Raw genomic sequence first — 47315 nt, 5'->3', positions numbered from 1 at the left:
GGTAGTGTGGGGTTTCCCCATGTGAGAGTAGGTCATCGTCAAGATTAAATTCCGAAACCCCTATCTGCGTATGCAGGTAGGGGTTTTGTTTTGCCCGCAGGAAAGTTTCATTTCAGGATTGAAACAAAATTGCACAGTTATTTTTCGGTCAGAACACTAAAATAGAGCCCTTATTTTCAGAACCTGAGCCCTTTATGCCAGATCCGGTTGACGCCCCAGGGCTGTCAGATTTACCGCTGGACGACTTGGTGGCGTGTCATGAATGCGACTTGCTGATGCGCAAGCCGCAACTCGCTCATGGTGAGAAAGCCCTATGTCCGCGCTGTGGTTATGAGCTCTACGCTCACCGGCACAATGTCGTGGAGCGTAGCCTCGCACTAGTGATCGCCGCGTTGCTGTTGTACGTGCCCGCGAACTTTTTACCCATCATGCAGCTCCATCTACTCGGACAGTCGTCGCACGACACTGTCTGGAGTGGCGTCGTTGGCCTGTTCGACACTGGAATGCAAGGCGTAGCAGTGGTGGTGTTCCTGTGCAGCATGGGGATCCCCCTGCTCAAGTTGCTCTGTCAGTTGCTGGTATTGCTGAGCGTTCGTTTTGATGTTGGACGCAGCTATGGCTTGCTGCTCTATCGCATTTATCACCATCTACGCGATTGGGGAATGCTCGAGGTCTATTTGATGGGCGTGCTGGTGGCTATCGTCAAACTGGCTGACCTTGCCTCGATAACGGTTGGCTTGGGCTTGGCGTGCTTTATCAGTTTGCTATTGGTTCAGGTCTGGCTAGAGGTGGTGATGTCACCTCATCAAATCTGGCAGGCGTTGTCAGGAGAGGATGTTCATGCGGGCGATTGATGCAGGCATTCTGATTTGTATCGAATGCCATGAGCTGAACAAGCAGGAACCGGACACCGACGAGCAGACATGCACCCGCTGTGGGGCACTGGTTCATGCACGGCGTCCCAATAGTCTGATGCGTACCTGGGCGTTGCTGGTTACTGCGGCGATTCTCTATATACCCGCCAATGTGTTGCCGATCATGACCGTCAGCACGTTAGGACAGGGTGAAGGAGATACCATCATGTCCGGCGTGATCACCCTGGTTCAGCACGGGATGTTTCCGATTGCTGCTGTAGTGTTTGTCGCCAGTATTCTGGTGCCGACCTTCAAATTGGTGGGTATCGCTTTGCTGCTGTTTTCGGTGCAGCGCCGTCAGCCGTTGTCCGCACGACAACGCATCGTGATGTATCGGTTTATCGAGTTCATTGGCCGATGGTCAATGCTGGATATTTTCGTGATCGCCATTCTGGTGGCGGTGGTGAACTTTGGTCGGCTTGCCAGTATCGAAGCGAATCTCGGTGCGGTGGCCTTCGCCAGCGTGGTGATTTTGACAATGCTTGCTGCAGTAACTTTCGATCCCCGACTGATTTGGGATAACACGGAGTCGGACGACGACCATGACTGATTTACCTAAAGCGAAAACTCGACCGGCTTCGAACTGGTCGGCCATTTGGGTTTTGCCTTTGATCGCCTTGATGATTGGCGGATGGCTGGGCTGGCGTGCCTACAATGAGACCGGTATTGAGGTTCAGGTTCGCTTTGAAAGTGGCGAAGGTATTCAGGCCAAAAAGACCGAGGTTGTCTACAAAGGTATGCCGGTCGGCAAGGTAAAAAGCCTGACGCTGGATGACGAGGGGAAAACCCGCGGGGTTATCGCCACCATCGAGATGAACAAGGATGTCGAGCAATACCTCAAGACCAGTACGCGCTTCTGGCTGGTGAAGCCGAGCGTCACCCTGGCCGGGATTACTGGTCTGGAAACGCTGGTCTCCGGAAACTATGTGGCAATCAGTCCGGGTGAAGGTGAGCCAAGCCGCAAGTTCACCGCCTTGACCAAAGAGCCACCGCTGTCTGACTTCAAGCCAGGCTTGCACTTGACCATCAAGGCTGACCGTCTGGGCTCCTTGAACCGTGGCAGTCCGGTGTTCTATAAGCAGATTCAGGTCGGTCAGGTGAAAAGTTACCAACTGTCTGAAGACCAGAACACCGTCGAGATCAAAGTCTTTATCGAACCTATTTACGCCAACCTGGTGCGCAAACATACGCGTTTCTGGAATGCCAGCGGGATCAGCATTGACGCCAACCTGTCAGGGGTGAAAGTGCGCAGCGAGTCGCTGGCCAGTATCGTTGCGGGCGGTATCGCCTTCGCCACGCCGGACAACCGCAAAGACAGCCCACCCACCGACCCTAGCTTGCCGTTTCGTCTCTACGAAGACTTCGATGCTGCTCAGGCCGGCATTCGTGTCAAAGTCAAACTCAGCGATTTCGAAGGCCTGCAGGCCGGCCGCACGCCCGTGATGTACAAAGGCATTCAGGTTGGTAACCTGAAAGCGCTCAAGATCGACCCGGACCTGTCCAGTGCGACGGCCGAGCTGACCCTTGATCCACTGGCCGAGGATTATCTGGTCACCGGGACTCAGTTCTGGGTGGTCAAACCGTCGATCTCGCTGGCGGGGATCACCGGGTTGGAAGCCTTGGTAAAAGGTAACTATATCGCCGTGCGCCCAGGCGACAAGGGTGGTGCGCCGCAACGCGAATTCGAGGCCCGGCCGAAGGCGCCGCCTCTGGATCTGCGCTCTCCAGGTTTGCACCTGGTGCTGTTCACTGAAAACCTCGGTTCGCTGGAAGTCGGTAGCCCGATTCTCTACAAGCAGGTCAAAGTCGGTTCGGTGCAGAGCTATCAGTTCTCTCGGACCAAAAAGCAGTTGGTCATCGGCGTACACATCGAGAAAGAGTACGAAGGACTGGTCAACGCCTCGACGCGATTCTGGAATGCCAGCGGGATTACCCTGACCGGCGGCCTCACGGGCGGGATTCAGGTCAAAAGCGAATCCCTGCAAAGCCTGATGGCCGGCGGTATTGCGTTCGAAACACCGCAAGCCACGGCACCATTGCAGAAGCGAATTCCTCGTTTCCGCTTGTTCGCCAACCGTGACGAGGCGAGCCAGAAGGGCGCGGTGGTCACGATCAGGGTTGATCGTGCCGACGGTTTGCGCACCGGCACGCCGATTCGCTTCAAAGGCCTGGACGTCGGCAAGGTAGAAAACGTCGACCTCAGTGATGACCTGCAATCGGTGCTGCTCACTGCACGCATCACCGAAGTGCCGGAGCGCATTGCCCGAGCTGGCAGCCAGTTCTGGGTGGTCAAGCCGGAGCTGGGCCTGATCAAAACGTCCAACCTGGAAACCCTGGTCACTGGGCAATACATTGAGGTTCAGCCCGCTGCGAAAAACCTTGGGCCACAGAAGAACTTCGTGGCGCTGGCCAATCCTCCGGAGTCCGCCAAGGAAGAGGCCGGGTTGAGTCTGGTGTTGAGCGCGGCTCGCCGTGGTTCGCTGAAAACCGGAGTGCCGGTGACTTATCGTGAAATCACCGTCGGCAAGGTGACCGGCTATGAACTGGGTCAAACTGCGGATCGCGTGTTGGTCCATATCCTGATCGAGCCGAAGTACGCGCCGTTGGTACGCAGTGGAACGCGCTTCTGGAACACCAGCGGCTTTGGCCTGGACTTTGGCCTGTTCAAAGGCGCAACGGTGCGGACCGAGTCGCTGGAGACGCTGATTCAGGGCGGTATTGCATTCGCCACACCGGAAGGTGACCGTATGGGTAGCCCTGCACGACCTGAGCAAACGTTCCCGCTGTTCGATAAGTTCGAGGACGAGTGGCTGGTCTGGGCACCGAAGATTTCACTCGGCAAATAACCCGCAACGGCAAGCATAAAAAAGGCCGCGATCCATTGGATCGCGGCCTTTTTCGTTACCACACCGGTGAAAGGATCAGACCGCGTCCAGTTCCGGCTCGGTCGACTCAACCTTGACCGCCGCTTTCACCTCGTCATGCCGGCGAATGTACTTCCAGTCGGCCTCGTCGATGTAGATACCGTGCGGTCCGCTGCCACCTTCCAGGTCGATGGCGACACTGGCGCAGACCTGCGGCTTCACACTGGCGAGGATCGGCACGAAGCCCAGTTGCAGGCTGGTTTCCAGCAAGGCTGCCTGGTTCTTCTCGTCGATGTCCGCCGCTTCGTCGAGGTAGTACGGCAAGCGCACGCGCCCGGCCTGGTCGCGGTCCATCAAGTGCAACAACAAGTACATGTTGGTCAGCGCCTTGATGGTCATGGTGGTGCCGTTGGACGCCGCGCCATCGATGTCGGTGTGAATCACCGGCTGACCGTTGACCTTGGTGATTTCGAACGCCAGCTCGAACAGATCCTTCAGGCCGAGCTGGTTGTGGTTCGCCGCCACCAGACGCGCCAGGTATTCCTTGGCCTCTTCGTTCTTGTTGTCCTGATCGGCGCTTTGGCTCAGGTCGAACACCGACAGGGTTTCGCCTTCTTCATATTGACCGGCGCTGTGGATGATCTGGTCGATATGCTTGAGGGCTTCCTTGTTCGGCGCCAGCACGATGCGGAAGCTTTGCAGGTTGGACACCTGACGCTTGTTGATCTCGCGGTTGAACAACGCCAGTTGATGCTCAAGGCTATCGTAGTCGCTGCGAATGTTACGCAGGGTCCGGGCGATGTCGGTGACCGCGGCACGGCGTGCCTTGCCAAGGGTCAGGGCTTCGTCGGTGCGGTGCGCGTAAGCGTTGATCAGCAATTGCAGACGACGTTCGACATCGTCTTCGCTGTCGAACTTGGCCACGCCCTTGAGGCGAACCTGTGCGTAAAGCGCTTCGATCTGCCCGTCGACCCGTAGCAGGCCTTGCCAGCTGTCCTGATAGTCATTGAGTAGCGGCAGCAGGTTGTCCATGGAATCGTCGATCGGGTCCATGAACGGCGTACCGAACGGCAGGTCTGCGGGCAACAGCTGACGGCGGCGCAGGGCGTCGTCGAGGGTGCGTTGCTTGGCTTCCATGTCGCCGATCTGCCGGCCGACCAGTTGCAGCTTGGCCGACAGTTGCTGGACGCGTTCGGTGAAGGCATCGCTGGAACGCTTCAACTCGTCCTGCGCGGCTTCCATCTGCGCCAGTTGTTCTAGCTTGTCGCCTTCTTCGGCGCTCAGGGTTTGCGAGCGACGGAAGTCTTCCAGGGCTTTTTGCGCATCCAGCACTTGCTGGTACAGCGCTTCGGTCTGGGTTTTGCTGGCCGCGCGGTCCGCCGCGACGGCTGCTTGAGTTTTCAGTTGCTTGAGTTCTTTGTCCAGACGCTCTTTCTGATCGCGCAACGCGGCGCGATCAGCCAGCGCTTGCAGGGCCGGCGGCTCGATGTGCGACAGGTCGATGGACAGGCCCGGCACTTCGAAGCGTTCGCCTTTGAAGCCGTCGAGGATCAGCTCCATGGATTTGACCCACTGACCGTCCTCGTCCAGCGCAATGCCATGTTCGCCCAGCGGCAGGCTGAACAGCGCACTGTTGAACAGACGCATCAGGCGTTCGACGTCCTGTTGCGAGAACTCTTCGCGCAAGCGGGCGTAGCTGTTGTTGTCGGCGTGATCGAGTTGCTGCTTGACCGACTTCAGGCGTTTTTCCAGATCCCGCAGACGCTCTTCGAGGTCTTCGGCGGTGAACTGACGGGACTGCGCCAGTGCACCGGCCAGTTCATCGTGCGCGTCCTTGGCAGCGAGCAGTTGTTGCTCAAGCACCTTGACGTCATCGACCAGGGCGAAGCGATGCTTGAGCACCGACAACTCGCCGAGCCAGCGCTGGATGCCGGTGATTTCGCGCTCCAGGCGCATCAGTTCCTGAGTACCGCCGCGCTGATCGTTTTGCAGCGTGTCCTGCTCATTGCGGTAGTGTTCGGCCTGGATCGTCAGCTCTTCCTTGCGCGCACTGGCGTAGTCCGACCACGTGCCGAGCAACGAGTCGAGCAACGGCGAGATGCGGTGCAATTTGCCGCGCAGGATGTTGCGCTGAGTCACCCCGGCGGACAGTGCTTCGACCAACGGACCAGCGGTGACCAGCGAGTTGTAGTCTTGCTCCATGCGGCGCACGTCGCGGAAGGCTTCTTCGCACGCGGCGATGTAATCGACGCTACCGGAACGCAGGCTGTGTTCGAAGGCATCGAGGAACAACTGCTTGAGTTTGGCCGCAGTGATTTCGCGCATGTGCAGCAGGTTGATGAACAATGCGCGGAAGGTTTTCAGGCTCTGTTCGCTGGTGGAGCGCAGTGGGATCAGCGTCAGGTCCAACGGGACCGACGTGTGGCCACCCACCAGCAAACGACGCAGTTCGTCCGGCTTGAGTTCGTAGGCTTTAAGGCCTTCGCGCTCAAGGTTGGTGAACAGCTCTTTCTGGCGCAGGCAAGTATCGTTTTTCTGGTAATGGGCCAGGTCAAGTTTGCCGGCGTAGGCGAAGAACTGGTGACCGAAACCACCGCCTGGACCGCGTCCGACCACGCCAATGACGTGGGGGCCGTGGGGCAGGGCGACTTCGACCAGGATATAGCTGGTGTCCGTGGCGAAATAGAAACGCCGCGATTGTTCCAGGCTGTACTTGCCGAAGCTCATGTCCGACATGCGCGCCAGGATCGGGAACTGCAAGGCGTTGATCGAGGCGGATTTACCGAGGTTGTTCGCGCCGTAGACCGACAGCGGCTCTTCCAGAGGGAACAAGCCGAGGCTGTAACCCGCAGTGTTCAAAAGGGCAAAGCGGCGAATGCCGTAACGTTCCTTGCTCATGCGTCGAGCTCCTGTTCTTCGGCAATGGCGCGGGCCAGCGCGTCTTCTTCGCTGTCTTCCTCGAAGTCACTAAGGTCCAGTGGGTCATCGGTTTGCAGCAGTTTTTCGTCGCTGTCGTCATCGATCAGCACCGGCGCCGGCAATGGCAGCACGCTGTGCAAACTGGCGGCCAGGTCACGGTCTTGCTGGACCGACAGGCAAACGTCGAGGAAACGGTGCATCGGCGGCAGGAACCGGTAGATGCCGTTCTCTTCGCCAGCGAAACCCAGCTGAGTCATGCGGCGCATGATCTTTTCTTCCAGCTCTTCCTGGGTTTGTACTTCGGCCTGAATGAACAGGTCGCGGTATTTTTCCAGTAACGAAGGCAGTTCATCACGACCGAGGCTGCCACCATCAAGCACGGCGATCGGATCGCGACCCTGGTCGGCCAGGTGCTCGACGAGGATGAAGGTGAACAACGCCAGACGCTGGGCGGTCTTGTTCACCGCCGCAGCGGCGAGGTCCGGCACGAAGTAATAGAATCCGCGTGTATCGCAGACCAGTTCAAACCCCAAGGCCTTGAACAGCGTGCGGTACTGGTCCTGAAAGTTCGACAGCTGCGCGTACAGTTCTGGATCGCGACGGCTGACGTGGTAGCCCTTGAACAGCTCGCGAAAGATCGGCGCCAGTTGAGACAGTTCGGATAGATCAAGATGCATGAGGTGTGCTCGCAGAATGCTCGGGCGCGTCATCGCGGGCCGAGAGCAGGGCGAAGGAGCGCAGGCTGACCAGGTGCTCGTGAGTGTGGTAATCGCGGCGTTCCAGACGCTCGCGCTTGAAGCGTTTTTCCCGTGACAGGCGGGAGAACCAGTACAGCAACTCGTCGGTTGCGCCGTCCGGTTCCTGCTCCAGCAGCCAGGTCATCAAGTCCGGCATCGGCAGCGCATCTTCGCAGCGTTCGAGCATTTCTCGAACGGTGCGCGGTGCCCGTGGGGCTTCGCCTTTTTGCGTCTTGTGCGCTTTGGGGAAGCGCGCCGGTTTTGGTTCGAAACGCGCCAGTGCATAAACGTAGGCTTCGACCTGACTGGCACTGCCAAGGAAGGTGCTTTGCGGTCGGGTGAACATCGGCATCGCCGCTTGTGGCACCGCGTCGATGCCCTTGCGGCGGATCATCGACAGCGCCAGCGCCGCGCCACGGGTCACGGCGTTGTGCCGGCGGGCTTCTTCACGCAGCGGCAGCAACAGCTCGCGAGCGTGACGCAAGGTCAACTGGGCGCTGGTCTGCATTTCGAGGATGCGCGCATGGGTGCGCAACAGCATGTCGTCGTCGACCAGGTGGCCGAGGCGCTGTTGTTCGCTGAGCATGCGCAGCAGGACGTTTTCAACCTTGCGCACGCCTTGCTCGAAAGCGCCGTCGGCGTTGACCAACTGAATCATCGGCTCGACGTATTCGTCCCACGTTGCCAACACTTCGGCATAACGCTGACGCAACGGGATCTGCCGGTCGCTGGTCTTGGCCCGCTCGGCGACAGCTACCAGGGCCTGTTCGTCGTTGGCGAGTTTCTTCAGGACATCGCGTACGCGCATGTCGAGCAAACGCAGTTGGCGCGCCAGATCATTGCCATCACGGATGTCGAAGGCGTCCTGAATGTAGCCGGCCAGCCGCTCCAGATGGCGCAGGTAGGCTTCGATTTCCAGGCACAGGCCCAAGCGGTGCTCACGGCGCAGATAGGCGAGGAAGTCGTGAATCTGCGCGTTCAGTTCAAAACGGTTCGGGCTTTTGGCCACTGGAACCAGAATATCGAGGCGGATCCACACGTCCAGCAGGCTGGTGATGTCCTGTGGCGTGCTGTCCAGTTGCTGGGCGGCCAGCTGTGAGCGCAGTTCGTTGAGGCTCAGGGTGCCTTGGTCGAAGTGCTCGCACAAAGGCTCCAGAAGTGCCCAGTGTTCGGCGAGGGCGCGCAAGACGCGCTTGGGTTCGATCATTGGAATGGCCGGCTGGTTGGCGATTAAAAGCAGCGATTGTACTGCATCACACGCGATGGGAATCACTCTCGGAGGATCGGCGGGACGGACAGTCGCTTTTCTATCGATCAACTGCGGGCGATCTTGAGCGAAGGGCGGTAGAATCCCTGCACTTTAGTTATCCACAAGTGGCCGACCTTTGCTTATCGAGTCCCGTCGCCGCGCCTATTTGACCGCCATGCAGGTGGTCAACTGGCTGCCGCGCACCGAATTGCCCTTTGCCGCACCGTCGCGGCCCGAGCTGCTGGAAGCGCCAGAGCCGTTGCTCGAGACGCCGATCGTGCCCGCTCAGGTTGCAAAAGCTGCCGTAGAGCCCGTGGCCAGGCCGGCCGAGCGGGTCAAGGTCGAAGTGCCACGCCCAACGCCTTCGGTCGTGCGCCCGGCGAGCAAGCCGGGCGAGGACGTCGAAGATGCTCCGCTCGTGGCCAAGGCGCCGCAAGTACCGCCGCCGCGTTTTGCCCTGCAATTGCTGCGTGCCGGCCGTTGCCTGCTGCTGGTGGAGTTACCCACAGGCGGTGCGTTCCAGACTCGCGACCCGGCCTATTTGCTGCTCAAGGACATGCTGCGCGCCGCCGGCCTGCCGGACAGCCCGCAAATTGTTGGCGAACCTGTCCGCTGGCCGTTGCTGGTGCGTGGAACGATGGATCAAGGTCCGGAAGCCGCTCGCGATTTCGTTCAAGGCTTCCTTTCGGCTCGCCTGGAAGACGCACCTTGCGTGTGCCTGTGGTTGATCGGTCTGCCGGCGGTGCGTTTTGCCGGTGAGGCGAATGCTGAGTCCTACAATCGCGAACTTCAGGTCGAAGGCCTGGGGTCGGTCTGGGCGCTGCCTGGCCTGGAATTATTAATGGAAGAGCCACAGCGTAAGGCTGATGTCTGGCAAGCCATGCGTCGGCTGATGGCGCGCTGGAAAGAATCAAATGAGTGACGCTGTATCGTTCCGCCCGATGACCGAAGCGGACCTGGACGCTGTACTGAAAATCGAATACGCGGCGTTCAGCCATCCCTGGACCCGCGGGATTTTTCTTGATGGCCTGGGCAAGTACCAGATCTGGCTGATGTTCGAAGGTCAGCAACAGGTTGGCCACGGCGTGGTGCAGATCATCCTCGATGAGGCGCATCTGCTGAACATAACGGTCAAGCCGGAAAGTCAGGGGCGCGGCCTTGGCCTGATGCTTCTTGAGCATCTGATGTCGATTGCTTACAAGGCGCAAGCCCGGGAATGTTTCCTGGAAGTGCGCGACAGCAATCGCGCAGCATTTCGCTTGTACGAGCGCTACGGTTTCAACGAAATCGGTCGCCGTCGCGATTACTACCCGGCGGTGGGCGGGCGTGAAGATGCAGTCGTCATGGCCTGTACGTTGGTGGATTGAGCCTTAAAAGCATCGTCGGAACGCCGCCCGGAGCAAGCTCGCTCCCACAGGGTTTATGTTGGCCACGGGGTTTGTGTTCGACACCCATCAAATGTGGGAGCGAGCTTGCTCGCGATGACGGTCTTTCAGGCGCCACAGGATTACCGATTGCCATCAATCGGATCGCGCTCCGCCAGTTCAGCCTCATCCAGCCCGTTGCCGCCGCCGATCTCGTCCTCATCGACAATGCTCAAGTCCCAATCAGCCTGTTCGCCTTCTCCGGCCTCATGGGCGTCACGGGCGCCATCTTCACGGATCAGGTTTCCCGGGCTCATGTCGTCATCGGTGGACTCGTCATCATCGGCCGAGTCCCCGGTCATACTCGTTTCACGTACGGGTTCGCTGGGCATTCGTTGCTCACGCTCGTGCTCGCGAGTCAGACCGCCGATTGTCTCGCTGGGTTCTTCTTCATCGAAATCCAGCTCGCGCATCGAGCCCATGCGGTCTTCGTTGTCGTCGATGGGCTCCGGTTGTACCGCGCCATAGGGACGTCGTGAATCAGTCATGGAAATTCCTCATAATATGGGGGCTTATACGGTGGACAGGCGTTACCCTTGAAGATTCCAAGGTATTTTCCGTTCGGCTACCTGCAACATCCGCGTGACCCCGACGGTCGGTTGTCTGTCAAAGCAACGCACCATTTTTGAGGCTTCAGAGCATGAACGAATTACAAGATCTGATTGATAACAACGAGCGTTGGGCCGATGCGATCAAGCAGGAGGATCCTGAGTTTTTCGCCAAGCTGGCGCGTCAGCAAGCCCCGGAATACCTGTGGATCGGTTGCTCCGACGCGCGCGTACCGGCCAACGAAATCGTGGGCATGTTGCCTGGCGACTTGTTCGTGCACCGTAACGTTGCCAACGTAGTGCTGCACACCGATCTCAACTGCCTGTCGGTGATTCAGTACGCAGTGGACGTGCTCAAGGTCAAACACATCCTGGTCACCGGTCACTACGGTTGCGGCGGTGTGCGCGCCTCGATGCAGGACCGTCAGTTGGGCCTGATCGATGGCTGGTTGCGCTCGATTCGTGATCTTTATTACGAGCACCGCGAAGAGCTTGGTCAATTGCCGACTGAAGAAGAGCAGGTCGACCGTCTCTGCGAACTCAACGTGATCCAGCAAGTGGCCAACGTCGGCCATACCAGCATTGTGCAAAATGCCTGGCACCGCGGGCAGAGCCTGTCGGTTCACGGTTGCATTTACGGCATCAAGGACGGTCGCTGGAAGAGCCTGAACGCGACCATCAGCGGTTTCGAGCAATTGCCGCCGCAATACCGTTTGCGCCCGGTCGGCGCCTTGTAAACAGCAGCGAGCCTCTGTTCATCAGGGGCAATGTCGATGGCAGTTTTTCAAGAACTTCTGACCTTCGGCGTTTGGCGGATCATCGTAGCCGGTGATCCAGCCACGGCAGTCGGGCGAGCCGCACTGACAGGCGAACTGACGCGTCAGTTTCTCTTCGGTGCTGGCGTAGTCCATGCACAGCACGCTGCCGGGTGCGATGTCCTTCAGCGCCCATAACCACAGTTCGCTCATGTCGAGAAAGACGTTCGGGTCGCAGGAATGCAGCAATAGCCCGGAAAAAAACGGGTCGTAGACGTGGATACCCGGTGCCAGTTGCAGTGTATGCAGTTGGCGAGCATGGGTCAGTAGTCCTGATACCCGGCAGATGCGACTGATGCGCAGGTAATTGTCCTGTGCTGTGATTGCCGCGCCGCGCCCATCGTCAGTCTGGATAACCGTGAAGTTCGCTCTTGAGGGGTAGCCTTGGCAGGTGCTGAGTTCTTCGTACGGGTAAATGCACTCGTTCAGCTGTGAACGAGCCTTGTCCTTGGTCTGGGGCTTCATAACGATCCTTGTCTGTTGGGCGCTGCGACCACCGGAGACTGGCGGTCCTGCCAGCCCTGCAGCACATGGGTACGCTCAAAGAGTCTCGCAAATGAAGCAGAGGGTCTACTGTCAGATCTGACAGTAGATAGAGGCTGCCTGCTGCGTAAGTGAATGCTTACACAGCAGGCATGCAACGCAGAATTACAGGTGAGTCGCAGCCAGTGCGGGTGCAGGCACCTTCAACTGGTCCAGTTGGGGTTTGATGTCCGGGGTCGAGCACTTGGCCGCAGCTTGCTCGGGCGTCAGATTGCGGATCGAGGTGTAGAACAACTCGCAGGTTTTCTCTTTCTGGGTCACTTGCCAGGTTTGCGTGCAGGTGTTGAGTTGTGTACTCGGGTCACTGGACGGTTTGCTGCCCATTCCCGCTTGCCAGCACGCCGCACTCAAATCCTGGCCCATCACCTTCAAACCCGCTGCATCGGCCTTGGCCTGATCGCCGTCATAGCTCGCCGGGTCGGCCGCATACCAGATGTAACTGGGGTGGTTGGAACCCAGCACCGGCACCTTCACACCCGGGGTTGGGATGATTTGTGCCAGACCCAACACGGCCACGGTCTGCCCATACTGCTCCTTGACCCAGTTACGCACCGGTGCACCGAACGCGACCATCGGCAAAGTCACGCCGCCGGCGGTTTGGCTGAATTGCTTGACCAGGGTGGTCTGGTAGTCCTTGAAGTAGCCATAGACCCCTTCCAGATCCTTGCCAGCGGTGGATGGGGCGGCAATCGGCGCGATATCGATGATGGTCTGGTAGGCCGGTGTTTGTTCGGCGGCGATGCCGTTGGCGGTCAGCAACGTTGCCCAGCGGTCGGTGGTCTTCGATTCCAGGTAATCCTGGGCCTGGGTCAGCGAATAGTCCGGTGGGAAATGCAGCAACTCGACGCTTTTACGGTTTTCCAGCGCCATGCCCAAGGGCAGGAACAGGTACCAGCTGTACGCCCACTTGCCGTCGGCATTCAGCTTGTTGGCGCCGGCGTGGGCCAGATCCCCGGCATCGAGCAATGCAGTCAGCAGTTTTGCGTAGTCCTTTGGCACGCCGCTGATATCTGCGTAGAGCTGGTTATTGTCGGTTTTTACCCGGACTTTTGCCGTTGTGTAGCCATCCCGCTGAACGCTTTGGGTCAGGTAGTGCTCGACTGTTTGCTCCAGCGTCCAGTTGCGATAGCAAATCACGTTGCAGTTGTTGGGGTAGGCGAACAGCTGCGTTACCCGTTCGGTACTGCCCAGTTTCAGGTCGGTATCGGCGTGGGCGGTGGCGCCCAAGGTAAGGGCGGCGAGGGTGAGGCTCAATCCTGCGAGTTTGAACATGCTCAGATCCTTATCAGCGTGAGCCCCCGGAAGCGAGGGCGGTTACATACTGAAACCACTTGTGCCGATAGGTCTAGTACCCACGCTAAAAGATCTCAAGTCAGAAAATAATCAGCCGGGAAAATGCAACGCATTGCTCAAATCACCCATCGGCTTCTGACCCCGTGCAATCATTGCGGTATCACGCTGCTTGATCCCGTCGAGCGTCTCAAGCTGGAACACCCGGGTGATCAACCGCAGGATCGACGCGGTGTCGTACACCGTGTGATCCACCGTGCCTTTGTGGGCGAACGGCGACACCACCAGCGCGGGCACCCGAGTGCCTGGGCCCCAGCGATCGCCTTGCGGCGGTGCAACGTGGTCCCACCAGCCGCCGTTTTCGTCGACGGTGACCACCACCACCATGTTTTTCCATTGTGGGCTTTCGCGCAGTACTTTCAGGGCGCGGACGATATGCCGGTCACCGGACGCGACATCGGCGTAACCGGCGTGCATGTTCAGGTTGCCCTGGGGTTTGTAGAAACTCACCGCCGGCAATTTCCCGGCTTCGGCATCGGCAAAAAACCGGTTGGTGCTCGACTCATCCCCCAAACCGCCATCGCGCAGGTGTTTGCTGCGTTCGGCCGGGTTTTCCGGGCCCAGTTGCTTGAAGTAGTTGAACGGCTGATGGTGATACTGGAAGTTGGGGATCTTCGGAATGCCGCCCGAATCCTTGAATTGCTCCAACGTCGCCTGCCAGGCGCCGGCGTACCAGGCCCAGTCGATGTTTTTCTTCGACAGCTTGTCGCCGATGTGTTCGTGGTTTTGCGGCACCAGCACGCTGGGCAGATCGGGTTTGGAGTATTCCGGGCGCTCCGGATCGCGGATCCAGGTCGGCCAATAAGGCGGAGCCATGGTGTTGACCGCATAGCCGTCCGGGGTCAGGGCGCTGGGGCCGAATTGCGGTGGACCGGTCATGGCGCTGGCCGGGGATTTCTCCAGCGGCTTGAGACGCGTATCGAGCGGGTCATCGCTTTGCAGGGAAGCAATTTGCGCCTTGGCCACCGAGTTGACGGCATCCGGGTAAAACGGCACGGCGGCACTGATCAGGTATTGATGATTGAGAAACGATCCACCAAACGTACCCTGGAAGAAGTTATCGCAGAGCACGAAATCCTGGGCGACGTCCCACAGGCGCAGGGAATAACGGCTTTGGGCGTAATGCCCCATGGTCAAGCCGCCCGAGTCGGCCCAGGCAACAAAACGGTCATTCTTGCCACCGTTGATCTGCATCTGGTTTTGATAGAACACGTGCCAAAGATCCCGCGTCACCAGGCCAAACGGCAAATCTTCGCCATTCGGACCCTTGAGGGCGTAGGGGGCGTTGGGCAAGTGTTCCTGGAATTGGGTTTCGTTCGGATAGGTCACGCCATCGAGAGTTTGCGGACCGATCTGCAACACGCCACCCCAGGCCGGCGGCAGGGTTTCCAGCAGGCTACCGTCACGGTCGCGCTGCTGATAATCCTCAGGCTTGAGCGCTGACAACGGTTTTTCAAGACCGGGGAAATTGCCGAACAGGTTATTGAAGCTGCGGTTCTCGGCGTAGATCACCACCACGGTTTTCACCTGATCGTGCAATGCCTTGTCCAGCTCGGCAGGCGACAGCGGCCGCTCATCCGGCTTAACCGGCGTGTCGCCATTGTTGCCGCACGCACTCAGCGTCGCGCCGACACCCAGGACTGCAACACCACCCAGAAAGCGCCGACGGCTGGTGTCGGTGGGGCTGTCGTCTGCTGGAGGTGGTGCATCGTTGCCGGTTTTGTCGTCGTTCATCCTGAATCCTGTTTTGCGGGAAAGTATTGCCGTATGTTTCGGCTGGACGCTAGCAGCGAGATATGACGGCGAGGTGACAAGCGGGTTTCAGCGCCAATTGGCGGGCGCCAAAAGTTACAGTCGGCGGCAATCGTGGAGAGGGAACTTGCTCCCTCTCCACACGTGTTGTGCGGTGCAGGTACCAGTGACCTACGGTATCACCGGCGCCACATATGTAAGCGTCGTCCCCAGCGCCCACAGCAGGAACAGTACCAGTGGCGTGTGCACCAACAACTGCACAAACGAAAACCCGATCAAGTCCCGCGCTTTCAAGCCGAGCACGCCGAGCAGCGGCAGCATGTAGAACGGGTTGATCAGGTTAGGCAGGGCTTCGGCGGCGTTGTAGATCTGCACGGCCCAGCCCAGGTGGTATTTGAGGTCATTGGCGACTTGCATCACGTACGGCGCTTCGATGATCCATTTACCGCCGCCGGACGGAATGAAAAAGCCGAGGATCGCCGAGTACACGCCCATCAGCAGGGCGTAGGTGTCGTGGGAGGCGATGCTGACGAAGAAGGTCGAGATGTGGTGCGCGAGGGTCTGGCCGTCGGCGCCTTTGACCACGGTCATCAGCGCGGCGATCGAGCCATACAGCGGGAACTGGATCATCACGCCGGTGGTGGTCGGCACCGCACGGGCCACCGCATCGAGGAAGCTGCGTGGGCGCCAGTGCAGCAGCGCCCCGAGCATCAGGAACAGGAAGTTGTAGGTGTTCAGGCCGGAGATCGCACTGATCGCCGGTTTAGTCGAAAACTCATGAAACAGCCATCCGGCCGCCAGCAGCACCAGCAAAATGGTCAGTATCGGGCTGTATTCCAGCCATTCGCCCGGACGGGTGCGTGGCTGTGGTGCCGGCATACTGAAGCTTGGGTCGATGCCGCAAGCCTTGGCGTCACGGGCGGAGTTCGGGCCGGGAGCGGTGGCGTAGGCGATGATCAACGAGACCACGATCAGCGCCAGCAACAGTACGCCGGACTGCCACAGGAAAATCGTCTGGGTGAACGGAATCATCCCGGTGATCGACAGGATCGAAGGCGGCAAACTGGCCGGGTTGGCCTGCAATTGCGCTGCCGACGAAGACAGCCCCAGCGCCCAGACTGCGCCGAGCCCCAGATAAGCGGCGGCACCGGCGGCGCGGTAGTCCATGCGCAAATCGGTGCGACGCGCGAGCGCACGCACCAGCAAACCGCCGAACACCAGCGACAATCCCCAGTTGAGCAACGACGCAACCATGGAAATCAGTGCGACCCAGGCCACGGCCGAGCGACCGTTTTTCGGGATGCGCGCCAGGCGGTCGATCAGCTTCACTGCCGGTGGCGAGCTGGCGACCACGTAGCCGCCGATCACCACAAAGGCCATTTGCATGGTGAACGGGATCAGGCTCCAGAAGCCGTCGCCGAAAGCCATCGCGGCATCGGTGGGTTTGGCGCCCATGGCCATGGTGGCGAGGGCAACGATAATGACGGCGAGTGCGGCAAACACCCAGGAGTCTGGAAACCAGCGTTCGGCAAAGTTTGAGCAGTGCAGGGCAAAGCGGGCAGAGCGGCTATCTTCGATATCAGCGGCCACGGGAGTTCCTCGATTTTTATGTTTATTGTGGTGCCAGCAGGGCCGCACAGGCCCTTGAGTTCAGACGCCAACAGTAAATTAATCAAGGTGTTTTTGCGGTGCTGTTTTGCGCACTTGGGACTATGGTCTAACGGGTTGTTCGATCGCGCTTTTGCGTAGACCATGGGCGTCATGATTTTTTTGCCTATTTCAGAGCCTGTTTTATGACTGCCACCCTTGATGCACGACCGACGCCGTTCACCCGGTCTGACTACAAGACTCTGGGTCTGGCGGCGCTCGGCGGGGCGCTGGAAATCTACGACTTCATCATTTTCGTATTTTTCGCCCTGACCCTCAGTCAGCTGTTCTTCCCACCGGAAATGCCCGAGTGGCTGCGCCTGCTGCAAAGTTTCGGGATATTTGTCACCGGTTACCTGGCGCGGCCGCTGGGCGGGATTCTGATGGCGCACTTCGCTGATCGGCTGGGGCGCAAGCGGGTCTTCAGTTTGAGCATCCTGATGATGGCGCTGCCGTGCCTGCTGATCGGGATCATGCCGACCTACGCCCAGATCGGCTATTTCGCACCGTTACTGTTATTGCTACTGCGAGTGCTGCAAGGCGCGGCGGTGGGCGGTGAAGTGCCGAGCGCCTGGGTGTTTGTCGCCGAGCACGCACCCGCCGGCCACCGGGGTTATGCCTTGGGCTTCTTGCAGGCTGGGCTGACCTTTGGTTACTTGATTGGTGCGTTGACCGCGACCTTGCTGGCGCAGGTATTTACCCCGACGGAAATCCTCGATTTCGCCTGGCGCTACCCGTTTCTGCTGGGTGGCGTGTTCGGGGTGATTGGCGTCTGGTTGCGCCGTTGGCTCAGTGAAACCCCGGTGTTCATGGCCATGCAGGCAAGTCGCGAGCTGCACGTCGAGCTGCCGCTGCGCACGGTGTTGCGTGAGCATCGACTGGCAATGCTGCCAGCGGTAATCCTCACCTGCGTGTTGACCTCGGCGGTGGTGACCTTCGTTGTCATCACCCCGACCATGATGCAGAAAACTTTCGGCATGACCGCCAGCCATACCTTCGCCCTGAGCAGTCTCGGTATCGTGTTTCTGAACATCGGCTGTGTGATCGCAGGTTTGATCGTCGACCGTATCGGCGCCTGGCGCACGGTAATGCTTTATAGCCTGCTGCTGCCATTGGGGATTGGCGTGCTCTACACCAGCCTGATTGGCGGTGCACAGTGGATTGGTGTGGCTTATGCCATTGCCGGTCTGAGTTGCGGGGTGGTCGGTGCGGTGCCTTCGGTGATGGTCAACCTGTTCCCGGCGCGGATTCGCGTCTCGGGGATTTCGTTCACCTACAACATTGCCTACGCCGTTTGGGCCAGTATCACGCCGTTGTTGCTGATCGGCCTGATGCCGTGGAGCCCGTGGATTTGCGTGATGTTCTGCGCGGTAATGGGGGCGGTAGGGATTAGCGCGGCGTTGTACTTCGGTTCACGCCTGTCGCAGGTCGGCCAGGGGGCTGGCGCGACCTGTTTCCCCTGAGGTGTTTCAATCGCAAGGGTCGTCTTCGCCAACCGGTGCTGGCTCAGGGTTGAGCGCGACGATCATGTCGACTTCGACCGAGGCGTTTTTCGGCAACTGGTACACGCCCACCGAGGTCCGTGTGTGCACACCGGTTTCGGCAAAAATCCGGTAAAGCACTTCCGATGCGCCGTCGGCGACTTCACTTTGTTGTGTGAAGTCGGCGGCGCTTTGCACGTAGACGTTAATGCGCAAGATTTTCTTGATGCGTTCGAGGTCGCCGAGCAACTGCGTGAGGATCGCCAATGCGCGCATCGTGCAGATCTGCGCGGCATGCCGGCCTTGTTCCAACGACACCTCGGCACCGACGCGGCCGACCACCATTACCGTATTGTCGATGCGTGGGATCTGTCCGCTGACATACACCTCATCACCGTTTTGCACCGCAGGCACATAGTTGCCGCCAATGCGCATTTCACCGTCAAAGCGGTGCCCCAACTGCTGGGCGATGTCTTCAAATAGCGCTTTGCGTGACTGATCCATGTGTCGATTCTCCTGTGGGTGGCGGTTGTGCAGGGCCGACTATAGCGCGTTGAATCACCGTTCAAAACGCCGGTTTTGAAGCGTTGCGGTGTGAATGATGGCGAGGTGCCAACTATTTTTGTAGGGCAACCTCGAAACACTCTTCAGAAATATTTTGTAAGGCCGATGGTTAGGCTAAAGGACGCTCTCAACCCTGCCCATCGGTGCATCGCCATGTTCAACAAACGCTTGAAGCAGGAGCTGTCGGCTCTTCGCGAGGAACTCTCCAGCCTTCAACAAGTGAAGGAAAGTCTGGAAAGCGAGATGCTCGTGCTCACCCTCGACCCTGACGGGCGGGTGCAATCGATTAACCAGAATTTCGCCCAGGAAATGCTCTACAAGGGCAATGACCTGATTGGCCGGCACATCGAAGATATCGTGCCGGGCCACGTCAAAACCGACGAGTTTCACCAGCGCTTCAAGAATGCCCTGACCCGTGGCGAGCACTTCGCGGGCACCGTGCGTTTGCTCAGAGGCAATGGTGACGAAGCATGGCTGCGTTCGATCTCACAGCCAATTCGTGGCGCGGACGGCCGGATCAAGCAGATTGCGATTTACTCCAGCGACCTGACCCGCACCATCGAAGCCTCGCGTGAACACGAGAACCTGATCGGTGCGTTGGTGCGTTCGACGGCGGTGATCGAGTTCGATCTCAACGGTAATGTGCTGGCGGCCAACGAACGGTTCTTGAACGGTATGGGTTACAGCCTGGCGCAGATCAAAGGCAAACATCACCGTACGTTTTGTGAGCCGGAGGAGTACAACAGCTCCGTGTACCAGGACTTCTGGCGACGTTTGAACGCCGGTGAGTTCGTGGCCGACCGCTTCAAACGTGTCGACAGCCACGGTCGGGTGGTCTGGCTCGAGGCGTCCTATAACCCTGTGCTCGATGCCAACGAGAAACTCTACAAAGTGGTCAAGTTCGCCACCGTGATCACTGATCAGGTCAATCAGGAACAAGCGGTCGCTGAAGCGGCGAACATCGCTTACAGCACCTCGTTGCAGACCGACAGCTGTGCGCAGCGCGGCACCGCTGTGGTCACTCAGGCGGTGGACGTGATGCGTGAACTGGCCAGGCACATGCAACAGGCCGGCGAAGGGATCGAAGCGCTGAACGAGCAGTCGCTGGTGATCGGCACCATCGTCAAAACCATCAGCGGTATTGCCGAACAGACCAACTTGCTGGCGCTCAACGCCGCCATCGAAGCGGCTCGTGCCGGTGAGCAGGGTCGAGGTTTTGCGGTGGTGGCGGATGAGGTTCGACAACTGGCTTCGCGCACCAGCAAAGCCACCGACGAAATCGTCGGTGTGGTGCGTCAGAACCAGGACATGGCGCGCGATGCCGTGGTACTGATGACCGACGGCAAACTCCAGGCCGAGCAAGGTTTGGCACTGGCCGCCGAGGCGGGCACGGTGATCGTCGAGATCCAGGACGGCGCGCAGAAAGTGGTCAACGCGGTCGGGCAGTTCGCCAATCAGCTGTCGACCTAAGCACGGTTCGAACGAGCCTGCCCTCGCGCTGAGGTGCAGGCTGCAATTTCGTTTCGCTCTGCACTACGTCCGAGCCTATACCGCTACAATTCGCTCTTTTTCAGGAGCAGACACCCATGAGCGTTTCCCATCGCCGTCCGGTTCCCCTGTCTAAAGCCTACCGTCTGCTCAACCATGGGCCAACCGTGCTGGTCAGCGCGGCCCACGATGGCAAGCGCAATATCATGGCGGCGGCCTGGGCCATGCCGCTGGATTTCGAACCGCCGAAAATCGCCGTGGTGCTCGACAAATCGACCTGGACTCGCCAGTTGCTCGAAGCGTCGGGCAGTTTCGTGCTGAACGTTCCCTGCGCGGCTCAGGCCGATATCGTACAAACCGTCGGCTCGACATCCGGTCTTGAACGGGACAAGTTCCAGGCCTATGGCCTGCAAACATTCGTCGCTGAACAGCTCGATGCGCCGATGCTCGAAGGTTGCGTGGCCTGGCTGGAATGTCGGCTGTTACCGGAACCGCACAATCATCAGCAGTACGACCTGTTCCTGGCTGAAGTGATTGTCGCCCAAGCCGACGAACGTGTATTCAGCGATGGACGCTGGCACTTTGAAGGGCACGATGCACTGCGCACGCTGCACCACGTTGCCGGTGGGCATTTCCTGAAAATTGGCGATCCGGTAGCCGGTAAAAACCTCGACGATTGAAGGCGGGAGTTCCCGTTTTCGACGCGATCAGATCCAAAGATCATTCTGCGCCGTACGCTCACCACCTTCGCTCCCGGTATTGAGCACGCCCTTGGGTTCGATCAGCAGCAGTTTGACTTCCTGATCGGCGAACGGTTTGTGCTCGACGCCCTTGGGTACTACGTACATTTCACCTAGGGACACCAGCACCTGACCATCGCGAAAATCGATGCGCAGTTGGCCTTCAAGGACGATAAACGTCTCGTCGGTGTCCTGATGGTCATGCCAGATGAAGTCTCCCAGCAGTTTCACCACTTTGAACTGGTAGTCGTTCATTTCGGCGATGACCCGCGGCGACCAGTGCTCGTTGATCTGCGCTAGCTTGTTGGCAAAACTCAGGCTTTGATACGGCTTCACGGCACGGCTCCCTTGGTGATTGTGAGCCCACGGTAGTCTGAGCGACCGCGCACTTCTTGCACGATTGTGCGTGGCTTACGAGCGATGCATTTTCATCCAGCGGGCGGGCGACAGGCCGTAGGTCTTGCCGAATTGGCGGGTCATGTGGCTCTGATCGCTGAAGCCGGCGATCAGCGCGGCGTTGGTCAGCGACTCGCCCTGAATCAACAACGAGCGCACCAGATCAAGGCGGCGCATGGTCAGGTAGCGGTAAGGACTGGTGCCGAACAGCAAGCGAAAGTCCCGAGACAGACTCCAGCGATCGCGTCCGCTGTGGTCGGCCAGTTGATCCAGGGTCACCGTTTGGTCGAGAGCACTGTGCATGAACTCGCGAGCGCGCTCAGCCGCCAGATAATCGAAACTCTGGCGATGCGCGGATACCCCCGATACCGCGCTCATGGTGTGCGCCAGATCAAACAGCGCATCCTGCTGCTCCAGTGGATCGAGAGGGCGATCGATGCTTTGCAGCAAAACCTCGGTTACGGCGAACAAGCGTGGATCGGTGGAAATGCCGGTCTTGATGAAAGGGAGTGGTTGGCCGCCGAGCATCTGCTGGATCAGTGCCGGCTCAACGTAAAGCATCCGATATTTGAAGCCGTCCTCGGTCCCGGCCTCGCCATTGTGAACTTCGTCCGGGTGCAACACCATGGTGCCGCCCGGCAGGCTATGCCGCCAGCCGCCGCGATACTGAAAACTTTGCACACCGGACAGCGTGCGGCCAATGGCGTAGGTGTCGTGACGGTGAAGGTCGTAACCATGACCGGAGAAAAACGCCTCGATACGCTCCAGCCCGCCCGAATCGGGAGCTCGCTGGAACCAGTCGGTGAGGTTTTTTTGCTTGCCCATGGGGAGTCTTCGTGGCCGGATGCTCGGTGACGAACACGGTAGCTCAGGTGCGGGTTGGCTGTCAGCCGGATAACCGGTTGGTTGATCCATATGCGATTGACACGGGAACTGAGTCTTTAACCGGCTCTGCTTGCCGTGTTAAGAAGCGCTACTCTTGGAAGCGAGGTTCGCTGATGACCAATTCAAGCAATACGCAGGTTTACCTGTTTTCCTACGGAACCCTGCAGGACAAAGCTGTGCAGCTTGCCAACTTCGGGCGCGAGTTGTCCGGCAGCGCGGACCAGATGCTCGGTTACGAGCAGTCCTGGGTGGAAATCACCGACCCCGAAGTATTGGCCACCAGCGGCAAGACTCACCATCCGATTTTGCGTCCCGGCGGTGCTGACAGTACGCCGATCCCGGGTATGGTGTTCCGGATCACGCCCGCGGAGTTGGCGGCCGCTGACAGCTATGAAGTCTCGGATTACAAGCGGGTCAGCGTGGTGCTGGCGTCCGGGATCGAGGCGTGGGTTTATGTGAGTGCCTGAGTCTGCAAGGCCAGGCTCGGCTTGAATGTTCTGAAGTTTTGCCGAATGATGCGCAAAGTTGTATACAAAAATTATCATACGAGGCAACAACGTCATGAAAGTCAGTGCGCGTAACGTTTTCAAGGGCACCATCAGTCGGTTGCAGGAAGGCGCGGTCAACGCCGAGGTTTCCCTGAAACTGTCCGGTGGCAACGAGCTGGTCGCCGTGGTGACCATGGAAAGCGTGAAGAGCCTGGGCCTGGCGGTCGGCAAAGTAGCGGTCGCGCTGGTAAAGGCACCGTGGGTGATGTTGATGACCGAATCCAGCGACATCCGTCTTTCGGCGCGTAACTGCCTGGAAGGTAAAGTCACCAGCGTCACCGATGGCGCGGTAAATGCCGAAGTGGTGATCCGGCTCGACGGCGGCTCCGAGGTCTATTCGATCGTCACTCGCGAAGCGGTTGCAGAGCTGGGACTGGCTCCTGGCGTTAGCGCCACGGCTGTGATCAAGGCATCGCACATCATTTTGGGCGTCCCGGCCTGATATCAGCGGCGTGCAGGGGCGGGCCAGGCCCGCCTCTGCGTTGCTGTCAGTTTCTCAGAGCGGCGCAACCGGTCAAATGCCTCTGACGGGTTTGATCAGGCTCTCTGCCGGAATCCCGAACAGTTCATGGAGTTTCCAGATCATCGGCAGCGTCAATGCCCGCTTGCCGTTCAGCACCTCATACACTCTGTTTGTCCGGCCAATGGCTGGCGCCAGATCAGCGGCAGACAACCCCGACTGTTCCATGCGAAATTTGATCGCATCGATCGGGTTGGGCAGGTCAACCGGGAACTGCTTCGCTTCATAGGCCTGAATGAGGGTGATCATGACGTCGAAGTAGTCACCTTCAGGCGTGCCCGGTTCAGGTTCGTTGTCAAATAGCGCAGACATTTCCTTGAGGGCTGTACGGTAGTCCTGTTCGGTGTGAATCGGACGAATATTCATGGGTTACTCCATTTCAACGGTATCGGCGTCGATAGCGTCGTACTGCTGGTGGGTGCCGACAAACTTTATGTAAACGGCCCCGAAGCGGTAGGCCACGGCGACGACGAGTCGATAGTCGTTGCCCTTGATGTTGAACACGACCCTACGGCTCTTGAGAATACTGGCGCTGCCAAAATGGGCCTTGATATCCGCAGGGGTTGCCCAGTTCGCGTTCTTTGCTTCGTCAATCCAGGCCAGGAATGACTGCTTCGAGTCAGGGAATTTTTCCCAGAATCCTTTCAAGTGACTGATAGCGATAATTCTCATGAGGCGATCCTAGTCCCGTGACGGGACTGTTGCAAGGCTGCGAAAATAAGAAGCGATGTACGGACTTGTCGAGCATGGAAGATCTTATGCGTCGGCCAAGCCCATTACTGTCAGGTAAAGGCTGGGGCGCGGGATGATCCAGAGCCGTTGTCCATAAAAAAGGGCCTACCCCGCGGTAAGCCCTTTCTCATTTCCAGTTCCGATCAATCCCCCAACGCTTCTCCTTCTCGTCGTGGATCGGCGCCACCGGCCCAAGAGGCTTTGCCCTGCGCGTCGCGCACCCGAACAATGGCCTGGGTGCCGCTGGTCATGTCGATTTCACTGACCACATGCCCCTTGTCCTTGAGGGCCTGGATCAGCGCCGGGCTGAACTGGCCTTGTTCCAGTTCGGTCGGGCCGTTGCGGCTGCCGAAGTTGGGCAGGCCGATGGCGGCTTGCGGGTCGAGGTTCCAGTCGAGCATGCCGACCACCGACTTGGCGACGTACTCGATGATTTGCGAACCGCCGGGCGAACCGACCGTAGCGACCAGTTCGCCGCTTTGACGATCGAAGATCAGCGTCGGCGCCATGGACGAGCGTGGGCGTTTGCCGGGTTCGACGCGGTTGGCAACGAGTTGGCCGTTTTCTTCGGGGATGAACGAAAAGTCGGTCATCTGATTGTTGAGCATGAAGCCCTGCACCATCAGGTGCGAGCCGAAGGCGGCCTCCACGGTGGTGGTCATCGACACGGCGCCACCCTGATCGTCGACGGCAACTACTTGCGAGGTTGAGATCCGTAGGGGTGAGCGATCTGGCGCGTAGGCCACCTGAATGCCCGGCGGCGTGCCGGGTTTGGCGCTGCCCATGCTGCGTAAACCGATCAACGTCGCACGGCTGGCCAGGTAGGCAGGGGAGACCAGGCCGGCGACCGGGACCGGTACGAAGTCCGAGTCGGCGACGTACTGCGCGCGGTCGGCGTAAGCCAGGCGCTCGGCCTCGGCAATCAGATGCACGGCTTCAGGTGCGGGTTCGATACCTGCCGGTTTGTTGGTTTTGAGTGGTTTCAGTCGCGCCAGAGCGAAGCGACTGTCGTAGCTTTCGAGTACCTGCAAGGTGCCGAGGATCTGCGCAATGGCGATCCCGCCCGATGATGGCGGTGGCATGCCGCACACTTGCCAGCGCTTGTAGTCGGTGCACAGCGGGGCGCGTTCTTTGGCGCTGTAGCCTTTGAGGTCGTTCAACGACAGGCTGCCGGGGTTGGCATTGCCCTGAACCTTGGCGACGATTTCCTGAGCAATCGGGCCTTGATACAACGCGCTCGGTCCTTCTGCGGCAATACGTTTGAGGACCTTGGCCAGTGCCGGGTTTTTCAGCAGTGTGCCAATGGCTTTCGGGCTGCCATCGACATTCAGGAAGTACGCAGCCATGTCCGGCGAGCGCGGCAGGAACGGATCGGAGGCGATCATCGTGTGCAGGCGCGGCGAGATCGCAAAGCCCTTTTCCGCCAGGGCAATGGCCGGTTCGAACAACTTCGCCCATGGCAGGCGGCCGTGCTTCTGATGGGCCAGTTCCAGTGCGCGCAATACACCCGGGGTGGCGACCGAACGACCACCAATCTGCGCCTTGGTGAATGGCATGGGTTTACCGTCGGCTTGCAGGAAAAGTTTTTCAGTTGCGCCGGCGGGGGCGGTTTCACGGCCGTCGTAGGTGCGCACAGCCTTGCCGTCCCACAGCACGATCAACGCGCCGCCGCCGATCCCCGAGGATTGCGGTTCAACCAGCGTCAACACGGCTTGCATGGCGATGGCGGCGTCGATCGCCGAACCGCCCTGACGCAGCATCTCCCGTCCCGCTGCAGCCGCCAGCGGGTTGGCCGCCGCCGCCATATGTTTTGAGGCGTACTGGGTGTGCAGGTCGGTGCGATACCCCGAGGCGATTTCCGGGGCCACCGGCAAGGCGCTGATGGACGGCGAAGAGGGTGGGGAGTTACAGGCAGCGAGGGTCAGCGCGGTGGCTATCAGCGAGAGGGCCGCCAATCGGTAGCGGCTCAAATGGAAGGCTGGGAACACGTGGGGCACTCCGTCCGTTGGAAAAAAGATCAGCGGACTGTATCGGCCGCAGGCGTCAGCTGCAACGCTGGTCTTGTGCGCATTGATCGACGGATGGGCACCTTTTTCCTTCTTCAGCGCAGGGTTTTTCTGTAGGGTCGGGGCGCGAGATCTTTGCTAATAACAAGACAATAACAACAAGAGGCCGACATGCAGACCGAGTTCCTAACGCAGCCAAGTTACCGTTCGCAGCGCGAACAATTCCTGGCGGCAGCGACCGCAGCCGGCGCCCGGTTGACCGAATACCCGCATCCACTCAAAGGGCCGTTCGGCGAGCCCCTGAGCACTGACGTGGCGGTACTCGGCGACTCCGGCGCAAAGCGTCTGCTGGTGATGCTGAGCGGCACCCACGGGGTTGAGGGCTTCTACGGTTCGGAGTGTCAGATCAACTGGCTGAACGAGTTCGGCAAGCGCCCACTACCCGCCGATGTCGCGGTGGTGATGATCCACTTGATCAACCCTTGGGGTACGGCTTGGTTGCGTCGCGTCAACGAAGACAACATCGACCTGAACCGCAACCACCTGAACTTCGATCGCCCGCTGCCCGACAATCAGGCTTACGCGGCGTTGAACGAGATTTATACCTTCAGCCAGTTGCAGGGGCCGGAGCGTGATCGCGCCGATGCCTTGCTCGCCGCGCAGCTGCGCGAGCATGGCTGGCCGGCAGTGATGTCGATTGTCGAGGGTGGCCAGCACAGCCATCCCGACGGTCTGTTTTACGGTGGGCTGGCGCCAAGCTGGTCGAACCGGACCTTGCACCGGATCATTGCGGCGCATCTCTCCCAGGCCGAGGTCGCCATGTGTTTCGACCTGCACTCCGGCGCGGGAGAGTATGGCCATCCGATGCTGCTGACCGTTACCCAAGAGGCCTACCCGGCACTGGAACAGGCGCAGGCCCTTTACGGTCCGTGGCTCTACACCATACAGACGGGTGCGCAGGCCCACAGCGAAACCGGGATTGCTGCATCGGCCACTGGCTACACTTCGCAGGCGTTGCTTGATGCGTTGCCGCAGGTGCGCCTGATGCCGTTTGTCATTGAGTGCGGCACCTACCCGGGTGAAGCGGTTCATGCTCATCTGCGTGATGATCACTGGCTGCACTTGCACGGCAATCCGAGTGATGGAGTGGGGCGAGCGATCAAACTGAATCTTGTTGAGCAGTTCTATCCCGCCGACACTGACTGGCAGGAAATGGTCTGGGTTCGCACCCGGCAGATATGGGAAAAGGCGTTGTCAGCATTGCCCACGATCTAGTCGAGCGCCTCGGCGCTTGGTGAACACTGCGGCTCACATCGCGATGTGGGTCGCCGGTGGGCCGGGTACTTTTCTTCAGGCATAAAAAAACGGCCTACCTTTCGGTAAGCCGTTTTTAGTACTTGGTGGCTACACAGGGACTTGAACCCCGGACCCCAGCATTATGAATGCTATGCTCTAACCAACTGAGCTATGTAGCCAAGTGGCGCGCATTATTGGCTCGTAACGATGATGTGTCAAGCGTAAATCTAAAATATTTCTCTACGCTTTCAACCGCTTATCGACCTGACCCGCAAAAACGGATGAGTTTGCGGTTTCAACCCAGCTGAAACCGCCCGGTATTCTCGCTCAAAGCCTTGCTGCCCGAACTCAATGTGTCCGCCGCGAGGTTCACCGCCCGTGCGCCTTCAAGCAGGCGCACGGCGGCCTGATCGACTTGCTGGATGTTGCCACTGACCTCATCGGCCGTGCTGGCTTGCTCTTCTACCGCAGTAGCGATCTGCGCCAGGGTATCGGTGACGCTTTGCACCGCGCTGGCAATTTCCCCCAAACGCTCGCCGAGACCGGTGACCGCTTGCGCGTCGGTTTGTGCCTGGCCGCAGGCGGCTTCCATCAGGCTCACAGCTTCGTTGACCGTGCTGCGCAGGCTGTCGACGGTGCCGGCGATCTGCGCGGTGGAGGATTGGGTGCGCTGCGACAGACTGCGCACTTCATCGGCGACCACCGCAAAGCCCCGGCCTTGTTCGCCGGCACGGGCCGCTTCGATGGCGGCATTGAGTGCCAGCAGGTTGGTCTGCTCGGCAACGCCGCGAATAGTGTCCACCACCAGTTGAATCTGCTGCCCTTGTTCGCTGACTCGGCCGAGGGCGGCGGCGGTGTCGTTCAGGCGCTGATTGAGCTGCTGAATGCTCGCCGTGGTGCGTTGGCTGTCACGGCTGCTCTCGGCGGCAATGCGCTGGGTTTGCTGAGCGCTGCCTGAAGCCTGTTCGCAACTCTGTGCGACCCCTTGCGAGGTCGCGGCCAGTTGCGTGGCCGCAGCAGCGATCTGGCTGATCTGCAACTGCTGGGCCTCGACTTCGCCAAGTGCACCGCTGGCGTGAGTATTGAGAGTTCGCACCGCGTTGCTCAGTTGCAGGGTTTCGTGATCGACCCCCAGCAGGCTGGTGCGCAGTTGCACCACTGCAACGTTGAGTGAGGTGCTGATCGCGGCCAGCTCGTCGCGACCGTGCACCGGCACTTGCAGGCTCAGGTTGCCATCGCGCAGGGCTTCGGCGAGCAGCGTAATGCCGCTGGCGCTGCGGCGGATCGAGGCTTGCAAGCAGACGAACAAATACAGCGCGGCCAGCAGCAGGCAACCGAGGATGCTCGCCACCAGAATGAACTGGCGGATGGCTGAGCCGTGGTAGTAATCCAGACGCTGATCCAGTGACACCAGCGATTGCTGACGCAGCGAGGCGAGGTCAGTGAGGAGGGCGTCGAGGTTGCGCTCGAAGTCATCCGGTTTGAGCGTGATGCTGGCGCCGAACATGCCGTCATCCAAGCCTTTCAACCCGGCGTCCAGATGCTTGAGGCTGTCGTGATATTGCCCGGCCCAGGCCTGCAACGCACTTGGCAGCCGTGCTTCGAGCAGGCTGCCAGTCTTGATCAGTTGCTCGCGAGCGTCGCCAATGCGGCCGCGCAGGTCGCGCAGTTGCAGGCGGCTTTGCAGCGAGAACTGTCCAGACACTACCGACGCCTGTCCGATGCTGGCGAGACGACCGATCCGTTCGATCAGGTCCGGCGCGTGCTGGCTAGAGATCTGCGTCAGCAAGTACGTTTCCAGCCACGGAGCCAGCGTCAGGCGGTTGTCCATGACGATCTGCTCGCGCAGTGCTTGCAGCGCGCTGAGCGCCGCAGTGAAGCGTTCATAACCATCCGGCCACCAGCCGACGCTGCTCAGGCTTTTCGAGTCCAGACCGTTGAGCGCGGTTTGCAGGACCTGATACCGACTGAGGGTGTCGGCCTCGGCCCCTTCGGTTGTCAGCGCATGACCCAGATCGTTGACGGCTTGGTTCAGTGCGGGCTGCACCGCATCGAACGCGCTCATCGCGGCGACGGTGGCCGGCGTTGGCTGGCGATTGGTTTCGGTGGCGCGCCAGCGGGCGGCGCGGTCGCGTTGGGCGGCGAGCAGGTTGTCCAGCGCGTCGAGGGCCAACAACTGGTGCACGCCGGCACGCTCGCCGGCGATCAGGCTGAGCTTGTCGCGGTAATCCTGACCAATCATCCACAGGCTGCCCGCCAGCGGCAGGATAAACAGCAGAAACAACAACTGAAACTTGCGGGCGAAACCGAAACGCCCAAGCAGTCCAATCCCCGGTGCCAGAAAAGCCTGCATGCCCGACTACTCCTCTGGGCACCACGCACCATTGGCGTGCGGTCGCGACGTTGTGGTCGCAACCCGTGCCCTCATAAAAGGCCTCGAAAGTTCACTCCGGCGGGTCATGTGGGACCAGCGCTGTGGTGAAACTTCCCATTCTCTATCCCCTTTGTAAGGGGCCGCGTTGAAGCGGATAAGTAAGGCAAGATTCAGACCATGGCACCGAGCTATTACGTGACGCTCGACAATCCGGAAGTCGTTAGCAGGCTAAGGGGATGGCGTTGCTGCACTGAAAAATGGCACATTGGCGCACCTGCAAGTGCTCCCCCTTACGCTGTATGGAAACGCTCATGGCTACCAGTAACGCTCAAACTGCCGTATCGCCGGCACTCGCGACTTCGCAAAGCAGCCCGTTGGTTATGCGAATCATCGGCGCGGTGGCGCTGGCGCATTTGATCAACGACCTGATTCAGTCGGTGCTGCCGTCGATCTACCCAATGCTCAAGGCTAATTACGGGCTGACCTTCACCCAGGTTGGCCTGATCACCTTGACCTTTCAGCTCACGGCATCGCTGCTGCAGCCGTGGGTCGGTTACTACACTGATCGCCATCCCAAGCCGTATCTGCTGCCGGCGGGAATGATCTGCACGCTGGTCGGCATTCTGATGATGTCCCAGGTCGGCAGTTTTCCGCTGATTCTGTTGGCGGCGGGGTTGATCGGCATCGGCTCCTCGACCTTTCACCCGGAAGCTTCTCGTGTCGCGCGGTTGGCCTCGGGCGGGCGTTTTGGCCTGGCGCAGTCGACCTTCCAGGTCGGTGGTAATGCCGGTTCAGCATTTGGGCCCTTACTGGCTGCGGCGATCATCATTCCGTTTGGCCAGGGCAACGTCGCCTGGTTCGGTTTGTTCGCGATCTTTGCCTTGGTGGTGCTGTATGGCATCAGTCGCTGGTACGCCAATCACTTGAGCCTGTTCAGGCTCAAGCAAGGCCAGGCGGCGACACATGGGTTGTCGAAGGGCAGGGTGATCAGTGCCTTGGTGGTACTCGGATTGCTGGTGTTCTCCAAGTATTTCTACATGGCCAGCTTCACCAGTTATTTCACCTTCTACCTGATTGAGAAGTTCGATCTGTCGGTGGCCAGTTCGCAGTTGCATCTGTTCCTGTTTCTCGGGGCTGTCGCTGCGGGGACTTTTTTTGGTGGGCCGATTGGCGACAAAATAGGTCGCAAGGCGGTGATCTGGTTCTCGATCCTTGGTGTTGCACCATTCACCTTGATCCTGCCTCACGTTGATCTGTTCTGGACCAGCATCTTGAGCGTGGTGATTGGCTTCATCCTGGCGTCGGCGTTCTCGGCGATTGTGGTCTACGCGCAGGAACTGGTACCGGGCAATGTTGGAATGATCGCCGGAGTGTTCTTCGGTCTGATGTTCGGTTTCGGCGGGATTGGTGCGGCGCTGCTGGGGCATCTGGCGGACATTCACGGCATTGAATACGTATACAGGCTGTGTTCGTTCTTGCCGTTGTTCGGGGTGTTGGCGATCTTTTTGCCAAGGACCAGAAAAGCCTGACCTGAACCCTTGTGAAACAAAGGCGCTGACGATCCCGTCGGCGCTTTTTTTTGCGTTCAGGTTCGCCACGTCACGGGCCAATGCGCGGGACGTGGCGATCCAGTGACCTGTTTACTTCAGGTCGGCAAGTGCGGCGCCAAAGTTCAGGTGCAACACCTGACCTTCGACCACCAGCGCAGGCACCGACTTGACCCCGACCGCCTCTGCTTCGGCGATACGGGCAGGACGTTCACCCAGGTGGACGACTTCTACCTTCACTTTTGGGTCCAGCAAGTTCAGCAAGGTTTGTTCGGTGTCGATGCAAACAGGGCAGCCGGCGTGGTAGTAGCGTGCAGTAGTCATTTCGTTGATTTCCATATTTTGGTATCGGATCGATACAGTGCGTATTTTGCACGCGAGCTTGGCTTTGTCAATAAGGTTTTTATCCGATACTATTTATTCGTGCTTTTATTTGGGAATGCCGTAGTGCTGTTCGATCTGCTTGAAAGACTTACCAGCCTGACTCGCGTCTGGTTTCGCCAGCATCCACTGCTGGCCGATATTCAACCGATTCAGTTGAGTGCACTGATGTACCTGGCGCGATGCAATCGCTACTCCAATACGCCATTGGCCGTGACTGATTATCTGGGGCTGACCAAAGGCACGGTCTCACAGTCGCTCAAGGCGCTAGAAACCAAGAGGTTGATCGTCAAAAGCCCGGACGCTCGGGACAAGCGCAGCGTGCACCTGGAATTGACCGAGGAGGCGAGGGTGCTTCTGGGCGCAGTGATGCCGCCGGAGTTTCTGCGCAACGCCACCCAGAGAATGGGCGCGCAGGCTGTGGAGCTGGAGTCTCTGCTGGCAGAGTTGTTGCGCAATGTTCAGCGTACCGAAGACGTGCCCAGCTTCGGCCTGTGCAAGACCTGCCGCTTTCATCAGCACGTCGCCGGTGCACCTTTTTGCGGGCTGACAAAGGAGCCGTTAGCTCACGCGGACATTGAGTTGATTTGCTGGGAACACGAGTTCGCCAGCGAGACTTGAGGTAGAGGATAAGCGTGCGCGACGACAGGAGTCTCACCCTGAAAACCAAATCCCGCGCATAAAAAAACACCCCGACCAGCGGGGTGTTTTATTGAGTGCTCTTACACGTTTGAACAGGGTTCGGCTGAAATTCATGACGTGCGGGCTGTTGCGTCCTGATGGATATGGGAAAACATCCAATCGATAAAGACCTGCGTTTCGGCCGCCGCCTCCTGGGAGACGCCGTAGTAATAGCGGGTCAATGGCAGGCGCAAGGAGGGAAACGGGCAGATCAGGCGTCTAGTGGACAAGTCCTTGCCCAGCAGTGACGTCGGGCACAGGGCCACGCCGAGGCCATCGACGGCGGCCTGCAACACCAGGTGCATGTGATCGAATTGCAGGGTCGGCTGATTGCGCAATTGAGCGATGCCGGAGTGCTCGGCCCAGTTTTGCCAGTCGCTGCTGCGGGTTCTGCCTGACAACAGTGTGTGGTGGACCAGGTCGTGGGTGCTGTTTAACGGCACGCTTTGCAGCTGCAACGGTGCTGCGACCAGCACCAAGTCATCTTCCAGCAATATTTGTGGTTGAACATTGGACGACCATCCGGACTGTCCACGGCGGATCACCACGTCGAATGTCTCGCGCGATTGATCCGGTGGCAGGGTGCTGGTGACCACTTCGGGCTGGATATCCGGATACAGCGCCATGAAGTTCGGCAGCCGCGGGATCAGCCATCGCACCGCAAAGGATGGGCGCACGTTGATGGTCACTTTGCGCAGCGAAGCGCCCCGGGTCAGGGCGTTGGCGGCGTTGGCGATCTGCGCCAGGGCCACGCTGACTTGCTCATAAAACGTCTGGCCGGCCGGCGTGAGCAAGGATTGCCGGGTTCGACGCTCGAAAAGCAACACCCCCAGGTGTTCTTCGAGCAGCTTTATATGACGGCTGACGGCGCTGTGGCTGACATGCAGTTCTTCGGCCGCACGGCTGAAGCTCTGATGACGAGCGGCAGCGGCGAAGGCCCGGACGGCGTTCAAGGGGGGGAGGTTGGAAATCATGTGTCTAATTTAGTCACATCCAAGGTGCAATTAAAGCGTTTGTCAGCGTTCTTGCTTCACGCCAATCTGAAGGCCGCACTTTGTATCGCCGGCCGTTGATCCAATGCCAGTCAAAAACACCCATACTGCTGATCGGGCCTCGATGCGAGCCGCGTCGATATTAGGCCTTTGTCTGCCCGCAGATACCTTGCTGTATTTGCTGTTGCCCATGCAGCCAGAGGCGTTCGGCATTAGTTTGCCACAGGCGGGCCTGTTGCTGGCGGCCAACCGACTGGTGAGGATTTTCGGCTACCGCTACGTAATGAGTTTTTATGCACGCAGGGGCGATTGTCCGGCTTCATTGCTGGCCGCCGGGACTGCTGCGTTGTGTGCATTGGGTTACGCGACGCTTTCGGGGTTCTGGGCCTTGCTGCTGTTGCGCCTGGGCTGGGGTTTGTCTTATGCGGCGTTGAACTTGTCCACGCAAGTCATGGCAACCGCCGAGCCTACAGGCGCCGCGCGTCGCACCGGCCGTTCGCGGGCGTTGATTGCCACCGGCCCCATGCTGGCGTTGCCGGTGGGGGCGATGCTTTGCCTGATCTATGGGCCGCGAGTGATTTTTTTCCTGATGGTCGTGACTTCGTTGCTCGGCATGTGGCTGGCCAACGGTCTGCCGTCGGCGCCGCATCCGATGTCGGCGTCGACGCGGCGATTCCAGCGTCCGGACAGCGTGGCGGTCTGGTCGTTTATCGAAGGGCTGACCCTGGACGGGCTCTTTATCATCGGTCTTTCGCTACAGGCTCAGCAGTTGATGGCGGGTGATGCGGTGATGGTGGCCGGGACGCTGCTGGCCTTGCGTTACGTATCGGAGATGCTGCTCAGCCCGCTGGGCGGGGTGGTGGCGCAGCGCTGGGGAGCGACGCGCATGCTGATAGTTTTTTCGTTGATGACCTCGATTGCACTCGTGGGGTTTGGCAATCACTGTTTGGTAGTGGGCGGAGCTCTGGTGTTGCTATTGCGCGCGCTGCAATTGCCGCTCGTGGTGACCGTCGTTGCGCAACGCCACCCCGGTGCCGGGCGTGTCCGGGCGCTGGCGGCGAATGCGGTCTGGCGTGACATCGGGGCGGGCGTCGGGCCCTTGCTGGCCGGTTTGCTGCTACCGGTGGCGGCATCGGTGTGGGTGTATTCGGTGGCAGCACTGTGTCTTGCCGTCAGCGCATTGGCCTGCGCACAACGAAACAGGGTGGCGGTTGAGATAACGCAGTAGTCAGGGCGCGACTTTGCGGGTTTAGCCATTTTTGCCTTCGCCATTATTCAAGTTGAGAAAGAGGGGGGCGACGAAAACTCAGGAAGACCCTCGTAAATCGTGAGGCGTGGCATGAGCAAACAGTCGGATTGAAGAAAATAATAAGTAAACGAATCTAGGCTTGAGAGGTGCCTTATGTGTTCGAATCTTCAAGAAACGTTAATCAAAATGTAAGAATTTATTGCGTTCGAATGGCGGCTGTGTTTTTTTACGCTTGCGTTCAGCGCACTGTTAAAGGGTGTGGTCAGTGATGAAGGGAATCATATGAGTATGTGTTCTAGTTATTAGCCAGGCTTGTACTAAGTAAAACCGTCGCACTCTCTGATCGTCGAACTTTAGATTTTGACGTAATAGCCAACTATTGCCTGGGGAAAAGTAATGAGCCGTGAAATCGTGTCCAAGTTTATTTCTGCCGATCGCCGCGGAGCGACACTAAGGAACTTGCTGGCGGAAAAGCGTTGCCTGCGCTTTCTTGAAGCGCATAACCCGATATCCGCGATATTGGCCGAGAACGCATCGCAAACGGTCGGCGGGCAAAAGCGCGAATACGACGGTTTCTGGTCCAGCTCCCTGACAGACTCCACTGCTCGCGGAAAACCGGATATCGAAGTACTGGATATCAAGGACCGCCTGGGAAATGTAAACGATATTTTCGAAGTGACCCGCAAGCCGTTGATCATGGACGGCGACACCGGCGGCAAGCCCGAACACTTTGCCTATGACGTCCGTTCGCTGGAGCGTCTGGGGGTTTCGGCGGTGATCATCGAAGACAAGACTGGATTGAAAAAGAACTCGTTGTTCGGCAATGATGTATTCCAGCAACAAGAAAGTATCGAAGACTTCTGCAATAAGATTCATATCGGTAAACAGGCGCAGATATCCACTGACTTCATGATTATTGCGCGCATCGAAAGTTTGATTCTCGATGCCGGTATCGACGATGCACTGACTCGCGCCGATGCCTATGTTGGCGCCGGTGCCGATGGAGTGATGATTCATAGTCGCAAAGAATCACCCGATGAAATATTTGAATTCGCCAAGCGCTTCCGTCAACAACATCCAACGGTTCCATTGGTTTGTGTGCCGACCAGTTATTCAAGTATTTCGTTCGAGGCGTTAGAGGCTGAAGGCTTTAATGTGGTTATTTATGCGAACCATATGTTGCGTTCGGCTTATATGGCGATGAAAACCGTTGCCGATAGCATCTTGTTTTCGGGCCGAACACTGGAAGTTGAGCCCAGCTGCCTGTCGATCAAAGAAATCCTCGAACTCATTCCGGGAACAAAATAATGACCAGACCAACCTTGGCCGATCGCAACGCTCAAGTGGTTGCGCCTAGCACTTCTCGTATGCGCAGCATCGCCAACGAGCTGAAAGAAAAGGGTGAGTCGATCATCAACTTCGCCGCAGGCGAACTCGACTTCGACACCCTCGATAGCTTGAAAAAAGCTGCGATCGAGGCCATTCAGGGCAAGTGCAACACCTACACACCAGCGCTGGGCGAGAAGAAGATTCGCGAGCAACTGGCCGCCTATATCTCGGCGGAACTGGGCGTCGATTACGCCTGGAACGAAGTGGGCATGACCGCTGGAGCCAAGCAGGCGCTGTACAACACTGCCATGGTGCTGATCAATCCGGGTGATGAAGTCATCATTCCGATCCCTTACTGGGTGACGTTCCCTACTCAAATCGAGCTGGCGGGCGGTAAACCGGTACTGGTCGATACCAAACCGGACAACTACAAGTTGACGGCCGATCTGGTCAGCGCCGCGATTACGCCGAGCACCAAAGCGATCCTGATCAACACACCGAATAATCCGACCGGCGCCGTTTATGACGAAACCGAATTGCGCAAGATCGGCGAACTGGCGATCCGGCACGACCTGTGGATTATCTACGACGAATGCTATTCCCGACTGATTCGCAACGGCGGTCGGCACCACAACATCGTCTCGCTCATTCCGCAGCTGAAAGAACGCACCGTCATCATCAATTCGTTCTCCAAGAGCATGGCCTTGACCGGCTGGCGACTGGGTTACTCCAGCGGTCCGGTGGACGTGATCAAGGCCATGGAAAACCTTCAGGGCCATACCACGTCCAACCCGAACGTGGTTGCCCAAGTGGCTGTGTCCAAGGCTTTGGACCAGTCCACGGATTTCATCACTACCGCTAACGCGATCCTCGATCGGCGCTTGCAGGTCATTCAAAAAGCCCTGATCCACATCGAGCATCTCAGCGCCGCCCAAGCGGACGGTGCGTTCTACGTGTTCGCCAATATCCAGTGGTTTATTGGGCGGCAGTACAACGGCAAGGTTGTTCAGACCACCGATGCCCTGGTCGAGTTGATCCTGGCTGAAGCCAAGGTGGCGGTGGTGTCCGGCGCAGGGTTTGGCGACTCCAGCGGCATTCGGATTTCCTACGCCGTGAGCGATGCCGATGTTGAAACCGGTATGCAGCGTCTGACTGAGTTTTTCGGAAAATTTAACTGAGGAGAGCCCTGAAATGAAAAAGGAAAACCCTGTTTCTGTGATTGTCCTGGCGGCGGGGCTGGGTTCTCGTCTGGAAGATCAGACGCTGTCGAAAAACAAATGCCTGATCGAAGTGGCCGGCAAAACCATCATTACCCGTTTGCTGACTCAACTGCAGTTGCAAAACGTGGCGAACGTCATTATGGGCGTCGGCTACTTGAGTGACGTGCTGGAAAGTTACATCCGCCGCAACCATCCAGAGATCAAGAGCGTGTTCGTCAATAACCCGATCTACGCACGATCGGGTTCGGTTTACTCCCTGAACCTGTGTCTGGACGCGGTGCCGGAAGGTCACGATGTCGTGGTGTTCGAGGGCGATGTGGTGGTCGAGGACTCGCTGGTGGCGCGCTCATTGGCGTCCTTGAAAACCTTGGGCGAACAGGAGTTTTCCACGGTGCTGGCGCCTTATTCGAGCGAATTGACCGGCACCTTCGCCTTGATCGACAGCGAGAAAGTGACAGCGTGGCGGCATGAGTCGGTGCGCGATGCCGACTTCCCGCTGTTGTCGTCATTCAAGACCGTAAACATTACGGCGATGACCGCAGCGGCGGTCGCGACCTTGCAGGAGCATATCAAGACCACGGTCCATCTCAACGGCGTCAAGGCGCCGCTTGAGTATGCAATGGACAGTCTGATCAAGAACGACTACGTGATCCGGCCGGTGGTGGTTACCCATGAGAAATGGTTCGAAGTCGATACGGCCGAGGACCTGGAAATCGCCAACGAAATTTTCAGCACCTCGGCGCTGGTTCTTTCCTGAGGTGAGCCATGTTTGCTGTTCTCTATGAGGTCTTGATCCTGCCCATCGCCCATTGTTTTCAATGGGTGCTGGACACCAGCTACACACGAACCGAGAGCTTCGGGACGTCAATTGTCGTCCTCAGCCTGGTGTTCAACTTCGTGTTGCTGCCGATCTACCACTTTGCTGAAAAAGTGCAGAACAAAGAGCGCGCGGCCCGGGCAAAAATGGAGCCGAAAGTTCAAGAGTTCAAACGCTGCTTCAGCGGTTATGAACGGCACATGATGATCTCGGCCCTGTACCGGCTACATCATTACCACCCGGTCTTCGCACTGCGAGGCCTAGTGCCGTTGTTGATTCAGGTGCCGGTGTTCATCGCCGCCTATGGCTTGCTGAGCCATTACCCGCCGATATGGGAAAAGAGCTTTCTGGGCATCGCCAATCTCGGCGCGCCGGATGGTTTGTTGGGCGGCGTCAACCTGTTGCCCATCGTCATGACCGTGATCAATCTGATCTCGGCCTACATTTACAGCCGTGATCTTTCGTCCCGGGAGCGGATGCAAACGTGGATCGTGGCGATGGTGTTTTTTGTGTTGCTATACACCTCGCCATCGGGGCTGGTGCTGTATTGGATCTGCAACAACCTCTTCTCGCTAATAAAAAATATTGTCTATCGAGTTGCCCGATCCGGCTCGACACTTCGAAGGATTTCCAATGCTTAATTCGACGAGCCCCGCGTATGCCGTGGGGGCGAATGCCCTGGCGCAGCCCCGGGAAAAACCACTCAAGCTGTTTCTCCTGGCTTTCGCGGCGCTTTATCTGCTGCTGTTTCTGGCCACGCCTTTGGCGCTGACCAGTTTCGAGGATGATGTCACTGGCCTCGGTGGTTACTTGACGATCTATACCGCGACCCATGCGGTGGTGTTTGTTGCGTACCTGGCGCTGATCTTTGTCATCGGCGCGGTTTCACACCGCCATGTGCTTTCTGTCCTGACGGTGATTGGGTTGTGGGCGTTGATCGTCGGTATCGTCTATAGCTTCTTCCTGCCGCTGGATGCGGGGATGATCGACAACTTCAAGTTCTCTGACCCCAAGGCCCTGGTGGTTTCCCGGGAGCACTTGATTGTCGATGTCGCCGTGTGTGCTGGTGCATTGCTGGCCGCGTTGATCGTGCTGAAAAGTTTCGCCGTGCAGGCGGGTAAGTTCCTCACGCTATTTGTGTTGATCTGCGCGGCATATGCTTTGTTCTCGGGTTACACGCTGGCCTCGAAAATCGCTGCAATTCCCCCGCCCGGTAACGACGGCAAAGAAACGATCTCGTTCTCGAAAACCGAGAAAAACATCGTCGTGTTGATGATTGACGGCTCCATGGCCGGTTACATCCCTACGTTGCTGAAAAGTGATGCAGGCATGGCCGAACGCCTGAATGGTTTCACCTGGTATTCCAACGTGGTGTCCACCGGCAACCGGACGTTCAACGCATTACCGGCGGTGTTTGGCGGGTTCGATTACACCGCGGCCAACATCAACGATCGACCGGGCAACCTGGAAGACAAGGTCAACCAGGCTTACATGCTCTATCCGGAAAACTTTGCCGCCAAGGGCTATGGCGTTAAATACGTCGACCCGTTCTGGTATGGCTTCGCCCGCCGTGGTGACTGCAATAAATTCGTTGAGGGGCGTACCGGCGATTGCATTCACGTCATCGACACCATCGGTCGGCAGGAAACCAACAAACATATGTCCGGCAAACACACCGAGTACTTGTGGGGTGTGTTCAAGCAGTACCTGGCCATTTCGATCTACAAGGCGGTGCCCAACACCCTGAAGGGGCAGGTGTATGACGCCGGAAACTGGCAAGGTGCCTCGCTGTCCTGGTGGAAGCGTGAAGACAAGTTTCTCGAGAACTACTTCTCGCTATTGGCGCTTCCGAGCATTTCCGATACCGCAGCACCTGGCCCGACCTTTACCTTCATGGCCAACAACATCACCCGCGCGGTGCTCAAGCTGGACGAGAGCTGCGTGCCGAACAAGAGCCTGAAAACCACCCCTCAGGAACTTGAGTTCTTCAAGAGCGAAGACACCGCCGAAATCTACGACACCTTTTATTGCGCCATGAGCGGTGTGACCAAATACCTGGACTGGTTCAAACAGCAGGGCATCTATGACAACACCCTGTTTGTGCTGGTTTCGGATCATGGCTGGCCTTCGCGCAACCCACTGCTGGACGGCTTCCATGACGCCGAAAAACAGGAAGTGTATTCGCAGTTCCAGAACCTGTTACTGATCAAACCGTTCGGCGCCCACGGAGTGCCACAAGAAAGCCGCGAGTTCATTTCCAATGCCAGCGTGCCGGGCATTGTCTGTCAGGTGATCGGCGGTTGTGTGGACCGTAACACCGGCAACCGCATCACCTACAAAGCGCTGACGGAACCGGTGAAGTTGTACGAAACCCCGTGGCAACCCCAAGGGCAGAACGCCGACTCTTACAAGATTCTCAACACGTATGAAGTGAAGGACGACGTCTCGATTCCGGCCAACTGGAGCAAGTTGCAATGACCATCCTGCTTGAACACGCCGTGGCGATTCCTTATGTCGGTCTTTACCTTGATCCGGGCACTGGCAGCCTGCTGTTCTCGCTGATTGCCGGGGTGGTCACGACGGTTTTTTATTCCGCCAAAGGCCTCTACTACAAGTTGAGCGGCTCGGCCAAAGGCGCGGTCGGCACCGCCGAACGTAGCGTGCTCGACACCTGGTCGGTGGTGATTTATTCCGAGGGCGCGCGGTATTACGGCACCTTCAAACCCCTGTTGGCGCAACTGGCTAAGGCCCGCATAAAAACGCTGTACCTGACCTCGGACAGCAACGACCCCGGGCTGACCGCCCATGCCGACCTGACCACGTGCTTTATCGGCGATGGCCATAAAGCCTGGGCGCTGCTCGGGCGGATCAAGGCTGACGTGTGCATTTCGACTACGCCGGGGCTGGACGTGATGCAGTTCAAACGCTCAAAACAGGTGAAGCACTACATGCACCTGGTTCACGCACCGACCGACAAGGCCTTCAACCGGCCTTACTCCTTCGATTACTTCGATTCTGTCGTCATCAACGGTCCTCACCAGGAGCGCACCTTGCGTTTCCTGGAGAACTTGCGTGGCTCCAAGCCCAAGCAACTGATCATGGGCGGGTGCCTTTATTACGATGATCTGGTCAACCAGTTACGCAACCTGACCCCGGAGCGCGTCAGCCCTGTCAAAACTGTCCTGCTGGCGCCAACCTGGGGACGCAATGGTTTGTTGAGCCTACACGGCAGCAAGTTCCTCCATCGGCTGACGCAGCAAGACATCAACCTGATCATCCGTCCTCATCCCCAAAGCCTGGTGTCGGAGCCGGCATTGATCCAGGAGTTGCAAGCGTTGTTCCCCGGCAACCTGCGCCTGGAGTGGGACTTTTCGCCGATTCCGTTCGAGGCCATGGCCAAAAGCGACGTGATGATTTCCGATATCTCCGGAGTGATTTTCGACTACGCGTTTCTGTTCGAGAAACCGGTGATCACCGTGGGTATCGAGCCGGTACGCGAAGGCACCGAAGCCAGCGATCTGCCCTACGATCCCTGGGAATTAACGGTGTTGAATGACATCGGTCTGCGGCTGACCGAGCAGGATATCGACCGGTTAACGGACTATCTGCCGACACTTACCCAGGACGAACGGTTCAAGCGCAACATCCGCGCCTTGCGCGCCGAGTACGTGGTGAACTTCGGCTGCGCGGTCCAGCCGATCATGAAGGCGATCAAGCCACTGATTGAGGATCACGCAAACGTGACTCAGCCGTTTGCTGCCCTTGAGCGGCGTGCGGAGTAGGGAGGGGAGGCCATGGCTGAACTGCTCGCTGGACTGTCGATATTGATCCCGGCGCTGGTCCTGGCCGTGACGGTGCACGAGGCTACCCATGCGCTGACGGCCGCGCTGTTTGGTGACAGGGTGGCGGTGGCGGGCGGGCGGGTTTCCCTCAATCCATTCAAGCATTGCTCGTTGCTGGGCACGGCGGTGGTGCCGTTTTCGCTATTCATCCTGACGTCGCTGATGACCCTGCCCGGGATGTTGGTGGGTTGGGGCAAAGCGGTGCCGATCAGCGAGCATTTGTCCTCTCGCAAGGCCGGACTGTTGTGCACCGCACTGGCCGGGCCGGTAGCAAACCTGCTGCTGGCCGCACTCTGCATCGGTGTGCGCAACCAGGTGCAGGAATACGTCTGGTTGATCGCGTTTCTGGAGACCTGCGCGTCTCTCAATCTATTCCTCTGTGTGGTCAACATGCTGCCCGTGATGCCACTGGATGGCGCGACGTGTATTCAGGCTCTGAGCAGTGAGCGCGTGTGGAATTACTACAAGCACATTCAACCCTGCCTCTATGTCACCGGTGCCGGGTTGTTGTTCACGGGTTTGTTAAACAAGTACATCGTTTGGGCTACACAGAGTCTTCTGAGTGCCCTGCTGAGTGGAGTGATTCATGGCTAGTTACGGACTGTTTCTAATTTTGGCAACCCTGACTGTGCTCAGTCCCGGTCCTGGGGTGGTGCTGACGATTTCCAACTCCCTGCGTCATGGCTGGACCGGTTCGCTGCCCGGCATCTTCGGTATCGCGTTGGGCGCTTTTGTCGTGGCGGGTATTTCCGCCAGTAGCGTAGGGTTGATCCTGGCCGCCTCGGCCACTGCGTTCACCATTCTCAAATACATCGGTGCACTGTACTTGTTGTACCTGGGGATCAAGATGTGGCGTACCAAGAGTTTTATCCCCGAACTCAAAGTCACTTCGTCGCGTCCGTGGCGTCGATTCGTCGAGGCGTTGTCGATCCAGTTGCTGAACCCCAAGGCCGGTTTCTTCTTTCTCGCAGTATTCCCTCAGTTCATCAAGCCGGAGGGTAACTACTACAGCCAGTTCTTCTTGCTGGTGTCGTCCTATAGCTTGCTCGTCGTACTGGTTCATACCGGATATGCCCTCATGGCCAACGGCGCAAGAGGCTGGCTCTCCACGAACAAGGGCGCCAGGATTGTCGGCAAACTGTCAGGCATCACCTTCTTTTGCTTTGGCGTGCTGATGGCTTCAGCCAGCAAATAAACAGACTTGAATGATTTAACCCAGGAGGCTTCATGGCCAGGAAGGCAATCCACTTTTTACTATTGGACGAAGACCGCGAGCGACTGAAGAAAATAGCCCGTTCCGGAATTCTGCCGTATAGAAGTGTCATCCGGGCTTCGATTCTGCTGTTACTGGAAAGCGGACTGTCCCCCAAGGAAGTCAGCTTCCGGCTGAACATCTCGGCACCGGTAGTGTTCAAGTGGCGTAGCCGTTACCTGGTGTTCGGCATCAATGGGTTGGAGGATCTTCCTCGCAGTGGATTGCCGAAGGTGTTGCCGATGGTCGTGGGTGGATAACGCGCTTCGGTATCGCTCATCCAGTTGCGGCCATTCGCTGGGGCTAAAACGCAAAAAATCCCCGTATCAGTGAGTGATTACGGGGATTTTGAGTCTAGCGAGATCCGTGTAAAACCACGGTCACCGTTATACGTTGAAGCGGAAGTGCATCACGTCGCCGTCTTTGACGATGTATTCCTTGCCTTCCAGACGCCATTTACCGGCTTCTTTGGTGCCGGCTTCGCCCTTGTACTGGATGAAGTCGTTGTAGGCGATGACTTCGGCGCGGATGAAGCCTTTCTCGAAGTCGGTGTGGATCACGCCAGCGGCTTGTGGTGCGGTGGCACCGACGCGGACAGTCCAGGCGCGGACTTCTTCAACACCGGCGGTGAAGTAGGTTTGCAGGTGCAGCATTTCGTAGCCGGCGCGGATCACGCGGTTCAGGCCAGGCTCTTCCAGGCCCAGGGCCTCGAGGAACATGTCTTTTTCTTCGCCGTCTTCAAGCTCGGCGATTTCCGCTTCGATCTTGTTGCAGACCGGCACGACCATTGCGCCTTCTTCCTCGGCAATGGCCTTGACCACGTCGAGCAGCGGGTTGTTTTCGAAACCGTCTTCGGCAACGTTGGCGATGTACATGACCGGTTTGGTAGTCAGCAGGTGGAAGCCACGGATCACTGCCTTCTCGTCGGTGCTCATGTTCTTCATCAGGGTGCGCGCAGGCTTGCCTTCGGTGAAGTGAGCGATCAACTGCTCCAGCAGGCCTTTCTGAACCACTGCGTCCTTGTCACCACCCTTGGCGTTGCGAGCGACTTTCTGCAGTTGCTTCTCGCAGCTGTCGAGGTCGGCGAAGATCAGTTCGAGGTCGATGATCTCGATGTCACGTTTCGGGTCGACGCTGTTGGAAACGTGAATCACGTTCTCGTCTTCGAAGCAGCGGACCACGTGAGCGATGGCATCGGTTTCGCGGATGTTGGCCAGAAACTTGTTGCCCAGGCCTTCACCTTTCGAGGCGCCGGCAACGAGGCCAGCGATGTCGACGAATTCCATGGTGGTCGGCAGGATGCGCTTTGGATTGACGATGGCCGCCAGAGCGTCCAGACGCTTGTCCGGCATCGGCACGATACCGGTATTCGGTTCGATGGTGCAGAAGGGGAAGTTCTCGGCCGCGATACCGGATTTGGTCAGGGCGTTGAACAGGGTGGACTTGCCGACGTTAGGCAGGCCGACGATGCCGCAATTGAATCCCATGGTGTTTCCCCGAGGAGTTAGAGTCAGGCCTTCTGGCTGTGCAGGTTTTTCATCGCTCGGTTCCATTCACCGGCGAAGATATCCGGCAGCACGCCGAGGGCAAAGTCGATGCTGGCATCGAGTTTTTCCTGTTCGGCGCGTGGCGCACGACCCAGGACAAAGTTTGAAACCATACTGGCAACGCCTGGGTGGCCAATGCCGAGCCGCAAGCGGTGAAAGGTATTCTGGTTGCCCAGTTGCGCGATGATGTCGCGCAACCCGTTGTGACCGCCATGCCCGCCGCCCTGTTTGAGCTTGGCAACGCCGGGTGGCAAGTCGAGTTCGTCATGCGCTACGAGTATTTCTTCCGGTTTGATGCGGAAAAAACCGGCAAGAGCCGCCACGGCCTGGCCGCTACGGTTCATGTAGGTGGTAGGAATCAGCAGACGAACATCCTGACCCTGATGCGAGAAGCGCCCGGTCAGGCCGAAATATTTGCGATCGGCGACAAGGTTGACGCCTTGTGCTTGCGCGATGCGCTCAACAAAAAGGGCCCCTGCGTTATGCCGGGTCTGTTCGTATTCGGCGCCTGGATTTCCCAGGCCAACGATCAGTTTGATGGCAGTCACGTCAGGGGCCCTTCTTTGGAGTGGTGGATAACATCGCTGCAATAGGTGTGTGCGGCGAAAGTGGACGAAAAATGCTCATTTACCATTATGTAAACTCCGCGTTCCCGCCCGCTTTCTCGCTACGTTCCAGTCCGCGATGTTACTGGGTCACTCCGGCGTACAGAGTGAATTACTCTGCAGCGCCTTCTGCAGCTTCTGGAGCAACACGTGGAGCGTGAACGTTGGCAACAGCCAGGTCGTTACCGTGAGCCAGAGCAACAAATTCAACGCCTTTAGGGGCCTTGATGTCGGACAGGTGAATGATCGAACCGATTTCGGCGTCAGCCAGGTCGACTTCGATGAATTCAGGCAGGTCTTTTGGCAGGCAGGAAACTTCAACTTCAGCAACAACGTGCGAAATTTCGCCGCCTTTTTTCACTGCAGCAGCTTCGTTGACGAAGTGCACAGGAACGTGAGCGGACAGTTTCTGACCAGCAACAACGCGTACGAAGTCAGCGTGCATCACGTGGCCTTTGGCCGGGTGACGCTGCAGAGCTTTGATGATTACGTTTTGCTTGGTGCCGCCAACGTTCAGCTCGATGATGTGGCTGTAAGCCGCTTCGTTTTCGAGCAGTTTGGCAACTTCTTTGGCCAGCATGCTGATGGATTCAGGGGCTTTTTCGCCACCGTAAACTACAGCTGGAACCAGGCTTGCGAGACGACGCAGGCGGCGGCTCGCACCTTTCCCCAGGTCGGAACGCACTTCAGCATTCAGAGTAAAATCGTTCATGTTGTATCTCCAAAATAACCACATTCGCCCCAGCGTTTGCGACCAGCGCTAAAGGCGATATGGGCAAAAAAGCCCCGCCCCGACAGTAATGCCGGGGCGGGGCGCTTTTCGTCATCGAGATGTATCCGAAGGGCAGGGCCCTTAGCGGAACATCGCGCTGATCGATTCTTCGTTGCTGATGCGGCGAACCGCTTCGGCAACTACCGGTGCGATATCCAGTTGACGGATACGTGCACAGGCTTGTGCTGCAGCGGACAGCGGGATGGTGTTAGTCACCACCAGCTCGTCCAGCACGGAATTTTCAATGTTCTCGATGGCCCGACCCGACAGCACAGGGTGTGTGCAGTAGGCAAAGACTTTGGCAGCGCCATGCTCTTTCAAGGCTTTAGCCGCGTGGCACAGGGTGCCGGCGGTATCGACCATGTCGTCAACCAGAATACAGGTACGCCCTTCGACATCACCGATGATATGCATCACTTCAGAGTGATTGGCTTTCTCACGGCGCTTGTCGATGATCCCGAGATCCACGCCCAGGGATTTGGCAACAGCACGTGCACGCACGACGCCGCCAATGTCCGGGGACACGATCATCAGGTTTTCGAAGCGTTGGTCTTCGATGTCATCCACCAGTACTGGGGAGCCGTAGATGTTATCTACCGGAATATCGAAGAAGCCCTGGATCTGGTCAGCATGCAAATCAACCGTGAGAACACGATCGATGCCGACTACGGTAAGCATGTCAGCGACGACTTTCGCGCTGATAGCCACACGTGCGGAACGCGGACGGCGATCCTGACGGGCATAACCAAAGTAGGGGATCACCGCAGTGATTCGAGTTGCTGAGGAACGACGGAAGGCATCAGCCATCACGACGAGTTCCATCAGATTATCGTTGGTCGGAGCGCAAGTCGGCTGAATAATGAAGACGTCTTTACCGCGGACGTTTTCATTGATCTCAGCGGTGATTTCGCCATCGGAGAACTTACCGACAGAAATGTCACCGAGAGGGATATGCAGCTGACGTACGACACGCCGAGCCAGATCGGGGTTAGCGTTCCCCGTAAAGACCATCATCTTGGACACGCGCAGTACCTGAAGGCTGAGGGTAACCTGGATGAGTATAGGAAAATGGCAGGGGCGGCTGGATTCGAACCAACGCATGGCAGGATCAAAACCTGCTGCCTTACCGCTTGGCGACGCCCCTGTATCTGTTGCAACGAGTACCCAGTACCCGGTTCCTTTTAGAGCAGACTTTGCAGCTTGCGATGCAACATCGAAACGTTGCTTCCCTTTGCTACAAACCCTGTAAGGGTCTCTGTAAGAAGGGCCGAGACTTTATCAGCTTCAGC

The 47315-nt window shown here is 58.3% G+C and carries 45 protein-coding genes, 2 tRNA genes and 2 pseudogenes; 25 read left to right on the top strand and 24 right to left on the bottom strand.

Annotated features, from left to right (window positions below; translation table 11 throughout):
* Window positions 1-194 precede the first annotated feature (194 nt).
* The 3 genes from ACIPIN_RS25235 to ACIPIN_RS25225 are packed head-to-tail and all read left to right on the top strand — an operon-like array spanning window position 195 to window position 3760.
* Window positions 195-854, top strand: a complete 660-nt coding sequence (locus tag ACIPIN_RS25235; protein ID WP_123424919.1) for a paraquat-inducible protein A — start codon at window positions 195-197, stop codon at window positions 852-854.
* On the top strand, window positions 841-1464 hold the full coding sequence (locus ACIPIN_RS25230) for a paraquat-inducible protein A (RefSeq protein WP_401123475.1): 624 nt from the start codon (window positions 841-843) through the stop codon (window positions 1462-1464). Before ACIPIN_RS25235 ends, ACIPIN_RS25230 begins: the two co-directional genes overlap by 14 nt.
* The gene (locus ACIPIN_RS25225) at window positions 1457-3760 is read left to right on the top strand and encodes an MlaD family protein (RefSeq protein WP_401123472.1); all 2304 of its coding nucleotides are present in this window, start codon (window positions 1457-1459) and stop codon (window positions 3758-3760) included. The genes ACIPIN_RS25230 and ACIPIN_RS25225 overlap by 8 nt, the downstream gene beginning before the upstream one ends.
* A gap of 75 nt (window positions 3761-3835) precedes the next feature.
* On the opposite strand, the gene mksF is transcribed toward ACIPIN_RS25225, so the two are convergent.
* From mksF to mksB, 3 genes are read right to left on the bottom strand one after another with little or no spacing between them, the layout of a single operon-like run.
* Entirely contained in the window at window positions 3836-6676 is a 2841-nt protein-coding gene (gene mksF, locus ACIPIN_RS25220; RefSeq protein WP_401123470.1) for an Mks condensin complex protein MksF, read from the bottom strand.
* A complete protein-coding gene (mksE, locus tag ACIPIN_RS25215) occupies window positions 6673-7374 on the bottom strand; it encodes an Mks condensin complex protein MksE (protein WP_401123468.1) in 702 nt (233 codons plus the stop codon). Before mksE ends, mksF begins: the two co-directional genes overlap by 4 nt.
* On the bottom strand, window positions 7364-8641 hold the full coding sequence (gene mksB / locus ACIPIN_RS25210) for an Mks condensin complex protein MksB (RefSeq protein WP_401123465.1): 1278 nt from the start codon (window positions 8639-8641) through the stop codon (window positions 7364-7366). The genes mksE and mksB overlap by 11 nt, the downstream gene beginning before the upstream one ends.
* Window positions 8642-8858: 217 nt before the next feature.
* Here mksB and ACIPIN_RS25205 point away from each other — a divergent pair, with 217 nt between their 5' ends.
* Together ACIPIN_RS25205 and rimI are read left to right on the top strand one after the other, a co-directional pair.
* Entirely contained in the window at window positions 8859-9605 is a 747-nt protein-coding gene (locus tag ACIPIN_RS25205; protein WP_401123480.1) for an energy transducer TonB, read from the top strand.
* Entirely contained in the window at window positions 9598-10050 is a 453-nt protein-coding gene (rimI, locus tag ACIPIN_RS25200) for a ribosomal protein S18-alanine N-acetyltransferase (RefSeq protein ID WP_401123463.1), read from the top strand. Before ACIPIN_RS25205 ends, rimI begins: the two co-directional genes overlap by 8 nt.
* A 140-nt stretch (window positions 10051-10190) precedes the next feature.
* Here the strand turns inward: rimI and ACIPIN_RS25195 are convergent, their stop codons facing one another.
* Window positions 10191-10595, bottom strand: a complete 405-nt coding sequence (locus tag ACIPIN_RS25195; protein ID WP_401123460.1) for a serine kinase/phosphatase — start codon at window positions 10593-10595, stop codon at window positions 10191-10193.
* A gap of 152 nt (window positions 10596-10747) precedes the next feature.
* Here ACIPIN_RS25195 and can point away from each other — a divergent pair, with 152 nt between their 5' ends.
* Entirely contained in the window at window positions 10748-11392 is a 645-nt protein-coding gene (gene can / locus ACIPIN_RS25190; RefSeq protein WP_401123457.1) for a carbonate dehydratase, read from the top strand.
* 21 nt (window positions 11393-11413) lie between these two features.
* Here the strand turns inward: can and ACIPIN_RS25185 are convergent, their stop codons facing one another.
* From ACIPIN_RS25185 to ACIPIN_RS25170, 4 genes are all read right to left on the bottom strand, one after another.
* Window positions 11414-11935, bottom strand: coding sequence for a lysine methyltransferase (locus ACIPIN_RS25185; RefSeq protein WP_401123456.1), 522 nt, complete (start codon window positions 11933-11935; stop codon window positions 11414-11416).
* Window positions 11936-12118: 183 nt separating this feature from the next.
* Window positions 12119-13285, bottom strand: coding sequence for a hypothetical protein (locus ACIPIN_RS25180; protein WP_401123454.1), 1167 nt, complete (start codon window positions 13283-13285; stop codon window positions 12119-12121).
* A 111-nt stretch (window positions 13286-13396) separates the two neighbouring features.
* Complete coding sequence (locus ACIPIN_RS25175) at window positions 13397-15097, bottom strand: acid phosphatase (RefSeq protein ID WP_401123452.1); 1701 nt, start codon at window positions 15095-15097, stop codon at window positions 13397-13399.
* Window positions 15098-15286: 189 nt separating this feature from the next.
* The gene (locus ACIPIN_RS25170) at window positions 15287-16705 is read right to left on the bottom strand and encodes a short-chain fatty acid transporter (RefSeq protein ID WP_401123450.1); all 1419 of its coding nucleotides are present in this window, start codon (window positions 16703-16705) and stop codon (window positions 15287-15289) included.
* A 203-nt stretch (window positions 16706-16908) separates the two neighbouring features.
* On the opposite strand from ACIPIN_RS25170, the gene ACIPIN_RS25165 reads away from it, so the two are divergent.
* Complete coding sequence (locus ACIPIN_RS25165; protein WP_401123448.1) at window positions 16909-18225, top strand: MFS transporter; 1317 nt, start codon at window positions 16909-16911, stop codon at window positions 18223-18225.
* A 6-nt stretch (window positions 18226-18231) separates the two neighbouring features.
* Here the strand turns inward: ACIPIN_RS25165 and ACIPIN_RS25160 are convergent, their stop codons facing one another.
* On the bottom strand, window positions 18232-18747 hold the full coding sequence (locus ACIPIN_RS25160) for a RidA family protein (protein WP_401123446.1): 516 nt from the start codon (window positions 18745-18747) through the stop codon (window positions 18232-18234).
* 165 nt (window positions 18748-18912) lie between these two features.
* Here ACIPIN_RS25160 and ACIPIN_RS25155 point away from each other — a divergent pair.
* From ACIPIN_RS25155 to ACIPIN_RS25145, 3 genes and pseudogenes are all read left to right on the top strand, one after another.
* Window positions 18913-19737, top strand: a pseudogene (locus ACIPIN_RS25155) (PAS domain-containing protein); the annotation flags it as partial.
* A gap of 108 nt (window positions 19738-19845) precedes the next feature.
* Window positions 19846-20277, top strand: a complete 432-nt coding sequence (locus tag ACIPIN_RS25150) for a methyl-accepting chemotaxis protein (RefSeq protein ID WP_401123478.1) — start codon at window positions 19846-19848, stop codon at window positions 20275-20277.
* 116 nt (window positions 20278-20393) lie between these two features.
* Window positions 20394-20975, top strand: coding sequence for a flavin reductase family protein (locus ACIPIN_RS25145; RefSeq protein WP_401123443.1), 582 nt, complete (start codon window positions 20394-20396; stop codon window positions 20973-20975).
* 27 nt (window positions 20976-21002) lie between these two features.
* On the opposite strand, the gene ACIPIN_RS25140 is transcribed toward ACIPIN_RS25145, so the two are convergent.
* A complete protein-coding gene (locus ACIPIN_RS25140) occupies window positions 21003-21371 on the bottom strand; it encodes a cupin domain-containing protein (RefSeq protein WP_401123440.1) in 369 nt (122 codons plus the stop codon).
* Window positions 21372-21446: 75 nt separating this feature from the next.
* Window positions 21447-22256 (bottom strand): AraC family transcriptional regulator, encoded by an 810-nt coding sequence (locus ACIPIN_RS25135; protein ID WP_401123439.1) that lies wholly within the window; start codon window positions 22254-22256, stop codon window positions 21447-21449.
* Between the two features lie 173 nt (window positions 22257-22429).
* On the opposite strand from ACIPIN_RS25135, the gene ACIPIN_RS25130 reads away from it, so the two are divergent.
* Both ACIPIN_RS25130 and ACIPIN_RS25125 read left to right on the top strand, forming a co-directional pair.
* Window positions 22430-22783 (top strand): gamma-glutamylcyclotransferase family protein, encoded by a 354-nt coding sequence (locus ACIPIN_RS25130; RefSeq protein WP_401123436.1) that lies wholly within the window; start codon window positions 22430-22432, stop codon window positions 22781-22783.
* 94 nt (window positions 22784-22877) lie between these two features.
* Complete coding sequence (locus ACIPIN_RS25125) at window positions 22878-23306, top strand: molybdopterin-binding protein (RefSeq protein ID WP_401123433.1); 429 nt, start codon at window positions 22878-22880, stop codon at window positions 23304-23306.
* A gap of 72 nt (window positions 23307-23378) precedes the next feature.
* On the opposite strand, the gene ACIPIN_RS25120 is transcribed toward ACIPIN_RS25125, so the two are convergent.
* The 3 genes from ACIPIN_RS25120 to ggt form a co-directional block, all read right to left on the bottom strand.
* Window positions 23379-23750, bottom strand: a complete 372-nt coding sequence (locus ACIPIN_RS25120; RefSeq protein WP_401123431.1) for a type II toxin-antitoxin system HigA family antitoxin — start codon at window positions 23748-23750, stop codon at window positions 23379-23381.
* Window positions 23751-23753: 3 nt separating this feature from the next.
* Window positions 23754-24056 carry a type II toxin-antitoxin system HigB family toxin gene (locus tag ACIPIN_RS25115; protein ID WP_401123428.1) on the bottom strand — a complete coding sequence of 101 codons (303 nt, stop codon included), beginning with the start codon at window positions 24054-24056 and terminating at the stop codon, window positions 23754-23756.
* A 203-nt stretch (window positions 24057-24259) separates the two neighbouring features.
* On the bottom strand, window positions 24260-26104 hold the full coding sequence (ggt, locus tag ACIPIN_RS25110) for a gamma-glutamyltransferase (protein ID WP_401123426.1): 1845 nt from the start codon (window positions 26102-26104) through the stop codon (window positions 24260-24262).
* A gap of 189 nt (window positions 26105-26293) precedes the next feature.
* Between ggt and ACIPIN_RS25105 the strand changes: the two genes are divergently transcribed.
* Window positions 26294-27397, top strand: coding sequence for a DUF2817 domain-containing protein (locus ACIPIN_RS25105; protein WP_401123424.1), 1104 nt, complete (start codon window positions 26294-26296; stop codon window positions 27395-27397).
* Between the two features lie 123 nt (window positions 27398-27520).
* Here ACIPIN_RS25105 and ACIPIN_RS25100 read toward each other — a convergent pair.
* Together ACIPIN_RS25100 and ACIPIN_RS25095 are read right to left on the bottom strand one after the other, a co-directional pair.
* Window positions 27521-27597, bottom strand: a tRNA-Met gene (locus ACIPIN_RS25100).
* A 116-nt stretch (window positions 27598-27713) separates the two neighbouring features.
* Entirely contained in the window at window positions 27714-29771 is a 2058-nt protein-coding gene (locus ACIPIN_RS25095; RefSeq protein WP_401123422.1) for a methyl-accepting chemotaxis protein, read from the bottom strand.
* Window positions 29772-30103: 332 nt separating this feature from the next.
* Here ACIPIN_RS25095 and ACIPIN_RS25090 point away from each other — a divergent pair, with 332 nt between their 5' ends.
* Complete coding sequence (locus ACIPIN_RS25090) at window positions 30104-31321, top strand: MFS transporter (RefSeq protein ID WP_401123420.1); 1218 nt, start codon at window positions 30104-30106, stop codon at window positions 31319-31321.
* A gap of 111 nt (window positions 31322-31432) precedes the next feature.
* Here the strand turns inward: ACIPIN_RS25090 and ACIPIN_RS25085 are convergent, their stop codons facing one another.
* Window positions 31433-31663, bottom strand: coding sequence for a thioredoxin family protein (locus tag ACIPIN_RS25085; RefSeq protein WP_401123418.1), 231 nt, complete (start codon window positions 31661-31663; stop codon window positions 31433-31435).
* A 123-nt stretch (window positions 31664-31786) separates the two neighbouring features.
* Here ACIPIN_RS25085 and ACIPIN_RS25080 point away from each other — a divergent pair, with 123 nt between their 5' ends.
* Entirely contained in the window at window positions 31787-32341 is a 555-nt protein-coding gene (locus ACIPIN_RS25080) for a MarR family winged helix-turn-helix transcriptional regulator (RefSeq protein ID WP_401123417.1), read from the top strand.
* A gap of 131 nt (window positions 32342-32472) precedes the next feature.
* Here the strand turns inward: ACIPIN_RS25080 and ACIPIN_RS25075 are convergent, their stop codons facing one another.
* Window positions 32473-33375, bottom strand: a complete 903-nt coding sequence (locus ACIPIN_RS25075) for a LysR substrate-binding domain-containing protein (RefSeq protein ID WP_401123415.1) — start codon at window positions 33373-33375, stop codon at window positions 32473-32475.
* A gap of 103 nt (window positions 33376-33478) precedes the next feature.
* Here ACIPIN_RS25075 and ACIPIN_RS25070 point away from each other — a divergent pair, with 103 nt between their 5' ends.
* The 10 genes from ACIPIN_RS25070 (at window position 33479) to ACIPIN_RS25025 (ending at window position 43362) form a co-directional block, all read left to right on the top strand.
* The gene (locus ACIPIN_RS25070) at window positions 33479-34621 is read left to right on the top strand and encodes an MFS transporter (protein WP_401123413.1); all 1143 of its coding nucleotides are present in this window, start codon (window positions 33479-33481) and stop codon (window positions 34619-34621) included.
* A 417-nt stretch (window positions 34622-35038) separates the two neighbouring features.
* Entirely contained in the window at window positions 35039-35950 is a 912-nt protein-coding gene (gene aepX / locus ACIPIN_RS25065) for a phosphoenolpyruvate mutase (RefSeq protein ID WP_401123411.1), read from the top strand.
* Window positions 35950-37149 carry a pyridoxal phosphate-dependent aminotransferase gene (locus ACIPIN_RS25060; protein ID WP_401123409.1) on the top strand — a complete coding sequence of 400 codons (1200 nt, stop codon included), beginning with the start codon at window positions 35950-35952 and terminating at the stop codon, window positions 37147-37149. The genes aepX and ACIPIN_RS25060 overlap by 1 nt, the downstream gene beginning before the upstream one ends.
* Window positions 37150-37162: 13 nt before the next feature.
* Window positions 37163-37948 carry an NTP transferase domain-containing protein gene (locus tag ACIPIN_RS25055; protein ID WP_401123407.1) on the top strand — a complete coding sequence of 262 codons (786 nt, stop codon included), beginning with the start codon at window positions 37163-37165 and terminating at the stop codon, window positions 37946-37948.
* Between the two features lie 8 nt (window positions 37949-37956).
* Window positions 37957-38649 (top strand): YidC/Oxa1 family membrane protein insertase, encoded by a 693-nt coding sequence (locus tag ACIPIN_RS25050; RefSeq protein WP_401123405.1) that lies wholly within the window; start codon window positions 37957-37959, stop codon window positions 38647-38649.
* Entirely contained in the window at window positions 38642-40486 is a 1845-nt protein-coding gene (locus ACIPIN_RS25045; protein WP_401123403.1) for a sulfatase-like hydrolase/transferase, read from the top strand. The genes ACIPIN_RS25050 and ACIPIN_RS25045 overlap by 8 nt, the downstream gene beginning before the upstream one ends.
* Window positions 40483-41790 carry a CDP-glycerol glycerophosphotransferase family protein gene (locus tag ACIPIN_RS25040; protein WP_401123401.1) on the top strand — a complete coding sequence of 436 codons (1308 nt, stop codon included), beginning with the start codon at window positions 40483-40485 and terminating at the stop codon, window positions 41788-41790. The genes ACIPIN_RS25045 and ACIPIN_RS25040 overlap by 4 nt, the downstream gene beginning before the upstream one ends.
* A 12-nt stretch (window positions 41791-41802) precedes the next feature.
* Entirely contained in the window at window positions 41803-42444 is a 642-nt protein-coding gene (locus tag ACIPIN_RS25035) for a site-2 protease family protein (RefSeq protein ID WP_401123398.1), read from the top strand.
* Complete coding sequence (locus tag ACIPIN_RS25030) at window positions 42437-43045, top strand: LysE family translocator (RefSeq protein WP_108219795.1); 609 nt, start codon at window positions 42437-42439, stop codon at window positions 43043-43045. Before ACIPIN_RS25035 ends, ACIPIN_RS25030 begins: the two co-directional genes overlap by 8 nt.
* Before the next feature lie 32 nt (window positions 43046-43077).
* Window positions 43078-43362: a transposase gene (locus ACIPIN_RS25025; RefSeq protein ID WP_401123395.1), complete on the top strand. Its 285-nt coding sequence runs from the start codon at window positions 43078-43080 to the stop codon at window positions 43360-43362.
* 126 nt (window positions 43363-43488) lie between these two features.
* Here the strand turns inward: ACIPIN_RS25025 and ychF are convergent, their stop codons facing one another.
* From ychF to ACIPIN_RS24995, 6 genes and pseudogenes are all read right to left on the bottom strand, one after another.
* Window positions 43489-44589 (bottom strand): redox-regulated ATPase YchF, encoded by a 1101-nt coding sequence (gene ychF, locus ACIPIN_RS25020; protein WP_401123393.1) that lies wholly within the window; start codon window positions 44587-44589, stop codon window positions 43489-43491.
* A gap of 23 nt (window positions 44590-44612) precedes the next feature.
* Window positions 44613-45197, bottom strand: a complete 585-nt coding sequence (gene pth / locus ACIPIN_RS25015) for an aminoacyl-tRNA hydrolase (protein ID WP_071553333.1) — start codon at window positions 45195-45197, stop codon at window positions 44613-44615.
* A gap of 169 nt (window positions 45198-45366) precedes the next feature.
* On the bottom strand, window positions 45367-45966 hold the full coding sequence (locus ACIPIN_RS25010; protein ID WP_262113674.1) for a 50S ribosomal protein L25/general stress protein Ctc: 600 nt from the start codon (window positions 45964-45966) through the stop codon (window positions 45367-45369).
* Between the two features lie 141 nt (window positions 45967-46107).
* Window positions 46108-47049, bottom strand: coding sequence for a ribose-phosphate pyrophosphokinase (locus ACIPIN_RS25005; RefSeq protein WP_003171603.1), 942 nt, complete (start codon window positions 47047-47049; stop codon window positions 46108-46110).
* A gap of 46 nt (window positions 47050-47095) precedes the next feature.
* Window positions 47096-47170: transfer RNA gene (locus tag ACIPIN_RS25000), tRNA-Gln, on the bottom strand.
* A gap of 37 nt (window positions 47171-47207) precedes the next feature.
* Window positions 47208-47315: pseudogene (locus tag ACIPIN_RS24995) on the bottom strand (4-(cytidine 5'-diphospho)-2-C-methyl-D-erythritol kinase); the annotation flags it as partial.

The organism is Pseudomonas sp. NPDC087697 (assembly GCF_044743155.1).
In the GTDB taxonomy this organism is placed as follows: Bacteria; Pseudomonadota; Gammaproteobacteria; order Pseudomonadales; family Pseudomonadaceae; genus Aquipseudomonas.
The sequence above is the reverse complement of the archived record's forward strand: the minus strand, read 5'-3'. Positions and strand labels throughout refer to the sequence as shown.

Coding starts and splice junctions, on each gene's coding strand:
- ACIPIN_RS25185 (WP_401123456.1), bottom strand. CDS start 11,935: ATGAAGCCCCAGACCAAGGACAAGGCTCGTTCACAGCTGAACGAGTGC.
- rimI (WP_401123463.1), top strand. CDS start 9,598: ATGAGTGACGCTGTATCGTTCCGCCCGATGACCGAAGCGGACCTGGAC.
- ACIPIN_RS25035 (WP_401123398.1), top strand. CDS start 41,803: ATGGCTGAACTGCTCGCTGGACTGTCGATATTGATCCCGGCGCTGGTC.
- ACIPIN_RS25165 (WP_401123448.1), top strand. CDS start 16,909: ATGACTGCCACCCTTGATGCACGACCGACGCCGTTCACCCGGTCTGAC.
- ACIPIN_RS25030 (WP_108219795.1), top strand. CDS start 42,437: ATGGCTAGTTACGGACTGTTTCTAATTTTGGCAACCCTGACTGTGCTC.
- ACIPIN_RS25225 (WP_401123472.1), top strand. CDS start 1,457: ATGACTGATTTACCTAAAGCGAAAACTCGACCGGCTTCGAACTGGTCG.
- ACIPIN_RS25010 (WP_262113674.1), bottom strand. CDS start 45,966: ATGAACGATTTTACTCTGAATGCTGAAGTGCGTTCCGACCTGGGGAAA.
- ACIPIN_RS25075 (WP_401123415.1), bottom strand. CDS start 33,375: ATGATTTCCAACCTCCCCCCCTTGAACGCCGTCCGGGCCTTCGCCGCT.
- ACIPIN_RS25120 (WP_401123431.1), bottom strand. CDS start 23,750: ATGAATATTCGTCCGATTCACACCGAACAGGACTACCGTACAGCCCTC.
- mksB (WP_401123465.1), bottom strand. CDS start 8,641: ATGATCGAACCCAAGCGCGTCTTGCGCGCCCTCGCCGAACACTGGGCA.
- ACIPIN_RS25050 (WP_401123405.1), top strand. CDS start 37,957: ATGTTTGCTGTTCTCTATGAGGTCTTGATCCTGCCCATCGCCCATTGT.
- ACIPIN_RS25150 (WP_401123478.1), top strand. CDS start 19,846: ATGCGTGAACTGGCCAGGCACATGCAACAGGCCGGCGAAGGGATCGAA.
- ACIPIN_RS25040 (WP_401123401.1), top strand. CDS start 40,483: ATGACCATCCTGCTTGAACACGCCGTGGCGATTCCTTATGTCGGTCTT.
- ACIPIN_RS25045 (WP_401123403.1), top strand. CDS start 38,642: ATGCTTAATTCGACGAGCCCCGCGTATGCCGTGGGGGCGAATGCCCTG.
- ACIPIN_RS25195 (WP_401123460.1), bottom strand. CDS start 10,595: ATGACTGATTCACGACGTCCCTATGGCGCGGTACAACCGGAGCCCATC.
- ACIPIN_RS25085 (WP_401123418.1), bottom strand. CDS start 31,663: ATGACTACTGCACGCTACTACCACGCCGGCTGCCCTGTTTGCATCGAC.
- ACIPIN_RS25205 (WP_401123480.1), top strand. CDS start 8,859: ATGCAGGTGGTCAACTGGCTGCCGCGCACCGAATTGCCCTTTGCCGCA.
- ACIPIN_RS25130 (WP_401123436.1), top strand. CDS start 22,430: ATGACCAATTCAAGCAATACGCAGGTTTACCTGTTTTCCTACGGAACC.
- ACIPIN_RS25055 (WP_401123407.1), top strand. CDS start 37,163: ATGAAAAAGGAAAACCCTGTTTCTGTGATTGTCCTGGCGGCGGGGCTG.
- ACIPIN_RS25160 (WP_401123446.1), bottom strand. CDS start 18,747: ATGGATCAGTCACGCAAAGCGCTATTTGAAGACATCGCCCAGCAGTTG.
- ychF (WP_401123393.1), bottom strand. CDS start 44,589: ATGGGATTCAATTGCGGCATCGTCGGCCTGCCTAACGTCGGCAAGTCC.
- ACIPIN_RS25060 (WP_401123409.1), top strand. CDS start 35,950: ATGACCAGACCAACCTTGGCCGATCGCAACGCTCAAGTGGTTGCGCCT.
- ACIPIN_RS25090 (WP_401123420.1), top strand. CDS start 30,104: ATGGCTACCAGTAACGCTCAAACTGCCGTATCGCCGGCACTCGCGACT.
- ACIPIN_RS25230 (WP_401123475.1), top strand. CDS start 841: ATGCGGGCGATTGATGCAGGCATTCTGATTTGTATCGAATGCCATGAG.
- ACIPIN_RS25125 (WP_401123433.1), top strand. CDS start 22,878: ATGAAAGTCAGTGCGCGTAACGTTTTCAAGGGCACCATCAGTCGGTTG.
- mksF (WP_401123470.1), bottom strand. CDS start 6,676: ATGAGCAAGGAACGTTACGGCATTCGCCGCTTTGCCCTTTTGAACACT.
- ACIPIN_RS25235 (WP_123424919.1), top strand. CDS start 195: ATGCCAGATCCGGTTGACGCCCCAGGGCTGTCAGATTTACCGCTGGAC.
- ACIPIN_RS25145 (WP_401123443.1), top strand. CDS start 20,394: ATGAGCGTTTCCCATCGCCGTCCGGTTCCCCTGTCTAAAGCCTACCGT.
- ACIPIN_RS25115 (WP_401123428.1), bottom strand. CDS start 24,056: ATGAGAATTATCGCTATCAGTCACTTGAAAGGATTCTGGGAAAAATTC.
- ACIPIN_RS25105 (WP_401123424.1), top strand. CDS start 26,294: ATGCAGACCGAGTTCCTAACGCAGCCAAGTTACCGTTCGCAGCGCGAA.
- ACIPIN_RS25070 (WP_401123413.1), top strand. CDS start 33,479: ATGCCAGTCAAAAACACCCATACTGCTGATCGGGCCTCGATGCGAGCC.
- aepX (WP_401123411.1), top strand. CDS start 35,039: ATGAGCCGTGAAATCGTGTCCAAGTTTATTTCTGCCGATCGCCGCGGA.
- ACIPIN_RS25175 (WP_401123452.1), bottom strand. CDS start 15,097: ATGAACGACGACAAAACCGGCAACGATGCACCACCTCCAGCAGACGAC.
- can (WP_401123457.1), top strand. CDS start 10,748: ATGAACGAATTACAAGATCTGATTGATAACAACGAGCGTTGGGCCGAT.
- mksE (WP_401123468.1), bottom strand. CDS start 7,374: ATGCATCTTGATCTATCCGAACTGTCTCAACTGGCGCCGATCTTTCGC.
- ACIPIN_RS25135 (WP_401123439.1), bottom strand. CDS start 22,256: ATGGGCAAGCAAAAAAACCTCACCGACTGGTTCCAGCGAGCTCCCGAT.
- ACIPIN_RS25095 (WP_401123422.1), bottom strand. CDS start 29,771: ATGCAGGCTTTTCTGGCACCGGGGATTGGACTGCTTGGGCGTTTCGGT.
- ACIPIN_RS25180 (WP_401123454.1), bottom strand. CDS start 13,285: ATGTTCAAACTCGCAGGATTGAGCCTCACCCTCGCCGCCCTTACCTTG.
- ACIPIN_RS25025 (WP_401123395.1), top strand. CDS start 43,078: ATGGCCAGGAAGGCAATCCACTTTTTACTATTGGACGAAGACCGCGAG.